General features: G+C 70.9%; 42 protein-coding genes and 2 tRNA genes. 15 read left to right on the forward strand and 29 right to left on the reverse strand.

The features are described from left to right. The first annotated feature begins 229 nt into the window (after positions 1 to 229). Both BMH31_RS02900 and BMH31_RS02905 read left to right on the forward strand, forming a co-directional pair. Positions 230 to 562 carry a DUF4870 domain-containing protein gene (locus tag BMH31_RS02900; protein ID WP_099723874.1) on the forward strand — a complete coding sequence of 111 codons (333 nt, stop codon included), beginning with the start codon at positions 230 to 232 and terminating at the stop codon, positions 560 to 562. A gap of 112 nt (positions 563 to 674) precedes the next feature. After that, on the forward strand, positions 675 to 1,892 hold the full coding sequence (locus BMH31_RS02905; protein ID WP_099723873.1) for an aminotransferase class I/II-fold pyridoxal phosphate-dependent enzyme: 1,218 nt from the start codon (positions 675 to 677) through the stop codon (positions 1,890 to 1,892). Here the strand turns inward: BMH31_RS02905 and BMH31_RS02910 are convergent. The 6 genes from BMH31_RS02910 to serS form a co-directional block, all read right to left on the reverse strand. Further along, complete coding sequence (locus BMH31_RS02910) at positions 1,889 to 2,578, reverse strand: SOS response-associated peptidase family protein (RefSeq protein ID WP_099747341.1); 690 nt, start codon at positions 2,576 to 2,578, stop codon at positions 1,889 to 1,891. The two genes, BMH31_RS02905 and BMH31_RS02910, sit on opposite strands and share 4 nt — an antisense overlap. A 180-nt stretch (positions 2,579 to 2,758) precedes the next feature. Then, a tRNA-Ser gene (locus tag BMH31_RS02915) sits at positions 2,759 to 2,850 on the reverse strand. A gap of 109 nt (positions 2,851 to 2,959) precedes the next feature. Next, positions 2,960 to 4,213: an LCP family protein gene (locus tag BMH31_RS02920; RefSeq protein ID WP_099723871.1), complete on the reverse strand. Its 1,254-nt coding sequence runs from the start codon at positions 4,211 to 4,213 to the stop codon at positions 2,960 to 2,962. A 192-nt stretch (positions 4,214 to 4,405) separates the two neighbouring features. Next, positions 4,406 to 4,493, reverse strand: a tRNA-Ser gene (locus tag BMH31_RS02925). A 10-nt stretch (positions 4,494 to 4,503) separates the two neighbouring features. Then, on the reverse strand, positions 4,504 to 5,370 hold the full coding sequence (locus BMH31_RS02930; RefSeq protein ID WP_099723870.1) for an HAD hydrolase family protein: 867 nt from the start codon (positions 5,368 to 5,370) through the stop codon (positions 4,504 to 4,506). A gap of 3 nt (positions 5,371 to 5,373) precedes the next feature. Then, positions 5,374 to 6,645 carry a serine--tRNA ligase gene (serS, locus tag BMH31_RS02935; protein WP_099723869.1) on the reverse strand — a complete coding sequence of 424 codons (1,272 nt, stop codon included), beginning with the start codon at positions 6,643 to 6,645 and terminating at the stop codon, positions 5,374 to 5,376. A gap of 81 nt (positions 6,646 to 6,726) precedes the next feature. Between serS and BMH31_RS02940 the strand changes: the two genes are divergently transcribed. Further along, complete coding sequence (locus tag BMH31_RS02940) at positions 6,727 to 7,734, forward strand: diacylglycerol kinase family protein (protein ID WP_099723868.1); 1,008 nt, start codon at positions 6,727 to 6,729, stop codon at positions 7,732 to 7,734. Positions 7,735 to 7,763: 29 nt separating this feature from the next. Here the strand turns inward: BMH31_RS02940 and BMH31_RS02945 are convergent, their stop codons facing one another. The 5 genes from BMH31_RS02945 to pgm form a co-directional block, all read right to left on the reverse strand. Beyond that, a complete protein-coding gene (locus BMH31_RS02945; RefSeq protein WP_099723867.1) occupies positions 7,764 to 8,114 on the reverse strand; it encodes a hypothetical protein in 351 nt (116 codons plus the stop codon). A 116-nt stretch (positions 8,115 to 8,230) separates the two neighbouring features. Continuing rightward, the gene (locus BMH31_RS02950) at positions 8,231 to 9,370 is read right to left on the reverse strand and encodes a hypothetical protein (RefSeq protein WP_099723866.1); all 1,140 of its coding nucleotides are present in this window, start codon (positions 9,368 to 9,370) and stop codon (positions 8,231 to 8,233) included. Then, entirely contained in the window at positions 9,367 to 9,780 is a 414-nt protein-coding gene (locus BMH31_RS02955) for a PadR family transcriptional regulator (protein ID WP_099723865.1), read from the reverse strand. The genes BMH31_RS02950 and BMH31_RS02955 overlap by 4 nt, the downstream gene beginning before the upstream one ends. Positions 9,781 to 9,885: 105 nt before the next feature. Next, complete coding sequence (gene pheA / locus BMH31_RS02960) at positions 9,886 to 10,845, reverse strand: prephenate dehydratase (RefSeq protein ID WP_099723864.1); 960 nt, start codon at positions 10,843 to 10,845, stop codon at positions 9,886 to 9,888. Between the two features lie 60 nt (positions 10,846 to 10,905). Further along, complete coding sequence (gene pgm, locus BMH31_RS02965) at positions 10,906 to 12,558, reverse strand: phosphoglucomutase (alpha-D-glucose-1,6-bisphosphate-dependent) (protein ID WP_099723863.1); 1,653 nt, start codon at positions 12,556 to 12,558, stop codon at positions 10,906 to 10,908. A 192-nt stretch (positions 12,559 to 12,750) separates the two neighbouring features. Here pgm and BMH31_RS02970 point away from each other — a divergent pair, with 192 nt between their 5' ends. Genes BMH31_RS02970 through BMH31_RS02985 form a run of 4 tightly spaced genes read left to right on the forward strand, consistent with a single transcriptional unit; the run spans position 12,751 to position 16,042 of the window. Beyond that, on the forward strand, positions 12,751 to 13,494 hold the full coding sequence (locus BMH31_RS02970; protein ID WP_241898106.1) for an HAD-IIA family hydrolase: 744 nt from the start codon (positions 12,751 to 12,753) through the stop codon (positions 13,492 to 13,494). Between the two features lie 52 nt (positions 13,495 to 13,546). After that, positions 13,547 to 14,236, forward strand: coding sequence for a response regulator transcription factor (locus tag BMH31_RS02975; RefSeq protein WP_099723861.1), 690 nt, complete (start codon positions 13,547 to 13,549; stop codon positions 14,234 to 14,236). After that, positions 14,229 to 15,401: a HAMP domain-containing sensor histidine kinase gene (locus BMH31_RS02980; protein WP_275066534.1), complete on the forward strand. Its 1,173-nt coding sequence runs from the start codon at positions 14,229 to 14,231 to the stop codon at positions 15,399 to 15,401. Before BMH31_RS02975 ends, BMH31_RS02980 begins: the two co-directional genes overlap by 8 nt. Then, positions 15,401 to 16,042: a VanZ family protein gene (locus tag BMH31_RS02985; RefSeq protein ID WP_099723859.1), complete on the forward strand. Its 642-nt coding sequence runs from the start codon at positions 15,401 to 15,403 to the stop codon at positions 16,040 to 16,042. The genes BMH31_RS02980 and BMH31_RS02985 overlap by 1 nt, the downstream gene beginning before the upstream one ends. Here the strand turns inward: BMH31_RS02985 and BMH31_RS02990 are convergent. From BMH31_RS02990 to BMH31_RS03015, 6 genes are all read right to left on the reverse strand, one after another. Next, the gene (locus BMH31_RS02990) at positions 16,021 to 17,544 is read right to left on the reverse strand and encodes a carboxyl transferase domain-containing protein (protein ID WP_099723858.1); all 1,524 of its coding nucleotides are present in this window, start codon (positions 17,542 to 17,544) and stop codon (positions 16,021 to 16,023) included. The genes BMH31_RS02985 and BMH31_RS02990 overlap by 22 nt on opposite strands. Continuing rightward, positions 17,541 to 18,764: a CoA transferase gene (locus BMH31_RS02995; RefSeq protein WP_099723857.1), complete on the reverse strand. Its 1,224-nt coding sequence runs from the start codon at positions 18,762 to 18,764 to the stop codon at positions 17,541 to 17,543. The genes BMH31_RS02990 and BMH31_RS02995 overlap by 4 nt, the downstream gene beginning before the upstream one ends. A 98-nt stretch (positions 18,765 to 18,862) precedes the next feature. After that, complete coding sequence (locus tag BMH31_RS03000) at positions 18,863 to 20,071, reverse strand: amidohydrolase (protein ID WP_099723856.1); 1,209 nt, start codon at positions 20,069 to 20,071, stop codon at positions 18,863 to 18,865. Between the two features lie 25 nt (positions 20,072 to 20,096). Next, a complete protein-coding gene (locus BMH31_RS03005; protein WP_099723855.1) occupies positions 20,097 to 21,542 on the reverse strand; it encodes a sodium:solute symporter in 1,446 nt (481 codons plus the stop codon). Further along, complete coding sequence (locus tag BMH31_RS03010) at positions 21,539 to 21,847, reverse strand: hypothetical protein (protein WP_099723854.1); 309 nt, start codon at positions 21,845 to 21,847, stop codon at positions 21,539 to 21,541. The genes BMH31_RS03005 and BMH31_RS03010 overlap by 4 nt, the downstream gene beginning before the upstream one ends. Before the next feature lie 32 nt (positions 21,848 to 21,879). After that, on the reverse strand, positions 21,880 to 23,301 hold the full coding sequence (locus BMH31_RS03015; RefSeq protein ID WP_099723853.1) for an amidase family protein: 1,422 nt from the start codon (positions 23,299 to 23,301) through the stop codon (positions 21,880 to 21,882). A gap of 161 nt (positions 23,302 to 23,462) precedes the next feature. On the opposite strand from BMH31_RS03015, the gene BMH31_RS03020 reads away from it, so the two are divergent. Further along, positions 23,463 to 24,467: an AsnC family transcriptional regulator gene (locus BMH31_RS03020; protein WP_099723852.1), complete on the forward strand. Its 1,005-nt coding sequence runs from the start codon at positions 23,463 to 23,465 to the stop codon at positions 24,465 to 24,467. A gap of 139 nt (positions 24,468 to 24,606) precedes the next feature. Here the strand turns inward: BMH31_RS03020 and BMH31_RS03025 are convergent, their stop codons facing one another. Genes BMH31_RS03025 through BMH31_RS03035 form a run of 3 tightly spaced genes read right to left on the reverse strand, consistent with a single transcriptional unit; the run spans position 24,607 to position 27,705 of the window. Next, positions 24,607 to 25,383 carry a sulfite exporter TauE/SafE family protein gene (locus tag BMH31_RS03025; protein ID WP_099723851.1) on the reverse strand — a complete coding sequence of 259 codons (777 nt, stop codon included), beginning with the start codon at positions 25,381 to 25,383 and terminating at the stop codon, positions 24,607 to 24,609. Between the two features lie 48 nt (positions 25,384 to 25,431). Next, on the reverse strand, positions 25,432 to 26,973 hold the full coding sequence (locus BMH31_RS03030) for a gamma-glutamyltransferase (protein WP_099723850.1): 1,542 nt from the start codon (positions 26,971 to 26,973) through the stop codon (positions 25,432 to 25,434). 15 nt (positions 26,974 to 26,988) lie between these two features. After that, complete coding sequence (locus BMH31_RS03035; protein ID WP_099723849.1) at positions 26,989 to 27,705, reverse strand: FadR/GntR family transcriptional regulator; 717 nt, start codon at positions 27,703 to 27,705, stop codon at positions 26,989 to 26,991. A gap of 225 nt (positions 27,706 to 27,930) precedes the next feature. On the opposite strand from BMH31_RS03035, the gene BMH31_RS03040 reads away from it, so the two are divergent. From BMH31_RS03040 to BMH31_RS03055, 4 genes are all read left to right on the forward strand, one after another. Then, positions 27,931 to 28,803, forward strand: coding sequence for an ABC transporter substrate-binding protein (locus BMH31_RS03040; protein ID WP_199068071.1), 873 nt, complete (start codon positions 27,931 to 27,933; stop codon positions 28,801 to 28,803). Positions 28,804 to 28,867: 64 nt separating this feature from the next. Continuing rightward, positions 28,868 to 29,677 carry an amino acid ABC transporter permease gene (locus BMH31_RS03045; RefSeq protein ID WP_099723847.1) on the forward strand — a complete coding sequence of 270 codons (810 nt, stop codon included), beginning with the start codon at positions 28,868 to 28,870 and terminating at the stop codon, positions 29,675 to 29,677. 2 nt (positions 29,678 to 29,679) lie between these two features. Next, positions 29,680 to 30,474: an amino acid ABC transporter ATP-binding protein gene (locus BMH31_RS03050; protein ID WP_275066535.1), complete on the forward strand. Its 795-nt coding sequence runs from the start codon at positions 29,680 to 29,682 to the stop codon at positions 30,472 to 30,474. Between the two features lies 1 nt (position 30,475). Next, positions 30,476 to 31,402 carry an arginase family protein gene (locus tag BMH31_RS03055; protein WP_099723846.1) on the forward strand — a complete coding sequence of 309 codons (927 nt, stop codon included), beginning with the start codon at positions 30,476 to 30,478 and terminating at the stop codon, positions 31,400 to 31,402. A gap of 111 nt (positions 31,403 to 31,513) precedes the next feature. On the opposite strand, the gene pyrE is transcribed toward BMH31_RS03055, so the two are convergent. Together pyrE and BMH31_RS03065 are read right to left on the reverse strand one after the other, a co-directional pair. Next, positions 31,514 to 32,068 carry an orotate phosphoribosyltransferase gene (gene pyrE / locus BMH31_RS03060; RefSeq protein ID WP_046456794.1) on the reverse strand — a complete coding sequence of 185 codons (555 nt, stop codon included), beginning with the start codon at positions 32,066 to 32,068 and terminating at the stop codon, positions 31,514 to 31,516. A gap of 9 nt (positions 32,069 to 32,077) precedes the next feature. Beyond that, complete coding sequence (locus tag BMH31_RS03065) at positions 32,078 to 33,430, reverse strand: NAD(P)/FAD-dependent oxidoreductase (protein ID WP_099723845.1); 1,353 nt, start codon at positions 33,428 to 33,430, stop codon at positions 32,078 to 32,080. A gap of 140 nt (positions 33,431 to 33,570) precedes the next feature. On the opposite strand from BMH31_RS03065, the gene BMH31_RS03070 reads away from it, so the two are divergent. Then, complete coding sequence (locus BMH31_RS03070; protein ID WP_099723844.1) at positions 33,571 to 34,272, forward strand: TetR/AcrR family transcriptional regulator; 702 nt, start codon at positions 33,571 to 33,573, stop codon at positions 34,270 to 34,272. Between the two features lie 4 nt (positions 34,273 to 34,276). Here BMH31_RS03070 and BMH31_RS03075 read toward each other — a convergent pair whose 3' ends face one another. From BMH31_RS03075 to lysA, 4 genes are all read right to left on the reverse strand, one after another. Then, a complete protein-coding gene (locus BMH31_RS03075; RefSeq protein WP_099723843.1) occupies positions 34,277 to 35,110 on the reverse strand; it encodes an amino acid ABC transporter ATP-binding protein in 834 nt (277 codons plus the stop codon). Next, positions 35,110 to 36,087, reverse strand: a complete 978-nt coding sequence (locus BMH31_RS03080; protein WP_099723842.1) for an amino acid ABC transporter permease — start codon at positions 36,085 to 36,087, stop codon at positions 35,110 to 35,112. Before BMH31_RS03080 ends, BMH31_RS03075 begins: the two co-directional genes overlap by 1 nt. Next, positions 36,084 to 37,013: an ABC transporter substrate-binding protein gene (locus BMH31_RS03085; RefSeq protein WP_099723841.1), complete on the reverse strand. Its 930-nt coding sequence runs from the start codon at positions 37,011 to 37,013 to the stop codon at positions 36,084 to 36,086. Before BMH31_RS03085 ends, BMH31_RS03080 begins: the two co-directional genes overlap by 4 nt. A 117-nt stretch (positions 37,014 to 37,130) precedes the next feature. Then, on the reverse strand, positions 37,131 to 38,465 hold the full coding sequence (gene lysA / locus BMH31_RS03090) for a diaminopimelate decarboxylase (RefSeq protein ID WP_099723840.1): 1,335 nt from the start codon (positions 38,463 to 38,465) through the stop codon (positions 37,131 to 37,133). An 81-nt stretch (positions 38,466 to 38,546) separates the two neighbouring features. On the opposite strand from lysA, the gene BMH31_RS03095 reads away from it, so the two are divergent. Both BMH31_RS03095 and BMH31_RS03100 read left to right on the forward strand, forming a co-directional pair. Further along, the gene (locus tag BMH31_RS03095) at positions 38,547 to 40,181 is read left to right on the forward strand and encodes a helix-turn-helix domain-containing protein (protein WP_099723839.1); all 1,635 of its coding nucleotides are present in this window, start codon (positions 38,547 to 38,549) and stop codon (positions 40,179 to 40,181) included. After that, positions 40,178 to 41,065 (forward strand): Sir2 family NAD-dependent protein deacetylase, encoded by an 888-nt coding sequence (locus tag BMH31_RS03100; protein WP_099723838.1) that lies wholly within the window; start codon positions 40,178 to 40,180, stop codon positions 41,063 to 41,065. The genes BMH31_RS03095 and BMH31_RS03100 overlap by 4 nt, the downstream gene beginning before the upstream one ends. Here BMH31_RS03100 and BMH31_RS03105 read toward each other — a convergent pair. The 3 genes from BMH31_RS03105 to BMH31_RS03115 form a co-directional block, all read right to left on the reverse strand. Continuing rightward, positions 41,050 to 41,643: a short chain dehydrogenase gene (locus BMH31_RS03105; RefSeq protein WP_099723837.1), complete on the reverse strand. Its 594-nt coding sequence runs from the start codon at positions 41,641 to 41,643 to the stop codon at positions 41,050 to 41,052. The genes BMH31_RS03100 and BMH31_RS03105 overlap by 16 nt on opposite strands. 38 nt (positions 41,644 to 41,681) lie before the next feature. Next, a complete protein-coding gene (locus BMH31_RS03110) occupies positions 41,682 to 45,080 on the reverse strand; it encodes a pyruvate carboxylase (RefSeq protein ID WP_099723836.1) in 3,399 nt (1,132 codons plus the stop codon). Between the two features lie 96 nt (positions 45,081 to 45,176). After that, a complete protein-coding gene (locus BMH31_RS03115; RefSeq protein ID WP_099723835.1) occupies positions 45,177 to 46,553 on the reverse strand; it encodes an NAD-dependent succinate-semialdehyde dehydrogenase in 1,377 nt (458 codons plus the stop codon). Between the last annotated feature and the right edge of the window lie 305 nt (positions 46,554 to 46,858).

Below are 46,858 nucleotides of genomic sequence, written 5' to 3' on the forward strand. Positions count from 1 at the left end.
ATAGGCGACTACTCGAAGCGGACGGCGGGCAGCGTCAGAAGGGAATCAGAGCACACCCCAGGCTCCGCCCGCGGCGCCCCAGCCCGGCTACGCCGCACCGCAGCAGCCCGGCTACGCGGCACCGCAGCAGCCCGGGTACGCCGCGCCCCAGGCCGGCGGCTACCAGACCCCGCCGCCCGCCGGCGGCGGCTACCAGCAGCCCGGCTACGCGCAGCCCGTCGCCGATCCGGTGAGCAACATCACGCTGAACTACTGGCTCTCGGTGTTCTTCAGCTGGATCCCGGCGCTCATCTTCTTCCTCATCGAGAAGGACAAGGGCAACCCGCAGGCCCGCGCCTACCACGCGGCGAACCTGAACTTCTCGCTGCTGCGCGTGATGGTCATCGTCGCCACCTGGATCCTCGGCGTGATCCCCTACCTGGGCTGGGTCCTCGCGCCGCTGCTCGGCATCGGTTCGATCGTGCTGTTCGTCTTCCACATCATCGCTGCGGTGAAGGCTCCCGAGAACTACCGCACCGGCCAGCAGCCCGGCTTCCTCTTCAACATCCCGATGGTGAAGTAGCCGCGGCTCCTCGCGCTCCGGGCGCCGAACCCTTGCGGTTCGGCGCCCGTTCGCGTTACGGCGGCTGACTGACGCACCCCGCGGGGCGCGGTTCGGATCCTAGACTGGGGCGATGACCGAACGTTGGCGCACCGTCGCAGCAGCCACCGGCCTCGCCGCCCCCGACGGCGCGACCCGGCCGACCATCTTCGCCGAGATGAGCGCCCTCGCCGCGCGCACGGGCGCCGCGAACCTCGGGCAGGGGTTCCCCGACGCCGATGGACCCGAGTGGATCCGCGAAGCCGCGGTCGACGCGATCCGCTCCGGCGCGAACCAGTATCCGCCCGGGCGCGGGATCCCCGAGCTGCGAGCGGCGATCGCCCGGCACCAGCTGCGGCACTACGGCCTGGAGCTGGACGCCGATACCGAGGTGCTCGTGACCGCCGGCGCGACCGAGGCCCTCGCGACCGCCGTGCTCGCGCTCACGGGCCCGGGCGACGAGGTCATCACCCTCGAGCCGTTCTTCGACTCGCACGCCGCGAACATCGCTATGGCGGGTGCGACCCACGTGCCCGTTCCGATCGTTCCGGGCCCCGACGGGTTCCGCATCGACCTGAAGGCGTTCGAACGGGCGGTCTCGCCGCGCACGCGCCTGATCCTGCTGAACACGCCCCACAACCCGACCGGCTCCGTGCTGAGCGCCGACGAGCTCGCGGCCATCGCGCGCGCGGCCGTCGCAGCCGACGCGGTCGTGCTCTCCGACGAGGTCTACGAGCACCTCACCTTCGACGGCGCGTCCCACGTGCCCATCGCGACCCTTCCGGGAATGCGCGAGCGCACGCTCACCGTCTCGTCGGCGGGCAAGACCTTCTCGCTCACCGGGTGGAAGATCGGGTGGATCTCGGGACCGGCCTCGCTGATCGAAGCGGTGCTCGCGATCAAGCAGTTCACGACCTTCGTCGGCGGCGCGCCGTTCCAACCGGCGGTCGCCCGCGCGCTCGACGAGGGCGACCGCGATGTCGCGGCGCTGCGCGACGACCTCGATGCTCGGCGCGGCTTCCTCGTCGACGGCCTGCGACGGGCCGGATTCGACGCGGTGGTCCCGTCTGGCACCTATTTCGTCTGCGCGGATGCCTCGCCGCTGCTCGGGGCGCACGCGGACGGCGCCGCCTTCGCCCGCGCACTGCCCGAGGCCGCGGGCGTCGCGACGGTCCCGCTGTCGGCGTTCTGCGTGCCGGGCTCCCCGACCGCGCTCGCGCTCGCGCCCTGGCTGCGGTTCACCTTCGTGAAGGATCGGGCGACCCTCGAGACCGCCGTGGACCGCCTGGTGGCCTACGCCGCGTCCCGCTAGAGCTCGAAGAGCGCCGGGGCCCGATCCCGACGCGCGGCCCCGGGTTCCGGTTCCGCGCGCACGATCGCCCGGCTCAGGCTCTCGGAGGACGCGACCGCGCGTGCGACCAGCTCAGGGTCGCCCGGTCGGTCAGCGGCGAGCCACTCGTCGTGCATCGATTCGGGCAGGATCAGCGGCATGCGCGCCTCGCCGCGCGACGAGAGCACCGATGCGGCTTCGCCCACACCCGCGCGCGTGACCATCGAATAGGTGACGAGCGGGCTCCCGTCGCGCTGCGGCACCGTGCTCGTGATCGCGGCGATCCCGAACGGCTCGCCCGCGAACCCGAACCGCGCACCCTGCTCCCGGTACCAGGTCGCCGGCAGGATCGCGCGCCGCTGGAACGGCACCCGCCAGCTGCGCATCAGGGCGTCGTCACGCGAGTTGAAAGCGCTGAAGGGCGCCGGGGCGCCGTTCAGCCACAGCCACCACCACCCCGGATCCACGCGTCGCTCGCCGGCGACCTCGTGCACCAGCGGGTTCAGGTTGCGGGCCTTCCGCCGGGTGATCTGCGCGGTTCCGCCGAGCGCGGCGGCCCACTGGCCGAGCCGCTCCGAGCAGGCGGCCTCATCGACCGCGGTGAACGAGACTCGGCGCTGCCCGGCCCTGCTCGCACGCACCTCATCGAATCCGTAGGTGCCGCACATACCGCCAGCGTATGCCGTGGCGGCGGTGCACCGGCCGAGCCGCTCCGAGCGGGCGGTCTCGCACGCGGAGATGCGCACGATTTCGGACCCCTCGGGCCGGAACGTCCGAATTCCTGCAGATCTCCGCATTCTGGGGACACGAGAAAGCCCCCGCCTGGGCGGGGGCTTCTTCGATGGTGTTGGCGGAGACGGGGGGATTTGAACCCCCGGTCAGGTTTAAGCCCGACCCTTCATTAGCAGTGAAGTCCGTTCGGCCGCTCCGGCACGTCTCCTAGCGTTTGCACGCGAACTCCATCATAGGGGAGGAGGAGGCCCGACGAAAAATCGGCGCGGCGCGGCGACCGCTCCGGTACGGGATTCCGCGCCGGAACGGATCGCGCGTCACAGGACGGTGCGCCCCTGCGAGCAGGTCTGCGTCGCGCTGCTCTGCCCCGAGATGTTGTCGGGCAGCTTCGTCGTGGTGGGCGGCGCCGTAGTCTTCGAGGGTGCAGTCGTCGACGGGGCCGTCGTGCTCGGCGCCTGCGTGGTCGCCGGAGGCGCGGTCGTCGTCGGTTTCGGCGTGCCGCCCTCGGCCTTGACGCCCTCTCCCACCTTCGCCACTTCGAACGGCTTGCCGCTCTTGAGGATGTCGAACAGCGTGGTCGCCGACGCCTCGTCCGGGGTGAGGCGGCCCTGCTGGTAGGGGTGCTGGAAGCTCGGGTACTGGACGAAGGTGATGCGATCCAGGTCGATGTCCTTCACCGTGCCCGCGAGCGCCTGCAGGAATCCGGCGGAGGCCATGTTGCTGGTGAGCTTGATGTTCTCGACGCCGGCCTTCGCGAGCGCGTAGACCTTCAGCGGGTTCGACAGCGTGTCCGCGCTCTTCATCTTGCGCACGAGGCTCGACATGAAGATCTGCTGGTTGCTGATGCGGCTCGTGTCGCCGCCGTCGCCGACGCCGTGGCGGGTGCGCAGGAACTGCAGCGCCTCCATGCCTTTGAGCGTCACCTCGCCCTTGGGCAGGTCGAGGTCGGTGTTCGGGTCGACGATGGGTTCGGCGAGGCAGACTTCGACACCGCCGAGCGCGTTCGACATGCCGATCACGCCGTCGAAGGTGATGAGCCCGCCATAGGGGATCTTGAGTCCGGTGAGCTGCTCGATCGTGAGCATCACGCAGGGCAGGCCGCCCTCGGAGAGCGTGGAGTTGAGCTGCTGCTCGCTCATCGCCGGCAGCTCGCCCCCGCCGGGCGCCGGGCAGCTCGGGATCGGGATCATGAGGTCGCGGGGGAAGCTGATGACGGTCGCGCTCTTGTGATCGGCGGCCACGTGCAGCAGCAGTGTCACGTCGTTGAGCTCGCCCGTCTCGCCGTCGTTGATCGCCTGCCCCTGCCGGGAGTCGGATCCGACGAGCAGGATATTGACCTCGCCCTTCAGCGAGTCCTCGCCCGCGGCGACGGCGTCGGGACCGTCGACCGTGTGGACGCTGGTCGCGAGCCCCCAGACCGCGTAGGCGGCGATGGAGGCGCCGCTGAGCAGCACGACGACGGCCATGGTGAGCAGGATCCGGCCGGAGTTCAGCCAGGCGCTCGAGCGCCGGAGCTTGCCGTGCCGAGCGCTCGCCCACTCCCCTGCCGCGTCCCGCCGCCGTTTCGCCATGCCGTTCGATTCCCCACCTGTCGGATCGCGCGCCGCCGCAGGATTCCGGCGGAGACGCGCATACGTCAGAACGAGAGTACCGGAGGATCCTGGGGGTCGCCCCGCCTCGGGCGAGCTCCCAGGCGAACGCGGCGAATTTCCAGGAGACGGGGAACGCCCGGCCAGAAGCGTTTTCTGACCGGGCGTTCGCGGCGGTGGGTAGGGGATTTGAACCCCTGAGACGGGGTTACCGCCTGCTTGTTTTCAAGACAAGTTCCTTCGGCCGCTCGGACAACCCACCGCAGAAGAGCTTAGCCGAGGAGCGCGGGGAATCGGTCGCGCAGCGCCTCGAACAGGCCGTCCTGATCGACCGGCGCCGTGACGCGCCCCGCTTCGGCCCGCACGTCGGCCACGGCCTGCCCCATCGCCACGGAGTCGCCGAATCGCCCGGCCCACTGCAGCATGTCGATGTCGTTGCGCCCGTCGCCGGCCGCGAAGACGCGGGAACGGTCGATCCCGACGCGGGAGCGCACGACCTCGAGCGCGCTCGCCTTGGTCACCCCGCTCGGCGCGATGTCGAGCCAGGAGGTGCGGCCGACCGCGTACGAGACGTGGGTGAGCCCGAGAGTCTCGACGGCGCTCAGGAACTCCTCGAGGCGATGATCGGGCGATACGACGACCACGCGGGAGGCCTGCACGCCGAGCAGCTCTTCGAACGGCACCTGCCGCTGCTGCGACGGCAGCGTCCCGGTGGGGATCGGCTCGGTGTAGAGGAAGCCGCCGCTCGCGAGCTCGACCGCGAACCGCGCGGTGAGGAGCTGGGCGCGGATCTTGACGAGGGCCTCGCTCGGGTCGAACGCTTCGACGTACTCGCGGCGGTAGGCGCGCGGCGCCAGCGCGTCGCGGCGCAGGGTCACGGCGCCGTTCGCGGCGATCACCCACTCGGGCTTGATGCGCAGCGCCTCGACGACCGGCAGCGTGGCGTCGACCGAACGCCCGGTCGCGATGACGACCTCGTGCCCGGCGGCGTGCAGCGCGCGGATCGCGTTGCCGGCCCGCTCGGGGATCTGATCGTCCCAGTCGGTCCCGGCGGTGCCGTGGTGCTCGTTGTCGAGCACGGTCCCGTCGAGGTCGAGCGCGATGAGGTGCCGCTCGTTCGCCGCGAGCTCGGCCGCCACGGCCTAGGCCCCCGCGATCGGGGTCAGCACTTCGAGGCCGCCGAGGTAGGGTCGCAGCGCTTCGGGGACGCGCACGCTGCCGTCCGCCTGCTGATGCGTCTCGAGGATCGCGACGATCCAGCGCGTGGTCGCCAGCGTGCCGTTCAGCGTCGCGACCGGAGCGGTCTTGCCGTTCTCGCCGCGGAAGCGGGTCGAGAGCCGGCGCGCCTGGTAGGTCGTGCAGTTGCTGGTCGAAGTGAGCTCCCGGTAGGTGCCCTGGGTCGGGATCCACGCCTCGATGTCGAACTTGCGCGCCGCGCTGGATCCGAGGTCGCCCGCGGCGACGTCGATCACGCGGTAGCTGAGTTCGAGCGCCTGCAGCATGTCCTCCTGCCAGCCGACCAGACGGTCGTGCTCGGCCTCGGCCTCGGCCGGGTCGGCGTAGACGAACATCTCGAGCTTGTTGAACTGGTGCACCCGCAGGATCCCGCGAGTGTCCTTTCCGTGCGAGCCCGCCTCGCTGCGGTAGCAGGTCGACCAGCCGGCGTAGCGCAGCGGTCCGCCCGCGAGATCGATGATCTCGTCGGAGTGGAACCCGGCGAGTGCGACCTCGCTCGTGCCGGTGAGGAACAGGTCCTGATCCTTCAGGTGGTAGACCTCGTCGGCGTGCTCGCCGAGGAAGCCGGTGCCCTGCATGATCTCGGGCTTGACCAGCGTCGGCGTGATGAGCGGCGTGAACCCGTTCGACAGCGCGCGGTCGAGCGCCATGTTCATGAGCGCGATCTCGAGGCGCGCGCCGATGCCGCTCAGGAAGTAGAACCGAGCGCCCGAGACCTTGGCCCCGCGCTGCATGTCGATCGCGCCGAGCATCTCGCCGAGCTCGAGGTGGTCGCGCGCCTCGAAGTCGAAGCTGGGCACCTCGCCGACCTCGCGCAGCGTCACGAAGTTCTCCTCGCCACCGACGGGCACGCCGTCGACGACGACGTTCTCGATGCGCATCGCGGCCGCCGAGAACTCCTCGTCGCGGGCCTTCGCCAGCGCTTCGGCGGCCTTGACCTGAGCGGCGAGCTCCTGCGCCTGCGCGATCAGCGCCGGCTTCTCGTCCTTCGAGGCGGCCTTGACCCGGGAGCCGAACTCCTTCTGCTCGGCGCGCAGGCGCTCGAACTCGGAGAGGGCGCCGCGTCGGGCCTCGTCTGCTGCGACGGCCTGGTCCACCACCGCCTCGTCGTTTCCGCGCGCGCGCTGGGAACGCTTGAGCTGTTCGGGATCGGTGCGGAGGAGTACTGGATCGATCACGAGCCCAGTCTAGCCAGCCGGACGCCGGATCCGGGCGGAGCGTCCAGGCGCGGACCGGTCCCGGCGCGGTAGTTTGGGCGCATGACCCGAACACCCGCGCGCACGCAGCCTGCCGCGGCGGTGGTCTACCAGCCCTTCAAGACCGACATCGTCGCGCTCCGCCGCGAGGTCGGTCGGCGGGAGGCCGAGGCCGGCTGGGCGCCGACCCGCTGGTACGAGACCGACGCGGAGGACGCCGGAGTCGCCGCGACCCGGCAGGCCATCGCCGACGGGGCGAGCGTGGTCCTCGGCTCGGGCGGCGACGGAACGATCCGCGCGATCTCGGAGGCCCTCCGCGGCACCGGCGTCCCGCTCGCCGTGATCCCGCAGGGCACGGGCAACCTCCTCGCCCGCAACCTCGGGATCCCGTTGAACGATCTCGGCGCGGCCGTGCGCGCGGCCTTCCGCGGCACCAACCGCCCCATCGACCTCGGGGTCATGACGATCATCCGCCAGGACGAGAGCGAGGACGAGCACGTGTTCCTCGTGCTCGCGGGCATGGGGCTCGACGCGCGCGCGATCCGCTCGACCAGCTCGTCGCTCAAGAAGCGCGTCGGCTGGCTCGCCTACGTCGACGCCGGGCTCCGCACGATGATCCGCGAGTCCCCGCTGCAGATCCTCTACTCCGTCGACGGCAAGGCCTCGAAGTCGCTCTCCGTCTACACGGTCATGATCGGCAACTGCGGGCTCATGCCCGGCGGCGTGCTGCTGATCCCGGACGCCCAGATCGACGACGGGCGACTCGACGTCGTCGCGCTGCGGCCGCTCGGCCCGTTCTCGTGGCTGCGCATCTGGAACAAGATCGGCTGGGAGAACGGCGTGCTGCGCAAGACGAAGGCCGGGCGCCGGATCATCGACCTCGTGCACGACACCCGCAGCGTCAGCTACCTGCGCGCCAAGCAGTACGCGCTCTCGGTGCGCTCGCCCGAACCGATCCAGCTCGACGGCGACGACTTCGGGCTCGCGCTCGCCGCGAGCGGCGCCGTCGACCCGGGCGCACTCATTGTGCGTGTGCTCCCGGGCTGGAGCGTGCCCGCGCTCGAACGCTAGCGGGATCCCGCGCCCGGTGCCGGCTCCGCCTACGGACGCTGGGATCCGGGCAGCGCCGCGCGCACCTCGATCCACGCGTCCAGTTCACCCGCGAGCTCGGAGGCGAGCTCGACGACGCGGTCGCGGGTCTCGGCGCGCACCGCCCACACGCGCCCGAGCGGTTTCCCCTCGATGGCGGGATCCCGATCCCGCGCGACGGGCCCCGGACCGACCATCACGGCCTGCGCCTCGGGCGCGAGCACCTCGGTCCACTCGAGCTCGGAGGTGCTCGCCAGCTCGTCCTCGAAGCGGGTCAGGAACGCGGCGATCTCCTCGTGCCACTCGGGGCTGCGTTCGCGGAGCTCGTTCTCGTCGGTGTGCCAGAGCAGCAGGTAGCGCATGGTCGCCTCCTCCGTCGGTCCGGGGCGGCCGGGCCGCGCCCCGGGGTTCCCATCCTCCCAGCGGGCTCCGGCGCTGTCGAGGGGCGGCTCGCGGAACGAACCCGGGGGCGGCGGGATCACGGCGTCGGCGTCGCCGAGGGCGCGGGGGTCGGGGCGGCAGCAGGACCCGCCTGGTCCGAAGTCGTACCCGGCGCCGTGCAGTTCGCCGACAGCGGCGCCACCGCGTCCCGAGGAGCGGCCGCGATGGGGTCGGCATCGCCGGGGACCTCGTTGCCCTGCAGATCGATGCGCTTCTCTTCGAGCGGGAACACGTTCCACGCCCCCGGGTCGGCCAGACGGTTCACGCCGTACTCGATGCTCTGCTGCTTCTGCTCGTCCCAGCCTCCGTCGACCTGCTGCCCGTCGCCCCAGGGGCCGCCCGTGGTCGTGGTCAGCGGCCGACCGTCCTGATCGAAGAGCCGGACTCCGTCGAGCAGCTTGCCCGAGCAGTCGTAGGCGTAGATGTTCGAGATTCGTTGCTCGGCGTTCGAAGTCAACCCGGGCTCTCCCTGCGGTTGACTCGCCAGATCGTTCGAAACTGCACCCAGGTTCGCGATGCTCCCGAGCAGGAACACCAGCGCGAACACGGCGATGACATCGCCTACCCGGCGGAGCCAGACCATCCACCGCTTCGGCAGCCACTTGCCGCGGCCCCACTGCACGCTCAGCACCGTCGTGACGAGTCCGAGCAGCACCGCGACGGTCATCGAACGCGGGTACGGCAGTCCGGAGACGTTGACGAGGAACCCGGTGAAGAAGAGGACGGCGAGCGCGACCCCGAGACCGCGGAGCACCCACCAGACCGGTCGCAACGAGCGGATGAAGTCCCAGGCCCCCTTGCGTGCCGCGGTCGCCTCGGCCCAGTCGCTGAGCCGCTCCTCGACGGCATCGGCGCGCTCCCGGAACGTACGCCGGGGCCGGGCACCGGCAGCCTCGCCGCGCGGCGGCAGGCCCGCGGCCAGGCGCAGCTCCTCGGCGTACGCGATCGGGTCGCCGAGCTCGCCGCCGTCGGCGAGACGCTCGACGAGGTCGGCTTCGAGGCCGTCGACGAGGTCGTCCCGTTCCTCCGCGGGGAGGTCGGCGAGCTGCGCGCGCACCGCGCCGGCGAACGCCGCCGCGCGGTCGGCGGCAGCCCCGAGCCCGGCTTCGGCCCCGGGTCCGGTCTCGGCGATCGGTCGCGTCGGCGCGGTCTGATCGGAGGCGGTGGTGGCGTTCATGCGTCGACTCCCGTCGTGAGCGGCTGCGGTACTGGAACGTGCTGGGGTTCTGCGGTCTGCTGCGGCGCGTCGGCCGGACGGCCGGATCGGGGTTCGCCCGCCACGAGCTCGGTGAGCACTGCGGAGAATCGGAGCCACCCGGCACGCTGCTCGTCGAGCAGGGCACGACCCGCGGGCGTCATGCTGTAGTACTTGCGGTGCGGTCCGCCCTCGGACGGCACCACGTAGGTGGAGAGCGCGCCCGCGGCGTAGAGCCGGCGCAGCGTGCCGTACACCGATGCGTCGCCGACTTCTTCGAGCCCGGCGTCGCGCAGGCGCCGCACGACGTCGTAGCCGTAGCCGTCCTCGTGCTGCACGACGGCGAGCACCGCGGCATCCAGCACGCCCTTGAGCAGTTGGGTGGGATCCATCGCGTTCCTCACGTTCCTTCCGTTGCGCACTAGTGTGCATTACACAATAGTGCGCCGTCAAGAACTCTCAAGGGTCCCGGACCCGGAGGGACCCCGCCCGCGCGGCTACGCCTCGCCGTCTGCGGTGCCCTCGATGACGCCGCGCAGCCAGTCGCGCGCATCCCGGAACGTACCGTCGTCGTGCGCATCGCGGATCGACGCCGCGACGCGGTCAGCCCGCGGGTAGGAGCCGAGGAACACCACGTTGGGGCTGAAACGCTTCACGCCGAGCAGCGCATCGGCTACCCGCTCGTCCTTCACGTGCCCCTCGGCGTCGATCACGAAGCGGTACCGGCCCATGCGGTCGCCGATGGGCCGCGACGCGAGCAGCGTCAGGTTGACTCCGCGGGTCGCGAACTGCTCGAGCAGGTCGAGCAGGGCGCCGGCCCGGTCGTCGGGCAGCTCGACGATCAGCGAGGTCTTGTCGGCGCCGGTCGGTTCGCCGACGGGCACGGTGCGGCTGACGAGCACGAAGCGGGTCTCGGCGTCGGGGTTCTCGGCGATGCCCTCGGCCAGCACGTCGACGTCGTAGTGGTCGGCGATGCCGGGCGGCGCGATCGCGGCGTCGATCCCCTTTTCAGGGTCGAACAGGTCGGCTGCCGCCTGCACGTTCGAGGTGGCCTGCAGATGCCGATGCCCCGGAGCGTTGCCGTCGAGCCAGGCACGGCACTGCCCGTAGGCGACCGGGTGCGCGGCGACGACCTCGACGTCCTCGAGGCGGATCCCGGGTCGCGCCACGAGCACGAAGCTCACGGGGACGAGGTACTCCCCCACGATCCGCAGATCGGGGATCGTGGCGAGCGCGTCCTGCGCGACGGTCACCCCGCCGTCGATCGAGTTCTCGATCGCGATCATCGCGGCGTCGCTCACGCCCGTGACGACGTCGTTCAGCGCCTCGCCGAGGTTCGCCACCGGACGCCAGTCCTCGCCGACCGCCTCGGGCACCTGCTTGAGCGCGGCCTCGGTAAAGGTTCCGGCCGGGCCCAGGTAGCTGTACCGGCGGGATCCTGCGGGGCGCTCATTCATGGGTCAAGCGTACCCACCCGCACGGCCGCGAGCATGCGGCGAGCGCCGCAGCCGTTCGGGCTATGCGCCGAGCACGCGGTCGACGAGGCGGCGCGCGGCCTCCTGCACCTCGGCGAGGTGCTCGGGGCCGCGGAACGACTCGGCGTAGATCTTCATGACGTGCTCGGTACCCGAGGGACGCGCGGCGAACCAGGCGTGCTCGGTCTGCACCTTGAGCCCTCCGATGTCCGCTCCGTTGCCGGGAGCGGTCGTGAGCACCGCGGTGATGGGATCGCCCGCGAGCTCGGTGTCGGTCACGTCGGACGGCGCGAGCGCTGCGAGGCGCGCCTTCTGCTCCGGCGTCGCGGGGGCGTCCACGCGCGCGTAGGCGGGGTCGCCGAGCCGGCCGGCAAGCTCCCGGTACCGCTGCGAGGGCGACTGCCCGGTCACGGCCTGGATCTCGGCCGCGAGCAGGCACAGCAGGATCCCGTCCTTGTCGGTGCTCCAGGGCGCCCCGTCGAAACGCAGGAAGGAGGCTCCGGCGCTCTCCTCGCCGCCGAACACGACCGAACCGTCGACGAGCCCGGGGACGAACCACTTGAATCCGACCGGCACCTCGAGCAGGGTCCGGCCATGCGCGGCGACCACGCGGTCGATGAGCCCGGACGAGACGAGGGTCTTGCCGATGCCCGCCTCCGGCGCCCAGTCGGGCCGGTGGCTCAGCAGGTAGTCGATGGCGACCACGAGGAAGTGGTTGGGGTTCATGAGGCCGGCGTCGGCGGTGACGATGCCGTGGCGGTCGGCGTCGGCGTCGTTGCCCGTGACGAGGTCGAAGTCGTCGCGGTAGCCGGTCACGGTCGACATGACCTGCGCCGAGGAGGGATCCATGCGGATCTTGCCGTCCCAGTCGAGGTGCATGAACGACCAGCGCGGGTCGACGCCCGGGCCGAGCACCGTGAGGTCGAAGTCGAACCGGTCGCGGATCGCCGCCCAGTAGGCGACGCTCGCGCCGCCGAGCGGGTGCGCGCCGATGCGCAGACCCGAGCGACGGATCGCGTCGACGTCGATCACCCGGTCGATGGATTCCACGTATTCGCCGAGGAAGTCGTAGCGGCCGACGGACTCGCCCGCGACCCCGTCGCGGCCGGCCCGCGGGATCGCGTCGACGCCCTGCTCGAGCAGCTCGTTCGCGCGACGCGCGATCCAGCCGGTGGCGTCGGTGTCGGCGGGTCCGCCGTGCGGCGGGTTGTACTTGAAGCCGCCGTCGCGCGGCGGGTTGTGGCTCGGGGTGACCACGATGCCGTCGGCCCGGCCGGGATCGGCGGCGTCGCGGCCGCGGTTGTGGGTGAGGATCGCATGGCTCACGGCGGGAGTCGGCACGTAGATCTCGTCGCCCGTCCCGGAGCGGGCGAGCACTCGGACGCCCGCGGCGGAGAGCACCTCGCGGGCGATCCGCTCGGCGGGAGCGGAGAGCGGGTGGGTGTCGGCGCCGAGGAAGAGCGGCCCTTCGATGCCCTGCCCGGCGCGGTACTCGGCGATGGCCGCGCTCATCGCGATGATGTGGGCGGCGTTGAACGAGCCGTCGAGCGAGGACCCGCGGTGCCCGGAGGTGCCGAACACGACGCGCTGCGCCGGATCGCTCGGGTCGGGGACGCGCTCGTCGAACGCGGCGAGCAGCGCGTCGAGGTCGACGAGGTCTTCAGGGCGCGCGGGTGCGGCGGCTCGGTCGTGCATGGATCCAGTCTCCCACCGGTCCCCCGCGGAACCGGTGAGGCCGCGCGGCACCGCGCGTTCATCGGCCGGGACTACTCTGTGGCTATGAGCGAAGCACGCGCCGCCGTCCCGCAGCCCTCGACAAAGACCGCCCCCGCGAACGCGGAGGCGAGGCCGCACCCCCGCGCCCGGATCGAGTGCTGGCTCACCGACATGGACGGCGTGCTCGTGCACGAGAATCGCGCGATCCCGGGTGCGGCCGAACTGATCGCGCGCTGGCAGGCGGACGGGACCCCGTTCCTCGTGCTGACGAACAACTCGATCTTCACCGCCCGCGATCTCAGCGCCCGGCTCTCGGCATCGGGGCTCGACGTTCCCGAGGACCGCATCTGGACGAGCGCGCTCGCCACCGCGGCGTTCCTCAAGCAGCAGAAGCCCGGCGGCTCGGCGTTCGTGATCGGCGAGGCGGGGATCCTCACCGCACTGCACGACTCCGGGTACGTGATGACCGAGGCGGATCCCGACTTCGTCGTGGTCGGCGAGACCCGCAACTACTCGTTCGAGGCGATCACCAAGGCGATCCGACTGATCGATCGCGGCGCCCGCTTCATCTCGACGAATCCCGACGCCACGGGTCCGAGCTCCGAGGGCCCGCTTCCCGCGACGGGCGCCATCAACGCGCTCATCACCAAGGCGACCGGACGCGAGCCCTACATCGTGGGCAAGCCGAACCCCATGATGTTCCGGTCGGCCCTCAACCGGATCGGTGCGCACTCCCACAACACCGCCATGATCGGCGACCGCATGGACACCGACGTGGTGGCGGGCATGGAGGCCGGTCTGCACACGGTGCTCGTGCTGACCGGCATCTCGGACCAGCGCGAGATCGAGCGGTTCCCGTTCCGGCCCGACGAGGTGCTCGGCTCCGTCGCGGAACTGCTCGACCCGATCGCGTAGCGCTCACGGATCCGATACGCCGACGATAGGTGCGGGCTCCTAGCATGGGGGCATGCGCGTACTGATCGTCGAAGACGAGCCCCTGATGGCCGAGGCCGTTCGCGACGGCCTGCGGCTCGAAGCCATCGCGGCCGACATCGCGGGCGACGGCGACACCGCGCTCGAACTGCTGAGCATCAACAGCTACGACATCGCGGTGCTCGACCGGGACGTGCCCGGCCCGTCGGGCGACGAGATCGCCCGACGAATCGTCGAATCCGGCAGCGGAATCCCGATCCTGATGGTCACCGCGGCCGACCGGATCGACGACAAGGCGTCGGGCTTCGAGCTCGGCGCCGACGACTACCTGACGAAGCCGTTCGAGCTGCGCGAGCTCGTGCTGCGCCTGCGCGCGCTCGACCGCCGCCGAGCGCACCACCGACCGCCGGTGCGCGAGATCGCGGGGCTCCGCCTGGATCCCTTCCGCCGCGAGGTGTACCGCGACGGCCGCTACGTCGCCCTCACCCGCAAGCAGTTCGCCGTGCTCGAGGTGCTCGTCGCCGCCGAGGGCGGCGTGATCAGCGCCGAGGAGCTGCTGGAGCGGGCGTGGGACGAGAACGCCGACCCGTTCACGAACGCGGTGCGGATCACGGTGTCGGCGCTGCGCAAGCGGCTCGGCGAGCCGTGGCTGATCGCGACCGTGCCGGGCGTCGGCTACCGCATCGACACCGAACCGAGCGCCGAGGGGCCCGCCGGTGTCTAGACCTGCGGTGGATCGCGAGCCCGGACTGAGCGTCCGGCTGAAGTTCACCCTCAGCTACGCGGCGGTCGTGCTGCTCACCGGCGCGCTGCTGCTCGCGGTCGTCTGGGTCTTCCTGCTGCGCTACGTACCGACCGATGCGTTCGTCGGTTCGCACTCAGACTCGCCGGATGAGTTCCCGAGCACGTTCTTCCCGGGCCGCAACGACCTGATCCGCGCCTTCGTCCCCGCCGCGATCTGGGCGCTCATCGCCCTCCTCGTCATCGGACTGGTCGGCGGCTGGGTCCTCGCCGGTCGCATGCTGGGCCCGTTGCGCCGGATCACCGCCGCGACCCGCCGGGTCTCCGACGGCTCGCTCTCGCACCGCATCGAGCTCGAGGGGCGCCGCGACGAGTTCCGGGAGCTCGCCGACGGCCTCGACGCGATGCTCGATCGGCTCGAATCCCAGGTCGCCGAGCAGCAACGCTTCGCGGCGAACGCCTCGCACGAGCTCCGGACCCCGCTCGCCATCACCCAGACCATGCTGGAGGTCGCGCAGAGCGAGCCCGCCCGAGCCGACGACGAGCTGCTCGAGCGCCTCCGCGCCGTCAACGCCCGGGCGATCGAGCTGACCGAGGCCCTGCTCGTGCTGAGCCGCGCCGACCGGCGATCCTTCGACCGCGAGCGGATCGATCTCTCGCTGCTCGGCGAGGAGGCGGCCGAGACCCTGCTCCCCCTCGCCGAGAAGCACGGCGTGGCGCTCGAGACCGAGGGCGAGATCGCGCTCGCGTTCGGGTCCCCCGCGCTGCTGCTGCAGACGGTGACGAACCTCGTGCACAACGCGATCGTGCACAACCTCCCCGCGGGCGGGACCGTTCTGATCCGCACGGCCGCCGGCGTCGAGACCTCGCGCATCTCGGTCGAGAACACGGGCGAACGGATCAGCCCGGAACTCGTCTCGACCCTCACCGAGCCGTTCCGGCGGGGTACCGGGCGCATCCGCAGCGATCAGGCAGGAGTCGGTCTGGGCCTCGCGATCGTGCAGAGCATCGTCACGGCGCACGACGGCGCCCTCGACCTGGCCGCGCTGCCGGACGGCGGGCTGCGGGCGACCGTCGTGCTGCCGACGGGGGATCCCGCAGGCGGGCACCGCCCCGCGCGGCCGACCGCTTCGGACCGCGAGCGCTGATGCCGACGCGCGCGGCCGGCCGGCCGGGCCGGCGTTCCGTCTCGCGCAACGCGCTGGTCGCGAGCCTCGGCGTCTATCTGCTCGTGCTGACCTGGGCCGTGCTGTGGAAGTTCGAGGTCCCGTACATCGGCGCGGGCGGGCTGCGCGTGATCAAGCTCGTACCGTTCGGAGCCGACAACGATGCGACGGCGAGCTTCCCGCTCGAGATCCTCGCGAACCTCGTGCTCTTCCTCCCGCTCGGCTGGCACCTCGGGCTCCTCGCGCCGCAGCGCTGGTCGAAACCGCGAGCGCTCTGGGTCGCCGCGGGCGCCTCGGCGGCGGTGAGTCTGCTGCTCGAGACCGCGCAGTTCGTCCTCGCGGTCGGCGTCTCCGACGTCACCGACGTGCTGGTGAACACGGCGGGCGGGCTCGCCGGGCTCGGGATCCTGGGGCTCGCTCGCCGGGCGCTCGGCGGACGGGCCGCGCCGGTTCTGGGCCGCTCCTGCGTCGCCGGCACCGCGCTGGCGCTGGTACTCGCCGTCGCGGTGCTCGTCTCGCCGCTGCACCTCCGGCAGCGGGATGTCTCCTGCGCCGTCCCGGGTGATCCCGCGAGCTGCGTCGTGACGTCCGCCCCCGCCGTTCAGACCCCGATACGCCGGTAGCGGTCGAGCCGGGCGACCCGGCGCCGGTCGCCCTGCTGCAGCATGAGCCCTGCGAGCTCCTGCGCGATCGCGTCGCGCATCCGCCCGCAGAAGTCGACCGGTTCCCGCGCGGCATCGGGCGACTCGGCCACGATCCGGTCGACGATGCCGTTCGCACGGAGCGCCGCCGAGGCGACACCCTGCTGCTCGGCGAGCTCCGCCGCGTGCGCCGTGTCCCGGTGCACGATCGCCGACGCGCCCTCGGGCGGCAGCGGCGAGAGCCAGGCGTGCTCGGCGGCGATGGTGCGGTCGGCCGGAAGCAGAGCGAGCGCCCCGCCGCCGGTCCCCTCGCCGAGCAGCACCGACAACGTCGGACCCCGGTGGCTGACGAGGTCGGCGAGGCAGTGGGCGATCTCGCTCGCGAGCCCGCCCTCCTCCGCGGCGCGCGACAGCGCCGCACCCGGAGTATCGATGACGCTGACGAGCGGCAACCGGAGCTCCTCGGCGAGGTGCATGGCGCGGCGGGCGGCGCGGAGCGCGCCCGGGCCGAGCGGGGCGTACGCGCGCTGCGCGCGGCGATCCTGCCCGACGACCACCGCCGGGATCCCGCCGAAGCGGGCGAGGCTCAGCGAGAGGCCCGGATCCCGCTCGCCCTGGCCGGTTCCCGACAGCGGCACGATGTCGCTCGCCGCGTGACGCAGCAGCTCACGGAGGCCCGGTCGCCTGCGATCCCTGGTGCGGGTGACCGATTCCCAGGTCGCCGTGGACCCCGCGGGATCGGCCGAGGCCGCTCCGGGATCGGCGGCGCGCTCCACGAGCGCCGCGTGGGTCGGTCGTTCGAGCAGCCGCAGGGTGCGCTGCACGACCTCGCGCAGCGCATCGGGCTGGAGCACGCCGTCGATGATCCCGAGCCGCGCGAGATTCTCGGCGGACTGCACCCCGGCTGGGAACGGTTCACCGTACAGCGCCTCGTAGACGCGCGGGCCGAGGAAACCGACGAGCGCGCCCGGCTCGGCCACGGTGACCTGCCCGAGCGAGCCGAACGAGGCGAGCGCGCCGCCCGTCGACGGATGCCTGAGATAGACGAGGTACGGCAGCCCCTCGGCCTGGTGCGCGGCGACGGCAGCCGCGATCTTCACCATGGCGACGAACGCGAGCGTGCCCTCCTGCATGCGCGTGCCGCCCGACGCGGTCGACGCGAGCACCGGCAGCCGCTCGGCCGTCGCCCGCTCGATCGCGGCGACGAAACGCTCCGCCGCGGCCGCGCCGATCGAACCGGCGAGGAATCCGAACTCGCAGGCGATGAGCGCGACACGGCGGCCGTCGATGAGCGCCTCGCCCGTGACGATCGATTCGTCGGCACCGCTCTTCTCGGCAGCGCGGGCCAGCTCCTCGCGGTAGGCGTCGCCGAGGTCCGGTTCGACGGGCGGCGCATCCCACGAGACGTAGCTGCCGGGATCCGAGATGAGTTCGATGAGCTGCGCGGCCGAGAGCCGGCGCGGACGCTCGGCGGCCGCACTCATGCCGCCGCCTCCGCCACCGGCGCGCTCGGCACGGCCGGCGCGCTCGCGAGCCAGGCGCGGATCGCGTCGCCGTGCTGGTCGAGCACGGGCGGCGCCTGGTGCTCGGTCCGCGCACGCTCCGCCTCTCCCGCGGCATCGACGTCGAAGAAGCGGATCGCCGGCCCCGGCAGCGAGATGCTGCCGAGCGCCGCGTGATCCACCTCGACGACGAGCCCTTGCGAACGGACCTGGTCCCACTCGTAGACCTCGGAGAGATCGCGCACTTTGCCCGCGGGAATCCCCGCGGCGCGCAGCCGTTCGAGCAGCGGGGCCGCGTCGTGCGCCGCGAAGGCGTCCTCGACGAACGCGATGGTCTCTCCGCGACGCGCGACGCGCTCCGGGTTCGTCCCGAGACCCGGCGTCTCGGGATCCAAACCGAACTCGGCGCAGAACGCCTGCCACAGCCGCTCGCTGCCGACGCTGATCTGCACCGCGCCGTCGCGGCAGCGGAACAGGCCGTACGGCGCGATCGACGGGTGGTGGTTGCCCTGGGCCTGCGGGGTCTGCCCGGCCACGGTGACCCGGGTGCCCTGGAACGCGTGCACGCCGACGATCGATGACAGCAGCGAGGTGCGCACCACGCGTCCACGGCCCGTGCGCTCCCGCTCGTGCAGCGCGGCGAGCACGCCGACCACGCCGTGGATCCCGCCGAGCAGGTCGGCGATCGGGGTCCCGACCCGCTGCGGGTCCTCGGGGCCCGGGCCCGTGAGCGACATGAGCCCGGCCTCGCCCTGCACGATCTGGTCGTAGCCCGCGCGCCCGCCCTCCGGGCCGTCGTGGCCGAAGCCCGTGATCGAGAGCTGCACGAGCCGCGGGTTCAGCGCCGCCAGCGCGGCGGTGCCGAAGCCGAGGCGATCCATCACGCCGGTGCGGAAGTTCTCGATGAGCACGTCGGCCCGTTCGAGCAGGCCGGTCAGCACCGCGCGGCCGTCGTCGCTCTTCAGATCGAGCGCGATCGACTCCTTGTTGCGATTGCACGACAGAAAATATGTGGAATAGGAGCGGCCGTCCGCGCCGTCGACGAACGGCGGCCCCCACGACCGGGTGTCGTCCCCGCTGCCCGGCGACTCGACCTTGATCACCCGGGCGCCGAGATCCCCCAGCATCTGCCCCGCGTGCGGTCCCGCGAGCGCGCGGGACAGATCGATCACCAGCAGGTCCTCGAGCGAGCCCTCGTTCATGGTGCGTCCTCTCTGCGTTTCTGCGTTTCGGTTGGGTCGTGGATGCCGACCACCGGCCCGGGTTCCGGTCCGGCCCGGGCCGCGGTCGGCGGGTCGGATCACCGGCCCAGGGAATGCCCCAGCGCAGCGAGCGCCGCGCGGACCCCGGTGCTGAGCGTCGGCTCCGGCACGGGCAGGAAGTGGGGCGAGTGGTTCACGGGTGGGGCCGGGTGGTCCGCCGGGAAGCCGCCGAACACCCAGTAGACGCCCGGTGCACCGGCGCTGTCGGGGAGCGTTCCGAAGTCCTCCGACCCCATCGCGGGCGGGGCCGTGAACACGTTCTCCTCGCCCAGTTCCTCCCGGAGCGCGGCGCGCACCTCCTCCGCCCGCACCTCGTCGTTGTGCAGGCGCGGGAAGCGGTACAGCTCCTCGATCTCAGGGTGCGGAGCGCCCGAGGCGTCGGCCTCCGCGTTCACGATGCGCACGATCGCGGCGAGCACCCGTTCGCGTGCGTCCTCCGTGAGCGTCCGGATGTTGAGGGTGAACTCGGCCCGGTCCGGGATGATGTTCTCCTTGAGTCCGGCGTGGAACGTGCCGCAGGTGACGACCGCCGGCGACTGCGGCGGCAGTTCGCGGGAGACGATGGTCTGCAGCCGGGCGACCATGTGCACGCCGAGCACGATCGGATCGATCGAGTCCTGCGGCTGCGATCCGTGCGACTGCTTGCCGTGCACGGTGACCCGCAGCGAATCCGCCATGGCCATCGCCGGCCCCGTCGCGAGCGCGACGGTTCCCGCGGGGGTCTCGGGGAAGACGTGCTGCCCCAGCACGAGCTCCGGCACCGGCGCCCGGTCCCACAGCCCGTCGGCCACCATCGCAGCGGCGCCCGCGGCGGTCTCCTCGCCGGGCTGGAACAGCCAGACGACCGTCCCCGCCCAGGATCCCGGCTGCCGGGCCATCGCGGCGGCCGCGGCGAGCGCGACCGCGACGTGGGTGTCGTGGCCGCACCCGTGCATCACCGGGACGACGGTGCCGTCCGCGAGCGTGCCGGTCGCGGACGAGGCGTAGTCGGCGCCGGTGTCCTCGCGGATCGGCAGCCCGTCGGTGTCGGCGCGGAATCCGACCACCGGGCCGTCGCCGTTGCGCTGCACGCCGACGACTCCCGTGCCGCCGCAGCGGAAGTGCTCGATCCCGAGATCGCCGAGGCGCGCCTCGATGAACTCGGCGGTGCGGTGCTCCTGCATCGAGAGCTCCGGATTCGCGTGCAGGTGCCGGTAGTCGGCGTGCATCGCGTCGCGTTCGGCGTCGGTCAGGCGGGTGTTCAGCATGCTCGGCTCCTTCCGTGGTCCCGGGTCATCGCGCGACGGGGACCGACGCCTCGTCCTCGAACTCGACCTGTTCGACCGCGGTACCGCCGCGCGAGCGTCGGATCGCCTCGGCGACGACGAGCACCAGGAGGTTCGGGACGAGAGCGATAAGGCCGGAGTCGATGCCGCCGGTCGGGATCCCCGCGAAGGTGATGGTCGCGACCGTGACGACGCCGACGAGGATGCCGAGCCCGACTGGCCAGGCTCCGACGCGCACCTTCCGCTGCAGCGCCAGGACGATGCCCGGTGCGAGCTGGGTCGTGCCGCCGTAGGTGAGCAGCAGCAGCGCGCCGATGTCGGAACGGACCAGCCCGAAGGCGAGCGACAGCCCGAGCGCGACCACGATGACGACGTAGTTGACGGTCATCTTGCGCGCGGGGCTCACGTTCTGCAGCACGTTGGAGCTCACGAGGGTCGAGATGCCCATCACGATGCCGGCGGCGGGCACCATGGCGGCCGAGGCGCCGCCGACCGCGACGAGGCCGAGCAGCCAGTCCGGCACGATGTTCCCGGTCATGGTGAGCAGCACCGCGTTACCGGGGGTGTCGGAGGGCAGCTGCAGCACAGCGGCCATGCCGACCATGATCGGGATGAACAGCAGCAGCTGGTAGATCGGCAGCCACTTCGAGTTGCTCCGCAGTACCTCGCCGCTCTTCGCGGCGAGCATGGGCGGCCACAGGTGCGGCAGCGTCGCGAAGCCCGCGCCGATCACGGTGACGAGCATCGAGGTGACGAACCACACCGGGCCGAAGCCGTCGGCCTGCAGCGTGAGCAGCGTCGGCACGCTGTCGGCGATCTCGGCGAACACGGGACTGATGCCGTTGAAGCTGATCGCCACTCCGGCGATCACGACGACGAGCGCCAGCGCCATCAGGATGTCCTTGAGGATCGCGACGCGGGCGATGCCCTTGATGCCGGACCAGGCGACGAAGATCGCGACGAGGATGCTCGCGATGACCATGCTCAGGCCGCGGGCGCTCGAACTGCCGGTCGCGAGCTCGACGATCATGCCGAGACCGGTGATCTGCAGCTGCAGGTACGGGATCAGGGTGATCGCACCGATGATCGCGACGACCTTGCCGAGCCAGCGGGCCCGGAAGCGATCCTCGAAGTAGTCGGCCATGGTGAGGTAGCCGCGGCGCTGGGCGAGCTCGCGGATGCGCGGAGCGACGAAGTAGTTGATCGGCCAGGCCATGGTCAGGTAGCCGATGGCGTAGACCGCGCTCGCGCCGCCGCCGAAGGCGAGGCCCGCGAGGCCGAGGAAGCTGAAGGTGGTGAGCGACTCGCCCGCCTGCAGGAACCAGGTGGTCCACTTCGGGATGTCGCGCTTGCCGACGACCCAGTGCGAAGCGCTGGTCTGCCGGCGGCGGAGGCCGATGCCGAGCGCCCCGATGATCAGGATCCCGACGATGATGATGATCGCGACGGTCATCGGATCCCCTCCTCTTCCTCGGCGGCGATGCGCTCGAGGCGCAGCAGCTGGATCTGCTGGGTCTCGAGGCGCTCCTTCTCGGCGAGGTCGGCCTCGCGGCCGCCGTTGCGCTGGTACAGGGACTCGACGATCTGGATGCTCACGACGGTGAGCACGACGAGGACAGCGATCCAGACGAGCACGGCCGGGAGGCCGAACCACAGGGTCGGCTCCTGCGCGAAGGTCCAGAACGGGGTCGAGAAGAAGCCGAGGATCGGGATGCCGATGATGGCGGCCCGTCCGGGTGTCAGCAGTCGGGGTTTCATATTGCTCCTTTGCAATAGCTGGGCGGTTCGGGTCAGCGGGAGAGCACCATCGGTGCGCTGCGCCACATGGGGAGCTCGCGCTCGAACTGGCGGGCCAGGGAGAGCAGCAGCGCTTCGCTGCGCGGGGGCGCGATGAGCTGCAGACCGACGGGAAGCCCCTCGGGGCTGAACCCGCAGGGCACGCTGATCGCGGCGAAGCCGGTCACCGAGATCCGCCAGCTCGCCCGCATCCAGTCGAGGTAGTCCGCCTGCGCGACGCCGTTGATCTCGCTCGGCCAGTGCTGCTCGGCGGGAAACGGGAGCACCGTGGTGACCGGAGCGGCCAGCACGTCGATGCGCTCGAACATTCCGACCATGCCGTCGTAGACCCGGGTGCGCTGCTCGCGCGCTTCGGCGAAGTCGGCGATCCCGAGTCCGAGCCCGTACTCCGTGTTCGCGACCAGCTCGGGACTGAGGATGCTGCGATGCTCGTCGAGCAGGTCGCCGAAGCCCCGGGCATAGCCGATGCCGCGCAGCACGCGGAATGCGGGATCCGCCTCCGCGAGCTCGGGCTCGACGTCGGCGACCGCGTGCCCGAGCCGCTGCAGCGCGGGCAGACCTTCGCCGTCGAGCACCTCGGTCACCGCCGACTGGATCTCGAGGCCGCCGAGCGTGCGGCTCCACCCGATGCGCAGCGGTCCCGCGAGCTCGGGGATCCCGGGGGCGAGCGCGTCGGGGAACGCGAGCGGCGACCGGGCGTCGCCGCCCGAGAGCACCGAGAGCAGCAGTGCCGCGTCACCGACCGTGCGCCCCATCGGACCGTTGGTGGCGAGGGACTCCCAGGCGTCCTTCGACGGCCAGTTCGGCACGCGCCCGATGGAGGGGCGCAGTCCGACCACGTTGCAGAAGGCCGCCGGGTTGCGCAGCGAGCCGCCCATGTCCGAGCCGTCGGCCACCGAGGACAGCCCCGCGGCGAGCGCGGCGGCGGCCCCGCCGCTCGATCCCCCGGCGCTGCGGTCCGGCGCGTAGGGGTTCGTGGTGGTGCCGAAGACCCGGTTGTAGGTGTGCGATCCGGTGCCGAACTCGGGGGTGTTGGTCTTGCCGTAGATCACGGCGCCCGCCGCGCGCATGCGCTCGACCACCAGGCTGTCGCGGGCCGGCACGTGCTCGGCGTGCAGCTGCGAGCCGTAGGTGCTGCGCATCCCCGCGGTGTCCTCCAGATCCTTGACCGCGATCGGAAGCCCTTCGAGCGGGCGCACGGGCTCGCCCGCCGCGCGTCGGCGGTCGGACTCGGCGGCGGCGGCCTCCGCGGCATCGAAGTCCACCGTCACGACGGCGTTGATAACCGGGTTGATCCGCTCGTAGCGCTCACGCGTCTCGGCCAGCAGCTCGCGCGCCGAGAGCTCGCCGCGGGCGAGCGCTTCGATCTGCTCCTGCGCGCTGCCGCGGCAGAGATCGATGTCCGTTTCAGTCACTCACTCCTCCTTGAATGAGTAGATCGGGAAACTTTCGCCCCCGACGTGTCCTCTTTAGGTATAGATCGTGAGACATCGTGACGATTCTGTCAACCTCGAATAGCTTTCGTGTCCGAAAAGCCACCTTTCAAGCCGTTAGGCTCCTGAACAGGAGGTGCGCGATGACCGAGCCGCTCGACCAGGCAGACCGCGAGATCTGCGCCGCGCTGCTGCGCAACGGGCGCGCCTCGTGGCGCCTCATCGCCCAGACCACGGGCCTGCAGGAGCGCACGGTCGCGCGCCGCGGCGCGCGCCTCATCGAACAGGGCCTCGTGCGCGTCCGAGGACTGTCCCAGCCCCACCTCATCGACCGCGGCGACGGCTACTTCGCCCGGATCGAGTGCCGACCAGCCGATCTCGGCGCCGTCGCCGGCTGGCTCGCGCACCGACCCGAGACGCTGTGGGTCGCCACGCTCATCGGCGAGAGCGCGATCATCTCCGAGGTCTACATCCGCTCGGACGACCGATCCCGCTTCATCGAGGAGGAGCTCGCGACGCAGCCGGTCACCGGATACTCCTTCGAGTACATCGACCGCTTCCGCCGCACCGTGCGCGGCTGGCATCCCAATATCCTCAGCTCCGAGCAGCTCGACATGCTCGGCGAGGACGAGAGCCGGGCGCTCCGTGCCGCCGCGGAGCACCGGAACGAGGGCCTCGAACCGGATCAGACGGACTCCGAGATCATCCGCCTGCTGAGCGTCGACGGCAGGTTGAGCATCGACGCGATCGCGAACGCGGTGGGGATCGCGAAGCCGACCGTGCGCAAGCGCATCGCGCAGATGCAGCGCACCGACTACCTGAGCATCCGGGCCGTGATCGATCCCGCGCTGCTCGGGTTCCCGCTCGAGTCCCTGATCACCGTGCACGCGCCGGCGTCGCGCGTCGACGAGGTCGCGGCGTTCCTCGCCCAGGACTGGCGCACCCGCTGGGCCGCCGAACTGCCGACGGGGCCGAGCGTGCGCGCGCTGCTCACCCTGTCATCCCGCCGGGAGCTCTTCGGGCTCCTCCACGACCTCGAGGCCGGCCTCGCCGACCGGGGCGCGCTGCGGATCGAGTCGAGCCCGCTGCTCACGCACTACAAGCGCAGTGACGTGGTGCTCCCCGTCGCGGGCGACCCCGCTTCCTGACCGGTCGGGCACGCATCGCCTTCGCCCGTTGCACGTCGAGTGAACGCTGGTACACGAAATAGCGGCGCATTCCGTGTACCAGCGTTCACTCGACGGCGGTTCGCGCTCATCGAGGTCGCGGGGAAAGAACGCGCCTGGCCTACTTCTTCGGCTTGCGCATCTTCAGCGCCATCTGCACGAGCACGAAGGCGAGCAGGATCGAGAAGGCGATGTTCGACCAGAGCGGCGAGATGTACGTCGCGAGCACCGAGCCGAGCGGCGACAGCACGCTCGCCGAGATCCCGAGCGCGGCTGCGGCGCGCAGGTCGACGTTGCGCCGGCGGAAGTTGCCGAGGGTGCCCGAGATCGATCCGGGGATCAGCATGATGAGCGAAGTGCCCTTTGCGATGAGGTCGGACGCCCCGAAGAAGAACATCAGGATCGGGACCACGACGACCCCGCCGCCGACGCCGAGGAGCCCTGAGAGCACACCCGTGATCAGCCCCGTGACGACGAGCATCACGGCCGAGAACCAGGTGATCCCGATCTCGGAATCGCGGTGGGGCACCACGAACCAGAGGCTCACCGCGACTGCGGCGAGGAACACCATGAACATCCAGCGCAGGAAGCCCGTGGGCACCTTCGACAGCAGGTAGCTGCCGATCTGCGCGCCGACGACGACGCCGATCGCGAGGCACAGCGCCGCGATCCAATCGACGTTGCCCTGCACCGCGTAGCCGATGCCGCCGACCACGGCGGCGGGCAGGATCGCCGCCACCGAGGTGCCGGCGGCGAGCCGCTGCGGGAAGTGCAGCATGAGGACGAGCAGCGGGACGAGGACGATGCCGCCGCCGATGCCGAACAATCCGGAGAGCATTCCGGTGACCGCGCCGAGCACGATCAGGATGATGATTCCGGGACGAGGGCTGTCGGTCATGCTGCCTTCCAGGGAGGTGGGGTCAAGAGACGGGTGGGGACGCCGCGTTCAGCGGACGATCGCGGATCCGTCGGAGCGGGGGTCGCTCGCCGCCGCGTAATCGGTGCCGTCGACGCGGATCAGGTTGGAGTGGCCGAGGTCCTCCGAGTGGGGCGGCACGACGTCGATCGGGAAGCCGGCCTCCGCGATCGCCGCGATCGCCGCCTCGGGCACGTCGGCCTCGGCCATGACCCGCACCTCGCCGGCATCGTTCGGCTCGCACACCATCCACCGCGGCGCGTGCGTCGCCTCGGACGGGTTGCCGCCCTCGAGGGCGCGCAGCAGCAGCTGGGTGTGGATCTGCGGCTGCGCCGAACCGCCCATGGTCGACGGCACCCAGGCGAGCTCGCCACCGTGCAGCACGAGCACGGGCATGAGCGTGTGCCGCGGCCGCTTGCGCGGAGCGAAGGCGTTCGGGGCAGCGGGATCGAGCGAGAACGAGGTGCCCCGGTTCTGGAAGAGGATCCCCGTCTCGGGCTCGAGCACGCAGGCGCCGAAGCCGAAGTAGACCGAGTTGATGAGGGAGATCGCCCAGCCGTCCTCGCTCACCGCGCTGATGCCGACGGTGTCGCCCGTGGGCTTCGGCTGGCCGGGCAGCGGGTGCTCGGGGGTCGCCATCTCGATGAGCTCGGCCCCGCTCAGACCACCCATGCGCGGGTCGGCGAGCGACGCCGCGCGCACGGCGTTCGCCGCGGCGAACGCGCGGGCGAGCTCCCCGGCGCCGGTCACCAGGGGATCGACGATCGGCGCACCGGCGACGAGGCCCTCGATCGATTCGAGCGTGCGCAGCAGCATGAAGCCCGAGCTGTTCGGCGGGCCGGTGAACACCCGATGTTCGGCGAACGGGGCGCTGAGCGGCTCATCCCAGTGCGCCGAGAAGTCGATGGCGTCCTGCTTCGTGATCTTCGATCCGAGTGCGGCGAGGCCGGCGATCCACCGGTCGGCGGTCTCCCCCTCGTAGAACTCGGCCGATCCGCCCGCAGCGACCCGCCGCAGGGTCTCGGCGAGCGCCGGCTGCACCAGGTCGTCGTACTCGGCCAGGGGTTCGCCGCCCGGCAGGAAGAGCGCCCGGCAGCCCGGGTCGCGCTCGAGCGCCTCACGGTCCTCGACGATCGCGGCCGCGACCGAGCTCGCGGTGGGCACGCCGTCGGCGGCGTAGCGGATCGCGGCGTCGAAGTGCGCCGACCAGCTGAGCGCCGCGCCGTACTCGTGCAGCGAGTTCCAGCCGCAGACCCCGCCCGGCACCGTGACCGTGTCGATGCCGCGCAGCGGCAGCCGGTCGCCGTGCGCTGCGCGCAGGGCGTCGAGCGTCTGCCCGGCCGGCGCGGGGCCGGTGCCGTTGAGGAAGCGGATCTCGCCGTCGGGGCTGCGGACGAGCGCGACCAGATCGCCGCCGAGGGCGACGTTGTTCGGGTAGACGACGCAGAGCGCGGCCGCTGCGGCGAGCGCGGCATCGATCGCGTTGCCACCCGCATCGAACGCCGCGGCTCCGGCCTCGGTCGCGAGGTAGTGGGATGTGGAGATCGCTCCCCGGGTCGTCTGCACGGTCATCTTCGTCCGTTCCTCTCAGTTCGCGTTCTGCGCTGCGGCCGCGGCGATCTGCTGGCCGATGTCGAGCACGTGCTCGCGCGCTTCGCGCTCGGCGGTCTCCCCGTCGCCCGCGGCGATCGCCTCGTAGATGCGCCGGTGGGCGGCGCTCGACGCGGCCCGTCGGGCCTTGGTCTGATAGCGGCTCGCGCGGCTCGGCGCGATCTGCTGCGCGATCTCGCTGTTGATGAACGCGAGCAGCGGGTTGTGCGCGTACTGGGCGATGGCCTGGTGGAACGCCCGGTCCAGTTCGGCGTAGCGCTCCTTGGTCGCGTCGCCCTCCATCGCTTCGACGAGCTCGCGCAACTGGGCGATGTCGCGCGCGGTGGCGCGGTTCGCCGTGATGCGGGCGATCGGAGGCTCGATGATGGCGCGGAGCTCCATGATGTCGTGTAGTTCGGGGTGCAGCGAGGCGACGCCGGTGAGCATGCCGTCGGTGATCCCCGCACCGTCGCTGGGCTGCAGCACGATCGTGCCGCGGCCGGGCCTGCGGTCGATGAGCCCGCGGTTCTCGAGCTCGCGCAGGGCCTCGCGGATCGAGACCCGCGAGACACCGAGGTGCGCGGCGAGCTCACGCTCGGCCGGGAGGCGGTCTCCGGGGGCCAGCTGCCCGTCGAGGATCAACCGCTCCAGGTCGACCGACAGCCGTTCGGGCACGGAGAGGGTCGTCGAACGACCGAGTGCGGACCAGTCCATCGGTGCCTCCTTCGTGGTCTGTACAGCCTTCAACCTAGCGATTCCCGTCATCGAATCGAGACCTTGCGGGCCGCGGAGTTCCGTTGACGGGCTCCGCCGATCGGGGGTATGGTTCTCGAAGCTTCGTCAGTTGGTCTGACCAACAGACGATAGCCAGCATAGCCCCAACGCCGGGGAATGCGCCAGCGGACCACCCGGTCCGACCACCGAGAAGGAGAAATCACCGTGGCTTTCCCCGCATCCCCCGCCCGCACCCTCGCCGCGCTCGCGATCGTCGCGGCCACCTCCGTCGCGCTCCTCACCGGGTGCTCCACGGGGTCGTCAGAGGCCGAGAAGACCTCCACCGCCGACGCCAAGGTCGCGCCGCCGACCGTGCTCAAAGCGGGCACGCTCACCGTCTGCACCGGCGACACACCGCCGAACATCTTCTACGACGAGAACAACGAGCTGCAGGGCGTCGAGATCGACCTCGCGAAGGCACTGGCCTCGGAGCTCGGGCTCACCACCAAGCTCGAGGAGTACGCATTCTCCGGGCTGATCCCCGCGATGCAGGCGAAGCAGTGCGACGTCATCATGGGCTCGCTCTACATCAAGCCCGAACGCGAGAAGATCGCGAACTTCGTGCCGTACCTCTACTCGGGCACCGGCGTCGGCGTCAGCAAGAAGAACCCCGGCAAGATCACCGGATTCGACGAGAGCCTCTGCGGCGCGAAGGTCGTCGCCATCACCGGCGCGACCGGTGGCAACGGCGCCGAGGAGCTCTCGAAGAAGTGCGCGGCCGACGGGAAGAAGCCGGTCGAGCTGACCCTCGTCGACGAGGGCACCGCGGCGGTCCAGCAGGTCATCAACGGGCAGACCGAGGCCTTCATCGACACCTCCGAGATCATGAGCTTCTACGAGAAGCAGTCGAAGGGCGAGTTCCGCATGGTGGGCGAACCCTCCGACAAGATCCGCATCGGCGCCGCGACGCTCAAGCAGAACACCGCGCTCAACACCGCCCTCGACGACGCGTTCAAGACCCTCGTCGACAGCGGCGAGTACCGCAAGGTGCTCGACAAGTGGGGCGTCGCCTCGAACGACATCACCAAGACCTCCTAGCCCGCCCCGCGGCGGGGCACGCACCTCGGCCCCGCCGCACCCCGACACGCAAGGACGCATCACCATGACATTCGACTGGGAGTACTTCTGGACGGCGCTGCTCGCCCCGAACCAGAGCTTTCTGAACGGTCTCGCACTGACCATCCTCATCTCGATCGTCGCGATGGCACTCGCACTCGTGCTCGGCCTCGTCGTCGCCCTCATGGGGCGCAGCCGGTTCCTCCCGCTGCGCATCATCGCCAGCCTCTACGTCTGGATCATCCGCGGCACCCCGCTGCTCGTCCAGCTCGTGATCCTCTACACCGGCTTCGCCGCCGCGAACATCTTCCGTTTCGAGGACCTCTCGATCGGATTCCTCATCAAGGGCGCGGTGCAGGCCGCGATCATCGGCCTCATGCTCAACGAGAGCGCCTACATCTCCGAGATCGTCCGCGGCGGCCTCGAATCCATCGAGAAGGGGCAGACCGAGGCCGCGTTGTCGCTCGGTATGACCCCGCTCGGCGCCATGCGCTGGATCATCGTGCCGCAGGCGATCCGCGTCATGGTGCCTCCGCTCGGCAACTCCTTCAACGGCCTCATGAAGAGCACGTCCATCCTGTCGATCATCGGCGTCGCCGAGATGTTCCAGGTCGGCAGCACTATGGCGTCGTCGACGTTCAAGGCGTTCGAGATCTACATCGTCGTCGCGCTCTACTACCTGCTGCTCACGACCATCTGGACCATCATCCAGACCGCCATCGAGAACTGGCTCAATACCAAGGCCGGCCTGCCGAAGGCGGAGTCCATCTGGAAGCGGCTGTTCGGCATGCGCAGCAAGCGGGACCGCATCGCTCCCAAGAACCCGATCGCCGCCCTGGAAGGAGCTGCAGCGTGAGCATCACCGAGTACACCGTCCCGGTCCAGACCTCCGACGGCCCGATCGTCCGGACCGTCGGCATCGAGAAATGGTTCGGCGATCGTCAGATCCTCTCCGACGTATCGCTCGAGATCCAGCGCGGCGAGGTCGTGGTGCTCGTCGGCCCGTCGGGCGCGGGCAAGACCACCTTCCTGCGCACGCTGAACCGGCTCGAACCCATCGAGGGCGGCGAGATCTACGTGAACGGGCAGCGGATCGGCGAGCGGGAGCGCGGCGGCCGGACCGTCGAGATCTCGGCGCGGGAGCTCGCTCTCCAGCGCTCCGACATCGGCTTCGTGTTCCAGCACTTCAACCTCTTCCCGCACATGACGGTGCTCGAGAACATCTGGCACTCCCCCGTCCGGGTGAAGGGCGAGAAGAAGGCCGACGCCGTCGCCTACGCCCGCGAACTGCTCGAACGCGTCGGCCTCGCCGACAAGGCGGACGCCCGGCCGCGCTCGCTCTCGGGCGGGCAGCAGCAGCGCGTCGCCATCGCGCGCGCCCTGGCCATGCGCCCCGCGCTCATGCTGTTCGACGAGCCGACGAGCGCGCTCGATCCCGAGATGGTCGGCGAGGTGCTCCAGGTCATGAAGGATCTGGCCGCCGCGGGCATGACCATGATCGTCGTGAGCCACGAGATGGGCTTCACGCGGGAGGTCGCCGACCGGGTCATCGTGATGGACGCGGGGGCCATCATCGAGCAGGGCGACCCCGAGCTCGTCTTCACCGCACCGTCGCACGAGCGGACTCGGCAGTTCCTCTCGAAGGTGCTCTGACATGGCCGGCGACACCCGGCGCGCGTCGGGCACCCTCTTCGGGGTGCCGCACGCCGACTCCGCGGCCGGCGCCCGCGCGGCGGTGCTGGGCGTCCCGTTCGACATGGGCTCCCACCCGTCCCGGATCGGCGGCCGCGGCGGCCCGGCGCACATCCGTGCGGCGTCGCTGCTCGTCGCCGAGAGCGCCGAGGACCTCGGCGCCGACCCGATCGCGCTCCTCGGGCTCGTCGACCTCGGCGACGTCGACGTGGTTCCCGGCCAGGTCGATGCGGCCTTCGCGCGGATCGCATCGGAGGTCGGCGCGATCCTCGACGCGGGCGCGATCCCCGTGACCCTCGGCGGCGACGGGGCGGTGACCCTCCCCCAACTGCGCGAGGCGCACCGGCGGCACCCCGACCTGGTGCTCCTCCACTTCGACGCGCACACCGACGCGTACGAGCTGTTCGAACCGCAGGAGTTCAATAACGCGAACTCCTTCGTCCACGCGGCGCGCGAGGGCGTCATCGACGTCGCCCGGTCGTTCCACGTCGGCATCCGCGACACGGAGCTCGCGGGGCGCCCGGGCGTGATCGGGGTCGCCGAGCGGCTCGGCTACCGGGTTCGCCCGATGCGCGCGGTGCGCGAGACGGGCATCCCGGGCATCGTCGACGAGATCCGCGAGACGGTCGGCGACCGTCCCGTCTATCTGTGCTGGGACATGGACGTGTTCGATCCGGCGGTCGCCCCCGGCGTGGTCACCCCGGCCTGGGGCGGGCTGACGACGGCGCAGGGCCTCGAGCTGCTGGCGGGCGTCGCATCGCTCGATGTCGTCGTCTGCGACGTCAACACCGTCTCGCCGACCCACGACCTGCGCGACCAGACCGGGAGCCTCGCCGCGCACGTGGTCCTCGAGTTCCTGAAGGCCGTGGTGGAGCGCGAGCACACGTAGTCGAAACGACCCGGGTGGGGGTTCTGAGCGCTCAGAGCCCCCACCCGGGTCGTTGCGATGAGGGCCCGCCTATCAGGCATCCGCGGGATCGCGGGATCGCGGGATCGCGGACTACTGAGGATCGAGCCCGAGGTCGGAGAGGCCGATCGCGTAGCGGTACTCGTAGCCCGCCGCCTCGATCCGCTCCTTCGCCGGGGCCTGACGGTCGACGACCACGGCGACCGCCGCGATCTCGGCGCCGACCTTCTCGAGCGCCTCGATGGCCTTGAGCGGCGAACCGCCCGTGGTCGAGGTGTCCTCCACCACGATCACGCGCTTGCCCGCGAGGTCGGGGCCCTCGACCTGTCGGCCGCGACCGTGGTCCTTCGGCTCTTTGCGCACGACGAACGAGTCGTAGACCTCGCCGCGGGCGACGCCCTGGTGCATGATCGCCGACGCGATCGGATCCGCGCCCATGGTCAGGCCGCCCACCGCGACGACTCCGTCGACATCGCCGATGAGGTCGAGCATGACCTGGCCGATGAGCGGAGCCGCACGGTGGTCGAGGCTCAGCTTGCGGAGGTCGATGTAGTAGGTGGCCTTCTTGCCGCTCGTGAGCGTGAAGTCGCCGTGGAACACGGCCTCGGTCTTGATGAGCTCGATGAGCTGGCTGCGCGCGTCGGACATGCTGCGATTCTACTGCGCGGACGCCAGCACGGCCGCGCGCTCCCCCATGCGGATCGCTCCGTCGATGTGCGTGTATCCGAGCCCCGCGATGTCGGAGCAGGCGAAGTGGATCGGCCCGACCGAGGACCGCACCAGCTCCTCGTAGCGGGTGATCCCGCCGATGCCTGGGCTCGTGCCGTAGGCGCCGCGCGTGTACTCCTCGTCGATCCAATCGCTCTCGGTGTAGAACGCCGGCGCGAGCGCCGCGTCGCCGAAGTACTTCGCGAAGGACCCGAGGATCGCCGCGCGGCGCGCCTCCGGCTCCAGCTCGAGCATCGCGTCCGCCTGCCGGTCCGAGACGAAACCGACGAGCGTCCCGCCCGCGTAGTCGGGCGCGGTGTTGTCGTAGACCTCGTGCACGATCTCGTGAGGACCGTAAGTGCTGCCCGAGAGCCCCTCCGCGCGCCAGAACGGCTCGTCGTAGAACGCCTGCACCTTGATCACGCTCCCCATCGAGAACTGCTGCAGCATCTGCGCCTTGCGCCCGGGCAGCGGCGGCTCGAAATCGATCCGCGAGACCAGGTGCGGTCCGAGCGCGACGATCGCCGCCCGCGCGCGGACGGTGACCCCGGCGCCCGTGACCGTCACACCGTCCGCATCCCGCACGACCGATCGCACATCGGTGTTCAGCCGGATCCGCTCGGCCCCGACCTCCTCGGCGAGACGGAACGGCACGTTGTGCATGCCGCCCAGCACCCGCTCGTTGAGCACGAGGTCGAGATCGGCGAGATCGGTGAATCCGCCGGCGCTCGCCGCCATGACGAGTGCCGCGAGCAAGGAGAACGCCTCCGCGGGCTTCGTGAGCATGCCGCCCGAGACGAAGGGGGCGACGAACGCGACCGCGTCCTCGTCGGCGGTGTTCGCTCGCAGCCAGGCCTCGAACGAGATCGCGTCGAATTCCGCGGCTCGGGGGTGGGTCCACGGTTCGAAGGGATCGACCTCCTTCGAGAGGACATCGAGCTCCTCGCTCAGCCGCTCGATCTCGGCGAGCGTGCCCGCGGCGAGCGGCGGCAGGTCCGTCGCGTGCCGGATCCGGGTACCGGCACGGTCGATGTAGATCTCGTCGCCGTGCCGGTAGCGTGCGAAGGTTTCGAGCCCCAGCTCATCGATGAACGCGATCAGCCGTTCCTGGTCGGGCGCCACCCACTGGCCGCCGACCTCGATCAGGAAGCCGTTCGACAGGTCCGACTTCACCCGTCCGCCGACGCGATCCCGCGCCTCCAGCACGACGACCTCCCGGCCCGACTGACGCAGTCGGTGCGCGGCGGTGAGCCCGGCGACGCCCGCTCCGATGACGACGACGTCGGTTTCGATGTGCTCCATGAGCTGCCCTTCCTCGGGTTCGCGACCGCCGGTTCGGCGATCCGCTCGCAACAGTGTGCGCGGTCGCGGTCCGCCGGCGGCGTGATTCGCCGCCTGCGTTCAATTTCTGCACGCACCCATCAGCCGATACCGTTGCATCCATGGGTGAAGTTGCCTCGAGCGAGGCCGATGCGAACGCATCGGCGTTCAATTCCCGGGGACGGGGCCGGCCGCGCGTTCCTCGGCTCGACCGTGCCAGGATCACCGCGGCGGCGCTCGCGCTGATCCGATCGGGCGGGCTGCAGCGGCTCACGATGCGCGCCCTCGCCGAACGCCTGAACGTCTCCCCCGGCGCGCTGTACCACCACGTGGAATCCCGGGGCACGGTGCTCGCCTGGGTGCAGGAGGAGGTCAGCGCGCACCTGAACGTCTCGGGCTTTGGCGCGCTGTCGCTGCGGGAGGCGCTCGCGCAGTGGGCCTGGAGCTATCTGCGGTTCCTCCGCGCGCATCCGGCCCTCGTCGACGTGATCGTCGCCGTGCCCGTCGCGCAGACCGCCGCGACCTCGCTGATGTATCAGCGCATCGCCGCCGCGTTCCGCACGGCCGGATGGTACGACCGCAGCATCCTGCCGTCGCTGAGCGCGATCGAGACGTTCATCTTCGGTGCGGCGCTCGATTCCGTCGGCCCCGAAAACGTCTACGAGCCCGAACCGAACTCGGGCGCCGCCGTGCTCGGCGACACCCAAGCCGCATTCGCCGCACTCGTGCAGGAGACCGGTGAGCACGAGCACGACCTGGTCTTCCAACTCGGTCTCGATGCCATGCTCACCGGTCTCCAGATGCGCTGGGGCGACAGGCGCTGAGGCGCTACATCACGCTCTCGAGGAAGTTGCGCGTGCGCTGCCGCTGCGGGGCGTCGATCACTTCGGCGGGCGGACCCGCTTCGACGACCACGCCGCCGTCCATGAACACGACCTGGTCGGCCACGCTGCGCGCGAAGCCGATCTCGTGCGTGACCACGATCATCGTCATCCCGTCGCGAGCGAGCTCCTTCATCACGTCGAGCACGTCGCCGACGAGTTCGGGATCGAGCGCGGAGGTCGGCTCGTCGAACAGCATCAGCTTCGGATCCATGGCGAGCGCCCGCGCGATGGCGACGCGCTGCTGCTGACCCCCCGAGAGCTGAGCCGGGTAGTGGCCCGCGAAGTCCTCGAGTCCGACCCGCGCGAGCAGGTCCATCGCCCGCTGCCGTGCGAGGGGCCGGGCTCGTCCCACCACGCCCACGGGCGCCTCGACCACGTTCTCGAGCGCGGTCATGTGCGGGAACAGGTTGAATCTCTGGAACACCATGCCGATGCCGCGCCGCTGCTTCGCGATCTGCTTCGGCGTCATCTCGTGGATCCGGTGCCCGGCCTGCCGGTAGCCGATCAGTTCGCCGTCGACGATGATCCGCCCGCCGTCGATGGTCTCGAGGTGGTTGACGCAGCGCAGCAGCGTCGACTTGCCCGAACCCGACGGTCCGAGCAGCACCGTCACGGTGCCGGCTGGCACCTCGAGCGAGACGTCGCGCAGCACCTGGTGCGCACCGAAGCTCTTGCGGACCCGGCGGATCTGCACGAGCGCATCGGATGCGGCGAGCGCTCCCGGCACCTGTGCGGAGTCGGCGTGCGCCGCGATGGCCTGATTCTCGATCGCGCTCATCAGCCGATCACCTCCGTCATCTGCGTCGCGGGGGCGGGCTCGGGGCCCGGTCTGCGGCGGTCGAGCATGGCGCGGAACCGCTGGAGCGGCGTGGGTGGCAGGGAACGGCTCGAGCCGCGTCCGAAGCGACGCTCCAGGTAGTACTGCGGCACCGAGAGGATCGTGGTCATGATCAGATACCAGATGCTCGCGACGACCAGCAGCTCGACCTGCTTGAGGTTCTGGGCCGAGATCATGGTCGCGGCGGTGTAGACCTCGGGTACCGCGATCACCATGAGCAGCGAGGTGTTCTTCAGCATCGAGATCGTCTCGTTGCCCATCGGCGGGATGATCACGCGCATCGCCTGCGGCAGCAGGACCCGACGGAAGGTGTAGACGGGCGACATGCCGAGCGAGTACGCCGCCTCCCGCTGCCCCTCGTCGACCGAGAGCATGCCCGCGCGCACGATCTCCGAGGAGTAGGCGGCCTGGTTCAGGGTCAGCGCGAGCGTGCCGGCGACGAAGGCGTTGATGAGATCGTTCGTGTTCACCTGCCAGAAGACGACGTCGGTGAGCGGGATCCCGAGCGTCAGCTTCTCGTAGAGCAGGCCCAGGTAGCCCCAGAGCACGATCTGCACGATCTGCGGGGTGCCGCGGAACACCCAGACGTAGAACCAGGCGACGCCCGACAGCACCGGATTCTTCGAGAGCCGCATCGCCGCCACGAGCACGGCGAGCAGCGTCGACACGAGCATCGAGATGAGCGTGATGAGGACCGTCAGGCCGACGCCGGCCAGGATCCGCGGATCGAACACGAACGTGCCGACCGTCGCGAAGTCGAGGTTGGGGTTCGTGCCGACCGAGTACAGGAAGAAGGCCAGCACCAGGATCACCGCGACCGCGCCGACCCAGCGCCACGGATGGCGGAGCGGGATCGCGTCGACGTCGTCCTCGGTGCTCAGCTGCAGCGATCCCGCTGCGGGAGCCGCGACGGTCACTGGCTCTTCCCGCCCTGGTTGACCTCGGCGGCCTTCACCCCGTAGGCCTCCATGTGGTTGCGCTCGAGCACCTTCTGGTAGCTGCCGTCGTCGATGAGGGCCTGCAGGGTCTTCTGCATCGCGTCGACGAGCTGGGTGTTGCTCTTCAGGACGCCGATGCCGCTGTAGACCGGGTTGAATCCGGCGGGGTTCTCGGGATCGCGCACGATCTCGTAGGCCTTGCCGTCGTCGGTCGTCGCGGCGACGTAGTCGGCGACGACCGCGTCGGCCGAGTAGGCGTCGCTCTTCCCGGCACGCAGCGCGGTGAGGGCGTCGAGGTCGGTCGGGAGCTCCATGACGGTGACGGGTGCGCCGCTGCACTTCGTGGCACGCAGCAGCTCGCCCTGGATCGTGGACTTCTGGACCGACACCGTCTTCCCGCAGAGCGCGCTCTGCCCGGTGATCTTCTTCGGGTTGCCCGGTTTCACGAGGATCGCGAACCCGCCGTGCGTGTAGTCGATGTAGGTGATCGTCTGCTCGCGCTCGGGGGTGTCGTTCATGCCGCTCATGATGATGTCGTGCTTCTTCGCCTGCATCGACGGGATCACGCTGTCGAAGGCCTGCTTCGAGAGCACCACATCGACGCTCAGCTTCTGCCCGATGAGACGCCCGAGCTCGGGATCGAAACCGATCTCCCGGTTGTTCGCGTCGTAGGCCGAGAGCGGCGGGAAGGGGATGTCGACGGCGATGTCGATCGACCCCTTCTTCTGAATGTCCTCGGGCAGCAGCTTCTTCAGCGACGGATCGGCCTTGGTGCTGACCTCGTCACCCTTCGGGAGGTTCGGCTTGCCGCTGTCGGCGCCCCCACCTCCGCCCGAGCAGCCGGTGAGCAGCAGGGCCGAGACGGCGGCCACGCCGATGAGGGTACGGGAGACGTGCTTGCGCATGGTGACAGGTCCTTCTTCATTGGAGGATGGTCGTGGTCGTGGTCGGTTCGGGAGCAGTGGGGCGCGGCCGCGGGCCGCAATGGAAACGGGGCCGGGCGCGAGCCCGACCCCGAGGTCTTATCCGGCGAGCGCCGGCGCGTGCACTGCGAGGAGATCCTCGTAGGTCTCGCGTCGCGCGACGAGGCGGGCCTCGCCGTCGCGCACGAACACGATCGCCGGCTTCAGCGCGCCGTTGTAGTTGTTCGCCATGGTGTACGAATAGGCGCCGGTCGTCGCCATGACGAGCACGTCGCCGACGCGCGCCGGAGGCAGCTGGGCCCGGTCGACCAGCAGGTCGCCGGACTCGCACTGACGGCCGACCACCTGGGCGGTCTCGATCCAGGGCTCGTCGAGGCGGTTCGCCAGCACGGGCTCGTAGCGCTGCTCGGTGAGCGCGATGTCGATGAGGTCGGCGAGGCCGCCGTCGACCGCGACGAAGGTCTTGCCGGTGTGCTTGACGGTGACCACGCGGTAGGCGGAGACGCCGGCGCGGGCGACGAGCGAGCGCCCCGGCTCGATCATGATGCGGGCGCCCTCGGGCAGGCTCGCGCGCGCCGCGGCGACGATCGCGTCGAGGTAGGACTCCACGCTCGGAGCGACCTCGTCGTAGGTGTACTTGACGCCGAGTCCGCCGCCGACATCGTAGGTGTCGAAGGTGCCCACCGTCGAGATCTTCTCGACGGCCTCTGCGAACTGCGCGGTGTCGAGGATCTGCGAGCCGATGTGCAGGTGCACGCCCTCGAACTCCATGAGCGGGTGCGCCTGCATGCGTGCGATCGCCTGGGCCGCCTGGTCCATGGGCAGCCCGAACTTCGAGTCGAGGCCGCCCGTGGCCTGCGAGGCGTGGGTCTTGGCGTCGACGCCGGGGATCACGCGCAGCAGCAGCTTCTGCGGCTTCGTCAGCAGGCGCTCCAGGCGGGTGATCTCGTCGTCGTTGTCGACGATGATGGTGCCGATGCCCGCGTCGAGCGCCATGCGCAGCTCCGCGTCGCTCTTCGCGTTGCCGTGGAAGTGCAGACGGGCGGGATCGACGCCCGCGGCGAGCGCGAGCTGCAGCTCGCCGCCGCCCGCGATGTCGACCGAGAGGCCCTCCTCCTGCGCGAGCGCGTACATGCCGACGACGGGCAGCGACTTCGAGGCGAACAGCACCTCCGAGTCGGGCCAGCGCTCGTGCAGGCCGTCGACGAAGCGGCGCACCTGGCGGCGCAGGCCGGCCTCGTCGAAGATCTGCAGCGGGGTGCCGTATTCCTCCACCAGGCGGGTGACGGGGATCCCGCCGATCGCGAGCTCGCCGCCCTCCGGGCCGTCGACGCGCGAGGATTCCTCGGGGAGGATGCTCCACAGCTCGCCGAGGCGGGTACCCTCGGGCGACGGCTGGTCGAGCGAGGTCTGCGGATCCTGGTGCGCGTTCACGGCGTCTCCTATCTGATCGATGGGTCGAGCCTACGGGCGCCGGCTTCGCAGATTCATGTCGATATCGCATAGATTGTCATCATGGATGCAGGGATTTCTCCAACCGTTCCGATCGTCGAGCCGCACATCGCGGTGACGCTCGGCGGACTGCTCGCCCAGCTCGGCCCGCAGAGCGCGGAACTGCTCGGCCCCGCCGATACCGACCGCGAGGTGCTCGGCACCGAGTTCTACGATGCGCTCGACGAGCTCCCCGACGAGCCGGGGGCGATCCTGCTGGTCCCTTCGGGCTCCGCGCTCGCGACGACCGACCTCAGCGCCCTCGCGACCGCGGCTGCGGCGGCTCGCTACGCGGCCCTCGCGCTCAAGTGCCGCGACGGCGAGGTCGCGACGCTCACGGCCGTCGCGGAGACGAGCGGAATCCCGGTCCTGCGCGTGCACGAGCGCGTCGGCTGGCGCCTGTTCGAGGCGCTCATCTCGCAGCAGCTCGGGGAGCACCGCCACACCGAGGACGCGCACCTCGACCGCGGGGCCGAGCCGCTCTTCGCGCTCGCGAACGAGCTCGCGGAGTTCTTCGGGGGCTCCGTCGCGATCGAGGACCTCGGCCGACGGATCATCGCCTACTCCTCGGTCCCGGGGCAGGCCATCGACCCGTTCCGCACCCAGGGGATCCTGGCGCGCCACGTCCCGGATTCCCCGTTCAACGACGACCAGTACCGCACCGCGGTCCGTTCCGACCTGCCCCTCAAGTACCCCCAGATGGGAGAGGAGCTCCCCCGCGTCGTCGCCGCGATCCGCGCCGGGGCGCTTCCGCTCGGCACCGTCTGGGCCATCGATCCCACCGGCGACGGCCCGATCACCGAGGAGCAGATCCGGCGGGTGCGCGGCGCGGCGGCCGTCGCCGCAGCGCACATGCTCAACGACCTCCGCGTGCGCGACGCGGGGCGGATTCCGCGTGAGAACCGCCTGCGCACCCTCATCACAGGGTCCGGCGTCGTGGGATCCGAATTCGCCGAGCTCGGGATCCCCGAAGAGCGCGGCGCGGCGCTGCTCGGATTCGAGCCGGGCGGCCGCGGCGACGCCGCCGGTCGCGCGGCCGCGCTCGACCACCCGACCCGTCTCGCGCAACTGCGTACGACGGTCCAGCGGCATCTCGCGGTGCACCGCCCCGAGGTCGTGACCGTGGCGCACGGCGGGCGGGTCTACGCGCTGTTCGCGTGCGACCGGCTGGACTCGGCGATCCGTCTCGCCGAGCCGCTGCTCCCGATCCTCGACCGGCTGCTCGACACCGGCACCGCCATCGCGGCCCCGGGGATCGTGCACCGCGCGGTCGAGGTCGCGCCGCACCGCGCCGTGGCCGATCGCCTCTTCGATACCGCGGCGCACTGGTCCGTGACCGACCGTGTGCTCACTCCGACGAGGCTGCGCCCGCTGCTGGTCTTCGAGCGCAGCGCCGAGCTGTTCGCGGCCGAGCCCGAGCTGCGGTTCCCCCAGATCCGGGCGCTCGTCGACGCCGATCGACCGGTCGCCGAGACCCTGCTGGCCTGGTGCCAGCGCTTCGGGAACGTCGCGCGCACCGCCGCCGACCTCGGCGTGCATGAGAACACCGTGCGCGCCCGGCTGCGACGCGCCGAACGCACGCACGGGATCCCGCTCGAGGATCCGGATACGCTGCTGACCATCTGGCTGCAGCTGCGCAGCGAAGGAGTCGCCGAATGACCGTCTGGTTCACCCCGTCGTCCGATCCCGCCGACGCGCGGCTCGCCCTCGACGCGCTCGCCTCCGTCTTCGCCGACGGCCCCGCGCTGCTGCTCACCGGTGCCGGGATCAGCACCGACTCGGGCATCCCCGACTACCGCGGGCCCGATTCCCCGCCGCGCAACCCGATGCGCATCGACCAGTACCTGCACGACGAGTCGTACCGTCGGCGTTTCTGGGCCGGCGCCCGCGTCGGTTTCGATGCGCTGCACGTCGAGCCGAACGACGGTCACCGTGCCGCGGCCGCGCTCGAGGCGGCCGGGATGCTCACCGGGATCGCCACGCAGAACGTCGACGGGCTCCACCAGCGCGCGGGCGCCCGGCAGGTGGTCGAACTGCACGGCAGCGGGGCGACGATCCGCTGCGTGGATCACGGGCACCGCTGGAGCCGCGCCGAGGTGCTCGGCTGGTTCGACATCGCGAACCCCGGCTTCGCCGAGGCGAACGCCGGTGCGCGGATCGCACCGGACGGCGACGCGGAGGTCGAGGGCGTAGCGGGCGTCGTCGTACCCGTCTGCCCCGCGTGCGGCGGCATGCTGCGGCCCGACGTCGTCTACTTCGGCGAGCACGTGCCGCGCGAGGTCTTCGCCGCGGCCGAGACCCTGCTCACCGATGCCGCGGGCCTGCTCATCGCGGGCTCGTCGCTCGCGGTGAACACCGGGGTGCGCCTCGTGCACCGGGCGACCCGGCGCGAGATCCCCATCGGCGTGATCAACCGCGGGCCCACCGCGGCGGACGCGCGCGCCTCCGTGCGCGTCGAGGGCGGGGTGAGCGAGACGCTCTCGGGCCTCGCTGCGCGGCTCGGCGCCGAGCAGCGAGGCACCGGGGATCAGTCCAGCGCGTAGATCCGGCCGTTCGAGATGCCCTCGACCGAACGCACGAACGCCTGGCCCACCCGCTCGTCCGAGACCGGCTCGAACCCGGGGAAGGCATCGAAGTAGCCGGGCGCGGACGCGAGCACGGTCGGGCTCACCGCGTTGAGGCGGATCCCTCGGGGCAGCTCACCGGCCGCCGAGATCACGAACGACTCGACGGCCCCGTTCGCCATCGCCGCCGCGGCGCCCGTGGGCACTGCCTCGCGCGCCAGGATCCCGGTGGTGAGGGTGAACGATCCGCCGTCGCGCACGTGCGCGAGGCCGATACGCACGAGGTTGAGCTGGCTCAGCACCTTGCCCTCGAACGCGGCGGTCAGATCCTCCGGGGTCAGGTCGGGCGCCGGCTTGAACGGCGCCGAGCCGTAAGCCGAGACGACCGCGTCGAACTCGCCGAGCTCGGCGAAGAGCCGCTCGATCGACGCCGCGTCCGACAGGTCGACGCCGGGTTCGGTGCTGCGGCTCACGCCGACGACCTCGTGCTTCTCGCGCAGCGCGGCCGCGGCTGCCGAGCCGACGTGCCCGGACGCTCCGACGATCAGAATCCTCATGCGGTGCTCCTTGTCCTTCGGTTCCCGGCGGGAACCGCCTATTCGATCACGACGATCAGATCGCCGGCCTCCACGGAGCGCGCCCCCGAGAACACGATCCGCGACACGGTTCCCGTCACGGGTGCCGTGATCGCCGCTTCCATCTTCATCGCTTCGATGACCGCGACCGGATGCCCGGCCTCGATGCGGTCGCCGACGGCGACCTTCACCGTCACGGTGCCCGAGAACGGCGCCGCGATCTGGCCCGGCACGGTCCGGTCGGCCTTCTCGGCGACCGGAGCCGAGACGGCGACCCGCTCGTCCTTCACAAACACGGGGCGCAGCTGGCCGTTGACCCGAACCATGACCGTGCGCACGCCCTTGTCGTCGGCATCGCCGATCGCCTCGAGACCGACGTAGAGCCGGACGCCCTTCGCGAGGTCGACCGCGTGCTCGGTGCCGGAGTCGAGACCGTACAGGTAGTCACCGGTGTCGAGGATCGACAGGTCCCCGAAGCTCTCGCGGGCGGCCTGGAACTGCGCGGTCGGTTGCGGGAAGAGCAGCCGGTTGAGCGCGTCGCGGCGCTCGGCGCTGCTGCCGTCGAGCAGTGCCGAGTCCTCGGCCGAGACGCTCGCGGTCTCGGGACGCACCTGACGCCCGGCGAGGACCTTCGACCGGAAGGGCTCCGGCCAGCCGCCGGGGATCTCGCCGAGCTCGCCTGCGAGGAACCCCACGACCGAGTCCGGCACGTCGTAGCTCTGCGGGTTCTGCTCGAAATCGGCGGGATCGGCGTCGACCGCCGCGAGGTGCAGCGCGAGATCGCCGACGACCTTCGACGAGGGCGTGACCTTCGGGATCCGTCCGAGGATCCGGTCGGCCGCCGCGTACATGTCCTCGATCTTCTCGAAGTTCTCCGAGAGGCCGAGCGCGATGGCCTGCTGGCGAAGGTTCGAGAGCTGGCCGCCCGGGATCTCGTGCGCGTAGACCCGGCCGGTCGGCGAGGGCAGCCCCGATTCGAAGGGCTTGTAGAGCGTGCGTACCGCGTCCCAGTAGGGCTCGAGCGCGAACACGGCGTCCTGCGAGAGTCCGGTGTCGCGCTCGGTGTCGGCGAGCGCCGCGACGAGCGCCGAGAGCGACGGCTGGCTCGTGGTCCCCGACATCGGTGCCGACGCGGCGTCGACCGCGTCGACGCCGGCCTCCGACGCCGCGAGCAGCGTCGCGAGCTGCCCGCCCGGGGTGTCGTGGGTGTGCAGGTGCACCGGCAGGTCGAATCGCTCGCGCAGGGCGCGGACCAGTTTCGCCGCGGCCGCGGGACGCAGCAGTCCCGCCATGTCCTTGATCGCGAGCACGTGGGCGCCGGCGCCCACGATCTCGTCGGCGAGGCCGAGGTAGTAGTCGAGCGTGTACTTGTCCTCGTTCGGGTCGAGCAGATTGCCCGTGTAAGCCATCGCGACCTCTGCGACGGCCGTGCCGGACTCGCGCACCGCGTCGATCGCGACCCGCATCTGCTTCACGTCGTTGAGCGCATCGAAGATGCGGAACACGTCGACCCCGGTCGCCGCCGCCTCGCGCACGAACGCGCGGGCCACGGACTCGGGGTAGGGGGTGTAGCCGACGGTGTTCTGCCCGCGCAGCAGCATCTGGATCGGCACGTTCGGCAGGGCCTCGCGCAGGGCGGCGAGCCGCTCCCACGGGTCTTCCCCGAGGAACCGGAGCGCGACGTCGTAGGTCGCGCCGCCCCAGGCTTCCACCGACCACAGCTGCGGGGTGAGCCGGGCGACGTGCGGGGCGACCGCGAGCAGATCGCGAGTGCGCACGCGCGTGGCGAGCAGGCTCTGGTGGGCGTCGCGGAACGTCGTCTCGGTCACCGCAAGCGCGGTCTGCTCGCGCAGGCTCTTCGCGTAGTCCTCGGGGCCGAGCTCGAGCAGGCGCTGGCGGTAGCCCGCGGGCGCCGGCGCGTCGAGATCGACGACCGGCAGCTTCACCCGCGGCTCGATCGCGCCGGGGCGGGCGCCGTTCGGCTGGTTCACCGTCACGTCGGCGAGGTACTGGAGGACGCGCGTCGCGCGATCCTTCGGCTTGTTGAGCGTCAGCAGTTCGGGTCGTTCCTCGATGAACGAGGTCGACACGTCGCCCGCACGGAACGCGGGGTCGGCGAGCACCGCCTGCAGGAACGGGATATTGGTGGCGACGCCGCGGATCCGGAACTCGGCGAGCGCGCGCTCGGCGCGGCCGACCGCACCCGCGAAGTCGCGACCGCGGCAGGTGAGCTTCGCGAGCATGGAGTCGAAGTGGGGGCTGATGTGCGCGCCCGGGTTGATCGTGCCGCCGTCGAGTCGTACCCCGCCGCCGCCCGGCGAGCGGTAGGCCGTGATGCGGCCGAGGTCGGGACGGAAGCCGTTCGCGGGGTCCTCGGTCGTGATGCGGCACTGCAGGGCCGCGCCGCGCAGCTGGATCCGGTCCTGCGTGAGCCCGAGCTCCTCGAGCGTCGCCCCGGCCGCGATCCGCATCTGCGCCTGCACGAGGTCGACGTCGGTCACCTCCTCGGTGACGGTGTGCTCGACCTGGATGCGCGGGTTCATCTCGATGAACACGTGCTCGCCGCTGCGCTCCCCCTCGGTGTCGAGCAGGAACTCGACCGTGCCGGCGTTCTCGTAGCCGATCGACTCGGCGAAGGCGATGGCGTCGCGGGTGAGCGCGTCGCGCTTCTCCTGCGGCAGGTTGGGCGCCGGCGCGATCTCGACGACCTTCTGGTGCCGGCGCTGCACCGAGCAGTCGCGCTCGTAGAGGTGCACCGTGGCGCCGGTGCGGTCGGCGAGCACCTGCACCTCGATGTGACGCGGGCGCAGCACGGCCTGCTCGATGAACATCGTGGCATCGCCGAACGCCGACTCCGCCTCGCGCATCGCGCTCTCGAGGGCGTCCCGCAGGTCCTCCTCGCGCTCCACCCGGCGCATGCCGCGGCCGCCGCCGCCCGCGACGGCCTTCGCGAACACCGGGAAGCCGATGCCGCGCGCGCCCTCGATGAGCGCGTCGACGTCGGTCGAGGGCGGGGTCGAACGCAGCACCGGCACACCCGCGGCGATCGCGTGCTCCTTGGCCGCGACCTTGTTGCCGGCCATCTCGAGCGCGCGGCGGCCGGGGCCGATGAACCGGATCCCTGCGGTCTCCGCGGCCGCGGCCAGCTCGGGATTCTCCGACAGGAAGCCGTATCCCGGGTAGATCGCGTCGCAACCCGCTTCCTTCGCGACCCGCACGATCTCGGCGACGTCGAGGTAGGCCCGCACGGGGTGCCCCTCGGTGCCGATGAGGTACGCCTCGTCGGCCTTCAGCCGATGCAGCGAATTGCGGTCCTCGTAGGGGAAGACGGCAACGGTCTTCGCGCCCAGCTCGTAGGCCGCGCGGAAGGCGCGGATGGCGATTTCGCCGCGGTTGGCGACCAGGATCTTCCGGAACATCGGTGGTGCGGGTCCTTTCTCGGGGGCCTCGGGGTGAGAGGCGTCTGAGGGAAACGGCCGCCCCTCGCGTGGGCGAGGGGCGGCCGTCGTACTGCGCTACTCCGAGACGAAGTAGAGGCGCTTGTTGGCGAACTCGCCGATGCCGACCGGCCCCATCTCGCGGCCGAAGCCGGAGCGCTTCACACCGCCGAACGGGATCTCGGCCGCCTCGGCGGCGATGATGTTGACGTGCGCCATGCCGACCTCGAGCTTCGAGGCGACGCGAGCAGCGCGGGCCTCGTCGGTCGAGAAGACGGATCCGCCGAGGCCGAGCGCGCAATCGTTCGCGAGTTCGAGCGCTTCCTCGTCGCTGTGCACCTTATAGACGGTCGCCACGGGTCCGAAGATCTCCTCGCGGTAGGAGTCGGACTCGCGAGGCACATCGACGAGCACGGTCGGCGAGTAGTACGCCGCGGGTCCTTCGGACAGCACGCCGCCGGCGAGCACCCGTGCGCCCTCGGACACGGCCTGCTGCACCTGCGCGTTCACGGTCTCCGCCGCGGCACGGGTGGAGAGCGGCACGTATTCGCCCTCGCCCAGGTTCAGCTGGTCGCCGGGCGTGAGGCCCTCGGCGAGCTTCACGAGCTCGGCGACGAACTCGTCGTAGATGTCGGCCATGACGATGAGACGCTTGTTGGAGTTGCAGACCTGACCCGCGTTGTAGGTGCGGAAGTCCCACGCGGCCTTGGCGACGCCCGCGACGTCGTCGGAGTCGAGCACGACCATGGGGTCGATCCCGCCGAGTTCGAGCACGCACTTCTTGAGGTGCGTGCCGGCCTGGGCGCCGATGATCGCGCCCGCGCGCTCGGAGCCGGTGAGGGAGACGCCCTGCACCCGGGGGTCGGCGATCATGGTCGCGATCTGCTCGTGCGAGACGAACGCCGCCTGGTAGCCGCCGACGGGCACGCCGGCCTGCTCCATGATCTCCTGGATCACGAGGTTGGACTTCGCGCAGATGTCGGCGTGCTTGAGGATGATGGTGTTGCCGAGCACGAGGTTCGGCGCTGCGAAACGGGCCACCTGGTAGTAGGGGAAGTTCCAGGGCATGACGCCGAGGAGCACGCCGAGCGGCAGGTGCTCCATGACCGCCTTGCCGGGGATCGTGCTGGGGATCTCGTAGTCGGTGATGAGGCCGGGCCCGTAGACGGCGTAGTAGTCGATGATCGCGGTCGCGAAATCGACCTCGTCGAGGCTCTCGGCGATCGACTTGCCCATCTCGAGGGCGATGATCTCGGCGAGCTCCTCGCGGCGCTCCGCGAAGATCTCGGCGACGCGCTTCACGACGGCGGCGCGCTCCTGCACGCTGCGCTCGCGCCACTCGCGGTAGGCGGTGTCCGCCGCGGCGAGCTGCTGCTCGACCTGGGCATCGGTCGCGGATTCGAAGGTCTCGACAATCTCCCCCGTCGCGGGGTTCTGAACTCGATACTTCGCCATGATCTATCTGTTTCCTGTCTTCCACACGGCGAACCACATCGTCGCCAGTCACGTCTATGCTCGCATCTTTCGCGGGTCGAGCGCACCTTCACCTGCTCCGGCCTTCGGCCGTCGTGCAGACAGAGTGACCCGGCAACATGGATATCAGCACGGTCCGCGGTCGCTCCGGCGGCGATGGCCGCCCCTACCGGCAGCGGCGCGTTCCTGGCACGAAGGCCTCGGGGAACGCAAAAAGGGGCGGGGCGGCCTCGCGTTCGCGCGAGACCGCCCCGCCCCGGAGTCGCCCTGGCTCTTATAGTCAATAG

It is taken from the genome of Leucobacter sp. OLIS6 (assembly GCF_002752355.1).
Lineage (GTDB): Bacteria > Actinomycetota > Actinomycetes > Actinomycetales > Microbacteriaceae > Leucobacter.

Bases quoted from the DNA above. Each gene is read 5' to 3' on its own strand.
- BMH31_RS02990 (WP_099723858.1), bottom strand. From the start codon at position 17,544: ATGAGTGCGGCCGCCGAGCGTCCGCGCCGGCTCTCGGCCGCGCAGCTC.
- BMH31_RS03105 (WP_099723837.1), bottom strand. From the start codon at position 41,643: ATGAGGATTCTGATCGTCGGAGCGTCCGGGCACGTCGGCTCGGCAGCC.
- BMH31_RS02940 (WP_099723868.1), top strand. From the start codon at position 6,727: ATGACCCGAACACCCGCGCGCACGCAGCCTGCCGCGGCGGTGGTCTAC.
- BMH31_RS03035 (WP_099723849.1), bottom strand. From the start codon at position 27,705: ATGGACTGGTCCGCACTCGGTCGTTCGACGACCCTCTCCGTGCCCGAA.
- BMH31_RS03065 (WP_099723845.1), bottom strand. From the start codon at position 33,430: ATGGAGCACATCGAAACCGACGTCGTCGTCATCGGAGCGGGCGTCGCC.
- BMH31_RS03070 (WP_099723844.1), top strand. From the start codon at position 33,571: ATGGGTGAAGTTGCCTCGAGCGAGGCCGATGCGAACGCATCGGCGTTC.
- BMH31_RS03020 (WP_099723852.1), top strand. From the start codon at position 23,463: ATGACCGAGCCGCTCGACCAGGCAGACCGCGAGATCTGCGCCGCGCTG.
- BMH31_RS03110 (WP_099723836.1), bottom strand. From the start codon at position 45,080: ATGTTCCGGAAGATCCTGGTCGCCAACCGCGGCGAAATCGCCATCCGC.
- BMH31_RS03055 (WP_099723846.1), top strand. From the start codon at position 30,476: ATGGCCGGCGACACCCGGCGCGCGTCGGGCACCCTCTTCGGGGTGCCG.
- BMH31_RS02970 (WP_241898106.1), top strand. From the start codon at position 12,751: ATGGACGGCGTGCTCGTGCACGAGAATCGCGCGATCCCGGGTGCGGCC.
- BMH31_RS02955 (WP_099723865.1), bottom strand. From the start codon at position 9,780: ATGGATCCCACCCAACTGCTCAAGGGCGTGCTGGATGCCGCGGTGCTC.
- BMH31_RS03115 (WP_099723835.1), bottom strand. From the start codon at position 46,553: ATGGCGAAGTATCGAGTTCAGAACCCCGCGACGGGGGAGATTGTCGAG.
- BMH31_RS03005 (WP_099723855.1), bottom strand. From the start codon at position 21,542: ATGACCGTCGCGATCATCATCATCGTCGGGATCCTGATCATCGGGGCG.
- BMH31_RS03100 (WP_099723838.1), top strand. From the start codon at position 40,178: ATGACCGTCTGGTTCACCCCGTCGTCCGATCCCGCCGACGCGCGGCTC.
- BMH31_RS03095 (WP_099723839.1), top strand. From the start codon at position 38,547: ATGGATGCAGGGATTTCTCCAACCGTTCCGATCGTCGAGCCGCACATC.
- pheA (WP_099723864.1), bottom strand. From the start codon at position 10,845: ATGAATGAGCGCCCCGCAGGATCCCGCCGGTACAGCTACCTGGGCCCG.
- BMH31_RS03045 (WP_099723847.1), top strand. From the start codon at position 28,868: ATGACATTCGACTGGGAGTACTTCTGGACGGCGCTGCTCGCCCCGAAC.
- BMH31_RS03000 (WP_099723856.1), bottom strand. From the start codon at position 20,071: ATGCTGAACACCCGCCTGACCGACGCCGAACGCGACGCGATGCACGCC.
- BMH31_RS02920 (WP_099723871.1), bottom strand. From the start codon at position 4,213: ATGGCGAAACGGCGGCGGGACGCGGCAGGGGAGTGGGCGAGCGCTCGG.
- BMH31_RS02985 (WP_099723859.1), top strand. From the start codon at position 15,401: ATGCCGACGCGCGCGGCCGGCCGGCCGGGCCGGCGTTCCGTCTCGCGC.
- BMH31_RS02945 (WP_099723867.1), bottom strand. From the start codon at position 8,114: ATGCGCTACCTGCTGCTCTGGCACACCGACGAGAACGAGCTCCGCGAA.
- BMH31_RS02905 (WP_099723873.1), top strand. From the start codon at position 675: ATGACCGAACGTTGGCGCACCGTCGCAGCAGCCACCGGCCTCGCCGCC.
- BMH31_RS02995 (WP_099723857.1), bottom strand. From the start codon at position 18,764: ATGAACGAGGGCTCGCTCGAGGACCTGCTGGTGATCGATCTGTCCCGC.
- BMH31_RS03030 (WP_099723850.1), bottom strand. From the start codon at position 26,973: ATGACCGTGCAGACGACCCGGGGAGCGATCTCCACATCCCACTACCTC.
- BMH31_RS03075 (WP_099723843.1), bottom strand. From the start codon at position 35,110: ATGAGCGCGATCGAGAATCAGGCCATCGCGGCGCACGCCGACTCCGCA.
- BMH31_RS02910 (WP_099747341.1), bottom strand. From the start codon at position 2,578: ATGTGCGGCACCTACGGATTCGATGAGGTGCGTGCGAGCAGGGCCGGG.
- BMH31_RS02950 (WP_099723866.1), bottom strand. From the start codon at position 9,370: ATGAACGCCACCACCGCCTCCGATCAGACCGCGCCGACGCGACCGATC.
- BMH31_RS02975 (WP_099723861.1), top strand. From the start codon at position 13,547: ATGCGCGTACTGATCGTCGAAGACGAGCCCCTGATGGCCGAGGCCGTT.
- pyrE (WP_046456794.1), bottom strand. From the start codon at position 32,068: ATGTCCGACGCGCGCAGCCAGCTCATCGAGCTCATCAAGACCGAGGCC.
- pgm (WP_099723863.1), bottom strand. From the start codon at position 12,558: ATGCACGACCGAGCCGCCGCACCCGCGCGCCCTGAAGACCTCGTCGAC.
- BMH31_RS03010 (WP_099723854.1), bottom strand. From the start codon at position 21,847: ATGAAACCCCGACTGCTGACACCCGGACGGGCCGCCATCATCGGCATC.
- BMH31_RS03085 (WP_099723841.1), bottom strand. From the start codon at position 37,013: ATGCGCAAGCACGTCTCCCGTACCCTCATCGGCGTGGCCGCCGTCTCG.
- BMH31_RS03025 (WP_099723851.1), bottom strand. From the start codon at position 25,383: ATGACCGACAGCCCTCGTCCCGGAATCATCATCCTGATCGTGCTCGGC.